We start from the raw sequence: 55,270 nt of genomic DNA on the forward strand, positions 1-55,270 counted from the left end.
GATCATCACGATGGCTGTCTCGCTGACCATGCTCGGCGCCAGCGGTCTCATGTACCGCCAGGTCGACGACATGAAGGACCTCTACTACAAGAACATCCAGGTCTCGATCTTCCTCGACCAGGAGGTGACCCCCGAGCAGCGTGACGCGCTGGCCGCCAAGCTGGACGGCGACCCGCTGGTCAAGGAGAGCCTCTACGTCAACAAGGACGAGGCGTACAAGCGCTTCCAGGAGATGTTCCAGGACGCGCCGGACCTGCTCAGCGCCGTCAAGGCGGACAGCCTGCCCGAGTCGTTCCGGCTCACGCTGAACAACCCCGAGCAGTACAAGAGCATCTACGACCAGTACAAGGACGCCGAGGGCGTCGACGAGATCGTCGACCAGAGCCGGCTGCTGGACAAGATCTTCGACATCCTCACCTCGATCCAGAACATCGCCCTGGCCGCCGCGATCGTGATGGCCGTCGCCGCGCTGCTCCTGGTCGCCAACACGATCCAGGTCGCCGCCTACAGCAAGCGGCGTGAGGTCGCGGTCATGAAGCTGGTCGGCGCGTCGAACTGGTTCATCCAGGCGCCGTTCGTGCTGGAGGCCGTGGTCGCGGGCCTGATCGGCTCGCTGCTCGGCCTGGTGGCGCTGATCGCGGCGAAGTACCTCCTCTTCGACGGATCGTTGCAGGCGCTACAGGGCCTGCTCTCCCCGGTGGGCTGGGGCGACATCCTGGTGATGTTCCCGCTGATGGCCGGCGTCGGCGGCCTGGTCAGCGCGGGCACCGCCTGGGTCACCCTCCGCTTCTACCTGCGGGTCTAGCCTCCGCACGGCTCGACGGGCCCTTCCGCGCCAGGAATAAACGGCGCGGGAGGGTCCTTGTCGTTCGGGTAGCATGATCTCCGCCCCGCGGCCGGTCACTCGGGCGCGGTCACACGGAAAGGGGGTGGCGCCGATGCCACGGGAAAAGGGACGCAAGGTCGTCGCCTCCAACAAGAAGGCCCGGCACGACTACTCGATCCTCGACACGTACGAGGCGGGCATGGCGCTGACCGGCACCGAGGTCAAGTCGCTGCGGGCCGGGCGCGCGTCGCTGGTCGACGCGTTCGCCCAGGAGCGCAACGGCGAGCTCTACCTGCACGGGATGCACATCCCGGAGTACACGCAGGGCACCTGGACCAACCACGAGCCGAGGCGGACCCGCAAGCTGCTGCTCAAGCGGCTGGAGATCGACCGGCTGATCGGCAAGACCCGCGAGGGCGGCCTGACCATGGTGCCGTTGCAGGTCTACTTCTCCGACGGCTGGGCGAAGGTCGAGATCGCCCTGGCCAAGGGCAAGAAGTCGTACGACAAGCGGCAGGACCTCGCCAAGCGGGACGCGGACCGGGAGATCGCCCGGGTCACCGGCCGACGTGGCAAGGGGATGGATGACTGATCTGCCCGCTATGTCCGGGTCGGCGCGCCGACCCGGGGCTCGGGATGAAACCCGTTGCGGCAGGCGTTAGGCTTGGTGGAGCCGCCACAAGGGCGGCCCGTCGAGGGGGTGACTGGTTTCGACTTCGTACGTTGCGGCAGGGGAAGCGAGCCGAGGAAGCCGACGTCGTCTCGAGAATCGTTCGTCGGAAACCAATAAGCGCCAAGAACAATCGCGCTGACTTCGCTCTCGCCGCCTGAGGCGAGTAGCAAGTCTGTCGGCCTGGGAGCGCCTTCGACCCAGTTAGCCGGCATCAGCTAGAAGGCTGGCCAACCGGACCCGGTCGCGGGGTCCGTGCGGCGAGATCAATCAGCGACTGGGCCCGTCACACCGACTCGCTCGCGTGATCGGAGGGGCCGAGTAGAGGCACAGCGAGCTGCGCTCGGAGAAGCCCTGACAAACCGGCGAAGGACCCGGGTTCGATTCCCGGCACCTCCACCACCAGTCGATGCGCCCCGGTCCACCGGACCGGGGCGCATCGTCGTCTCCGGGCCCGGACGCGGGAAGGGGAGGGCCCGGGCGTGGGGCCAGTGGGGCGCCAGGGGCTGCTGCGGCCGACGGGGCGGATGAGGTGTCACCGCCTCTGGACAGGGCAAACGCGCCGGGTCCACCATCGCTGTGAGCGGTCAGAAGCGACGCGGGAGGTGCCCATGGTCACCGGTCCGATCCAGCAGCCGTCCACCGTCCCCGGGGCGCTCCGGCCGCCCGCCGCCCGCCGGCCCCCCGCCACCCTGCTCGGGGACCTGCACGCGCTCACCCGGGCCCTGGCGGCCCCGCCGGCCGAGCCGCGGTGGCGGGAGCGGGTCCTGTTCCGGCTGGGGCCCGTGCGGCAGGGCTTCGCGGAGCACGTCCGGGTCACCGAGGGGCCCGCCGGACTCTACGCCGAGCTGCTCGGCCAGGCGCCCCGGCTGGAGCACGGGGTGCGGCTGCTGGCCCAGGAGCACGCCGCCATCGCCGCCGCGCTGGCCGCCCTGCACCGGGCGGCGGAACTGCCGGAGGCGTCGGCCGAGGACCTCCTCGGCCGGGCCGGGCACCTGGTGCGCGCCCTCGCCCGGCACCGGCAGCGCGGCGCGGACCTCATCTGGCAGGCGTACGAGACGGATCTCGGCGGGGAGACCTGAGCGCGGGAACCGGCGGCGGCGACCCGGCGTCCAACCGACATGCGCCGTACCGCCGCCCTGCTGGGCCTGCCGCTGTTGATGATCGTCGCCGGGTGCGCCCCGGCCGGCTCCGAGCCGGTCGCTCCCGCCGACTCCGATTCCCGCCGGGACGCGTTCACCCAACGGGCCACCGAGGTGGCCGAGGCGTGGCGACCGGCCCCGGCGTGGAAGACCGGATACGTGCCGGTGCAGGACCCGACGGTGCTGCTCGGCGATCCGGGCTTCACCGAGGCGACCAGGACGGCCTTCCAGAGCGGCTGGTACCGCGACCAGGTCGACCTGCCCGCCGACCGGCCCGCCGACGGCACCATCCGGTTCCCGGACGGCACGCTCACCGTGCCGCTGATCAGCGCGGCCACCGCCTACGGGCAGCTCGACCAGGGCGACCCGCCGCCGTGCGGGGGCCGGCCGAAGGGCCCCGCCGGGCCGAACGGCCCCGGCCGGCCCGGCCCCGGTGGCCCCACCATCGAGCCCGGCCCCGACGGAGCGGTCAGCAGCACCCCGCAGACCGCCTGCGTCCCGCTGACGGTCACCGCCGTGAAGCTGGGCACGGCACCGGTGCGTACCAGCCGCGGCGAGGCGCAGGTGCCGGCGTGGCTGTTCACCGTGGAGGAACTCTCCGCGCCGGTGGCCCGGGTCGCCGTGGCGCCTTCGGCCGTCACCGCCCTGCCCGAGCCGGCCGCGCCGGCGAGCCAGGCCCCGCAGGGCGTGGTCGGCGCCCAGGACCTGCGGTCCGTCGACGGCGCCACGCTGACCTGGCGGCTCGGCGTGGGCAGCTGCGACACCGGGATCACCCCGCTGGTGCAGGAGCGCGACGACGTGGTGGTGGTCGGCGGCGGCGTCACCACCGCCACCGGCCAGTGCATCATGATGCTGAAGCTCGAGCCGGTCACCGCCACGCTGAAGGCGCCGCTCGGCGACCGGCCGGTGCTCGACGTGCTCACCGGCGCGCCGCTGCGACTCACCACGAGCTGACGGGGCGCCGGCTCGCGGGAGGCGGGCCGGTGCTGACGGGGTGGCGACTCACGGCCCAGGTCGTCGCTGCCCGGGCGGCGGGTCAGAGGAGCCGGGGCACCTCGGTGCTGACCGGCACCGGCAGCACCGTCGGGCCGTCCGCCCGCAGCCCGGTGGCCAGGGCGTCGCCGAGCTGGTCCGGGTGTGTCACGACGGTCGAGGTGCAGCCGTAGCCGCGGGCGATGGCGGTGATGTCCAGCCCCGGCAGGTCCAGCCCGGGCACCCCGGGGGTGTCCTTGAAGTCGGCGAACGACTTCAGGATGGCGTACTGCTGGTTGACCGGCACCACGACGACCAGCGGCAGGCGCAGCCGCGCGGCGGTCCAGAGGGCCTGCACCGAGTAGTGGAACGAGCCGTCCCCGATGACCGCGACCACCGGCCGGCCCCGGCCGGTGTCGCGCTGCGCCAGCGCGATGCCGACGGCCGCCGGCAGGCCGTACCCGAGGCCGCCGCTGGCCATGGTGAAGTACGACCCGGGCCGGGTGCTGCGCAGCCGGCGGCGCAGCGCCGGCAGGTTGGACGGCGACTCCTGCACCAGCACCCCGTCGGCGGGCCAGTGCCGGGCCAGCGCCGCGAAGAGCGCGTCCGGTGCCGGCGGCAGCCCGTCCGGCGGCGGTGGCGGGTCGGGGCGCGGCGGCGGCGCCGGCCGGTCGGCCGCCGGCAGCAGGTCGACCAGGGCGGCCAGGGCCAGCCCCGCGTCGCCGAGCAGGCTGTCGCCCACCGGGGCGCGGGCCGCCTCCTCGGGGTCGTCGGTGACGTGCAGCAGGCGGGCGCCGTCGGGCAGATGGTCGCCCGGCACGTGCGGGTAGTAGCGGAACACCGGCGCGCCGACGACCAGCACGATGTCGCGCCCGTCCAGCGCCTCCGCCAGCGGCGCCGCCGCGAAGGGCAGCACCCCGCGGAAGTGCGGGTGGTCCTCCGGGAACGCGGCCCGCTCCGGCGCGGGGGCCGACCAGACGGGCGCGGCGAGCCGCTCCGCCAGCGCCACCGCGGCCGGCCACCCGCCGGCCCGGTCCACGGCCGCGCCGAGCACCAGCGCGGGCGCGCGGCTGCCGGCCAGGACGGCGGCGAACTCCCGCAGCCGCTGCGGGTCGGGCGCGAACCGGGTGGCCACCGTCCGCACCGGCGGGGGCGGGTCGGCGGGCTGCGCCCAGTCGTCGAGGGGCAGGGAGAGGAAGACCGGCCCGGCGGGCGGCTGCACCGCGGTCGCGTACGCCCGCATCAGCGCCGCCGGGACGTCCTGCGCGCGGACCGGCTCGTGGCTCCACTTCACGTACGGCTGGGGCAGCTCGGTGGCCCGCCTGCTGGTCAGCCGGGGCTCGAGCAGCAGCATCTCCCGGGTCTGCTGGCCGGCGGTGACGATCAGCGGGGTCCGGTTGTGCCAGGCCGTGACCAGGTTGCCCATGCCGTTGCCCGTGCCGGGCGCGGTGTGCAGGTTGACGTGCGCCGGCCGGCCGGTGGCCTGCGCGTAGCCGTCCGCCATACCGACCGCCGACGCCTCGTGCAGGGCGAGCACGTAGTGGAAGTCGTCCGGGAAGTCCCGCAGGAACGGCTCCTCGGTGGAGCCCGGGTTACCGAAGACGGTGGTCAGGCCGAGGGCACGAAGCAGGTCGTACGTGGTGTCGCGGACCGTTGCCATCGCCCCCCAATCTATCGGGGCGCCCCGGGCATCTCGGGCTTTTCGCCGCCTCCCCTGCCCGTCAGGGGAGCGTGATGGGGAGGGTGATGCCGTCGAGCGCCCGCCCGCAGTCGCAGTCCCGTTCGGCGGGCAGTGCGGCGACCGCGTCCAGCAGGAGGCCCCGCAGCCGGTCGGTGTTCTCGCCGAAGACCCGGAACACCTCCTCCTGGGTCACCGCGCCGCCACCCTCCACGCCCGCGTCGTGATCGGTGACCAGGGCGATCGAGGAGTAGCAGAGGGCCAGCTCGCGGGCGAGGACCGCCTCCGGGTGCCCGGTCATGTTGACCACCGCGCCGCCCATCGAGGCGAACCAGCGCGACTCGCCGCGCGTGGAGAAGCGGGGGCCCTCGACCACCACCACCGTGCCGCCGTCCACCGCCGGGACGTCCCGCCGTGCCGCCGCGGCGAGCAGCGTGCGACGGCCGGCCGGGCAGTACGGGTCGGCGAACGAGACGTGCACCGCGCTCTGGTCGTAGTAGGTCTGCGCGCGCCCGCTGGTGCGGTCGATGAGCTGGTCCGGCACCACGAACGTGCCCGGCCCCAGCTCCGGCCGCAGCCCGCCCACCGCGCACGGGGCGAGCACCTGGCGTACCCCGAGAGAGCGCAGCGCCCAGAGGTTGGCCCGGTACGGGATCAGGTGCGGCGGGTGGCGGTGGTCCCGGCCGTGGCGGGGCAGGAACGCCACCCGCCGGCCGCCCACGTCGGCGATGGTGACGGCGTCGGACGGCGGCCCGTACGGCGTGTCCACCTCGTGCTCGGTCGCGCCGTCGAGCAGCGCGTAGAGCCCAGAGCCCCCGATCACCGCGAGTTCCGCCGTGACGCCCATCAGTCCTCCCTCATGACTGTCGATCACCCGACCGTCAGACCTTAACCACCGCCCCGGAGGCAGGCTATGGTGCCAGGCATGGCGTTGACGGCGCGGACGGCACCGGTGCCCCCGGGCGTCCCGGTGCGGTCGGTCTGACGGGGGTCCGGCATGCAGGGAGAGGGGCAGGCGATCGGCGGGCGGGCTACGGGGTCGATGGCCGGGCGGCTGCTGGTCGCGACGCCGGCGCTGAAGGACCCGAACTTCGACCGTACGGTCGTGCTGCTGGTCGCGCACGAGCCCGGCGGCGCCCTCGGCGTGGTGCTCAACCGGGCGACCGAGGTGCCGGTCGCCGAAGTGCTGGGCGACTGGAGCGGCCTGGCCCGCGATCCGGCGGTGCTCTTCGAGGGCGGGCCCGTGCAGCCCGACTCGGCGATCTGCCTGGCCCGGATGCGCCACCCGGTGCAGCGGCTCAAGGGCTTCCAGCAGATCTCCGGCGCGGTCGGCACGCTCGACCTGTCGGTCGACCCGGAGCGGTTGCGGGAGGGCATCAGCGGCATCCGCGTCTTCGCCGGCTACTCCGGCTGGGGTTCGGGCCAGTTGGAGCAGGAGATCGAGGACGGCTCCTGGTTCGTGCTGGACGCGCTCCCCGGCGACGGCTTCGTGGACCGGCCCGACGACCTGTGGCCGATGGTGCTGCGCCGGCAGGGCGGCATGATGGCGGCGATCGCCCACTTCCCGCCGGACGTGGCGCTCAACTGAGGCGCCGGCGGGTGGGGACCCCGCGAGATGACCATGCGGCGGGGCGTGTGTATAGTTCTCTCGTGCCCGGGTGACCGGGACAACCGCAAGGGGCCGTGGCGCAGCTGGTAGCGCACCACACTGGCAGTGTGGGGGTCAGGGGTTCGAGTCCCCTCGGCTCCACCCTTGCGAAACGCCCTGGTGAGGGACATCCTCCACCAGGGCGTTTGGCGTTCCTGCTGCTCTTGGCCCGCTACGTGCCCTAGACGGTGCCGGCTGGCAGTGGTGCGGCGCTTCAGGCGGATGTGACCCGGTAGCCGCCGCTTTGCACCGTGAAGAACGGCGCGGGCGCCATGACGGGTGCGTTCGGGCTCCCGGCCATGCACTTGGCCAGGTTCTCCAGTGGTCCCGTCGAGCCCATCTGGTCGAGGCTGTGCCCGGAGTCGTCGTCACCACCGTCGAAGACGGTGAAGCCGAGGTGCTTGCCCGGCCAGCTCTGATTCAGCTCGGGGGAGGTCTTCGTGACGATCGCGGTCAGTGTCGAGGCTCGGCCGCTGGTCATCACGCAGTTCACCTCTCCTTCGGCCCAGAGGGTGAGATTCAAGGCGGCCGGAACTCGGTGTCGTATCCCCAGTGGCCCTTGGAGCGCAGCGCCAGCTCGGTCAGCTCGGTCGCCTCGTCGGGCCGGGCGGGCCGGATGAGGAATCGCACCCGGCCATTGTGCCGGAGGTGCGGCGAGCGGCACCGGGCCGGCACCGGGCGCTGCCGCTCTCTGCGCGAGCCCGAACGGGCGTACCGTCCCTCTTGTCCCGGTAGGTTCGGTGCCATGCGCTTCGTCCAGCTCGACACCCCGAAGCCCCTGTCCAAGATCGGCCTCGGCACCTGGCAGTTCGGGTCCCGGGAGTGGGGCTACGGCCCCGAGTACGAGCGCCGGGCGGTGGACATCGTCCGGCGGGCGGTCGACCTCGGCATCACCCTCTTCGACACCGCCGAGCTGTACGGCTTCGGCCGCAGCGAGCGGATCCTCGGGGAGGCGCTCGGCGACGACCGGCACAAGGTCGTGCTCGCCACCAAGATCTTCCCGGTCCTGCCGGTCGCCCCGGTGGTGCAGCAGCGGGCGGTCGCCTCGGCCGCCCGGCTCGGCGTCACCCACCTCGACCTCTACCAGGTGCACCAGCCCCACCCGCTGGTCGCCGACCACACCACCATGCGCGGCATGCGCGCGTTGCAGGACGTCGGGCTGGTCGGCGAGGTCGGGGTCAGCAACTACGGCCTGCGCCGCTGGCAGGTCGCCGAGGCGGCGCTCGGCCGGCGGGTGCTGAGCAACCAGGTCCGGTACAGCATGGTCGACCGCGGTCCCGAGCACGACCTGCTGCCGTACGCCCGGCAGGCCGGCCGGGTGGTGATCGCGTACAGCCCGCTGGCCCAGGGCTTCCTGTCCGGCCGGTACGACGCGAGGAACCCGCCGAGCGGGGCGGTGCGCCGGGCCAACCCGTACTTCCTGCCGGAGAACCTGGAACGCGGCGCGGCGCTGATCGACACCCTGCGGCAGGTGGCCGACGCGCACGACGCCACCCCCAGCCAGATCGCCCTGGCCTACCTGCTGCGCCACCCCTGCGTGGTGGCCATCCCCGGCGCGTCCGGCGTCGAGCAGGTGGAACGCAACGCGGCGGCCGCCGAGATCGACCTGGCCGACGACGAGTACGCCGCGCTGGCCCGCGCGGCGAAGGAGTTCCGCCCGATCACCGGGCTGGCGGCGATGCCCCGCCTGCTCCGGGCCCGAACCGGAAAGTGAGCCTGATGGACGACATCACCGCGCTGATCCTCGACGACCACGCCGCCTTCCGGCGGGGCTTCGCCCACCTCGACGACGCCCGCGACGAGCACGAACTGCTGGCGATCTGGGACGCGCTCGCCCTGCACCTCGACATCCACGCCGAGGCGGAGGAGGCGATCCTCTACCCGCACCTGGTGCGCCACGGCGACGACGGCGAGGCCGAAACCGTCGACGCCATCGGCGACCACAACAAGATCCGCGACGCGGTCACCGAGTCCAAGCTGCACCCGGTGGGTTCCGACCAGTGGTGGGCGGCGGTGCGTACCGCCCGCCGGGAGAACAGCGAGCACCTCGCCGAGGAGGAGGACGAGGCGCTGCCCGACTTCCGCCGGCACGCGGGCGACGAGCTGCGCGCCGAGCTGGGCCGCCGCTGGCTGACCTTCTACGGCGAGCACAAGAACGGCCGCGACCTGCCGTTCACCGACAAGGACCCGCAGCGCTACGTCGACGAGCACCGCTGACGCCCCGCCACCCGTAGGCCCGCCCCCCCGCTGCTCTGCAGCCCGCAGCCCGCAGCCCGCCGCTGCCGGCCGCTGCCTGCCGTCTGCCGGCCGCTGCCTGCCGTCTGCCGGCCGCCGCCTGCTGCCTGTCGGCCGCCGCCTGTCGGCCGCCGGCCGCCGGCCGCTGCCGGCCGGCCCTGTTGGGCTGATGTCGCAAACGACTCAGCTCGACAGGGCGGCGGGGGAGAGCGCCCCGGCCGGACCGGCTCCGCCGCGCAGCACGATCCAACCGCCGGCCGTGGCCACCGATCTCCCCGACGCGGGGGAGTCGGGCCGGGGGCCGGCGGCAGCAGAATGGGCGGGTGAAGCCCCCCACGGTCCTCGCCCCGCTGGTGGCCGGCAGCACCTGGCGACGCGGCGTGTTCCTGCTGCTCGGCGGGGTGCTCGTGCTGCCCTACGTGCTGCTGGCGGCGGCCTTCGCCCAGATGTTGACCCAGCCGGACGTTCCCCGGCCGTTGGTGCTGGGGCTGCTTCTCGTCGCGGCGACGATCGCGGCGGTCCCGGTCTTCCTCGACGGCCCCCGGGCGCTGGAGATCGCCGCCGCGCGGGCGCTGCTGGGCGTCGACCTGCCGGACCCGGCGCCGGGGCACGCCGCCGACCGGGAGACCCGGCTGCGCTCCGCGCTCTGGATCGGGCTCCACCTGGTCAGCGGCGGGCTGGTGGTGGCCGCCCTGTTCAGCGCGGTGCCGATGGCGCTGGCCTTCATCGCGCAGCAGCTCGGCCTCGACGCCGGAATGACCAGCGGGATCCGGTTCGGGCCGTTCGACGGACGGGACACGGGCTGGCTGGCGCTCACGGGCATCGTGGTGCTGGTGGCGCTCGGCTACACCGTCGCCGGGCTGGGCGCGCTGGCCGTGTCGATGGCCCCGGTGCTGCTCGGCCCGGCCCAGGCGGAACGGATCGCGGCCCTGGAGGCCCGCGCCGCCCGGCTCGCCGAACGCAACCGGCTGGCCCGGGAGCTGCACGACTCGGTGGGGCACGCGCTGACCGTCGCCACCCTCCAGGCGGGGGCGGCCCGCGAGCTGCTCGACCGGGACCCGGAGTTCGCCCGGCGCGCGCTGACCGCGATCGAGGAGGCCGGGCGCACCGCCATGGACGACCTGGACCACGTGCTCGGGCTGCTGCGCGAGACCGAGGGCGGGCGGTCCGCGCCGGCGCCGCAGCGTACGCTCGCCGACCTGGACCGGCTGGTGGCCGACACCCGCGCTGCCGGCCTGCCGCTCGACGCCCGGTGCGCCGGCGACGCGGCCGACCTGCCGGCGGCGGTCTCCCGGGAGGGCTACCGGATCGTCCAGGAGGGGCTGACCAACGCCGCCCGGTACGGTCGGGGGCCGGTGACGCTTCGCGTCGACGTGCACGCCGACGCGCTGGAGCTGGACCTGGAGAACGCCGTGGGCCGCCGACGCCGCGCCGACCCGGGGCGGGGCGGCCGGGGCCTGGACGGGATGCGGGAGCGGGTGCTGCTGCTCGGCGGCCGGCTGACCGTCGGGCCCGACGGCGACCGCTGGCGGATCAGGGTGCGGCTGCCGTTCGAGGGGACCCGATGACCGACACCGTGACGACGACCACCGGCGTGTTGATCGTCGACGACGACGAGCTGATCCGGGTGGGGCTGCGGGCCATCCTCGACGCCCAGCCCGACCTGCGGGTGCTGGGCGAGGCCACCGACGGCGCGGAGGTGCCGCCGCTGGTCGCCCGGCTGCGCCCCCGGGTGGTGCTGATGGACGTGCGGATGCCCGGCATCGACGGAATCCAGGCCACCCGGCGGCTGCTCGCCACCTCCGCCGACCCGCCCCGGGTGCTGGTGGTGACCACTTTCGAGAACGACGAGTACGTCTACGACGCCCTCCGCGCCGGGGCCAGCGGGTTCCTGCTCAAGCGGGCCCGCCCGGCCGAGGTGGTGGAGGCCGTCCGGGTGGTCGCGCGGGGCGAGTCCCTGCTGTTCCCGGCCGCCATCCGCCGCCTCGCCGGGGCGTACGGGGGGCGGGGCGCCGACCGGCTGGCGGCCGCCCGGCTCACCGAACGGGAAGCCGAGGTGCTCCGGCTGATGACCACCGGCCTGTCCAATCCGGAGATCGCCGCGCACCTGGTGGTCGGGGTGGAGACCGTGAAGACCCACGTCGGCAACGTGCTCGCCAAGCTCGGCGTGCGAGACCGCACCCAGGCGGTGATCGCCGCGTACGAGTCGGGGTTTGTCACCCCGTCCGGCTGAGGCGGTCCCTCCCGAGGGGGAGCCGGTTCACCGCCGCACGGGAGGGTTCGGGGGGCCCGTCGGCCGAGGCTGGAGGCATGACGACGACCCTTCCTCCCACCCGCCGGCCGGCCGTGCGCCGGTCGGATCGGCTCGCCCCGCTGGCCGCCGCCTGGCTCGGCCTGTGGGGCGTGCTCGCCCTCGTCTCCACCGTCACCGGCGTCGGCTACCCGTTCGGGGCGAACGACCCCGGCGGAGACAGCAACCTGCTGCGGCTGGTCCCGACCACCGTCGGGCCGCCGCTGTTCGCCGCGCTGCTGCTCGGCGCCGCCGTCGCCGCGCTCGCCATGTCCGGTTCGACGGCGGGCCCGGGCCGGCCGCTGCGCACGCTGCTGTCGGCGTACGGGTGGACGGTCGCGGTCCTGCTGGCCGTCGTGGTGCCGGACGTGGGGGTGCTGACCATCCTCGGGTACGCCCCGATCCTGATCGTCGGCGCGCCGTTCGGCTGGCCGCCCGTGGACTACGCGGAGGTCTTCACCTGGGCGCTGTTCGCCCGGTTCGCGGCCGTCGCCGGCGGGGTGCTGCTCGCCGGGGCCGTGCTCAACTGGCAGCGGCGCACCGCCGGCGCCTGCCCGGCGTGCGGGCGCGACGGCGCCGACCACGGCTGGACCTCGCCCGCCTCGGCCGCCCGCTGGGGGCGCTGGGCCGCCTGGGTAGCGGCCACCATTCCCGCCCTGTACGCGGTCACCCGGCTCGCCTGGGCGGTCGGCATCCCGCTCGGCATCGAGCAGTCGTTCCTCGACGAGATGCGGGACTCCGGGATGGTGTGGGCGGGCGCCGGGCTGGGCGGGTTCGCGCTGGTGGGGGCGATCCTCACGCTGGGGCTGGTGCAGCGCTGGGGCGAGCGGTTCCCGCGTTGGATGGTCGGCCTGGCCGGGCGGCCGGTGCCGGTGAGGCTGGCCGTTGTCCCGTCCACCCTGGTCGCGGTGGCGGTCACCGCGGCGACCCTCGGCCTGCTCGCCACCCCGGACTTCTGGGACTTCGGCGAGGCCAGCCTGGCCACCGCGCCGATGCTGCTCTGGCCGTTCTGGGGCGTCGCGCTCGGTGCGGCCACGTACGCGTACCACCTGCGCCGCCGGGGCGCCTGCGGGCGCTGCGGTCGTGGCTGAGCCGTACGACGGCGGGGGCGCCCGGTCGACGGACCGGGCGCCCCGTCTCCGTGAGCTAGCGTTGGTCGGGTGACTGCGCCTTCCCCGGTTACCCCGGTCCCACCGGCCGACCTGCCCGGCACGCTCGGCGCGCTGCGGGCGGCCGGCCACGCGTACCGCACGGTCAAGCAGGAACTCCGCGACAACCTCCTGGCCCGGATGCGCTCCGGCGCCGACCGTTTTCCCGGCATCGTCGGCTACGACGACACGGTGCTGCCCGAGGTGGAGCGGGCGCTGCTCGCCGGGCACGACATGGTGCTGCTCGGCGAGCGGGGCCAGGGCAAGACCCGGCTCATCCGCTCGCTGGCCGGGCTGCTCGACGAGTGGACCCCGGTGATCGCCGGCTCGGTGCTCAACGAGCACCCGCTGCACCCGCTCACCCCGGCGTCCCGGGCGCTGGTCGCCGAGGCCGGCGACGACCTGCCGGTCGCGTGGCTGCACCGCTCGATGCGCTACGGCGAGAAGCTGGCCACCCCGGACACCAGCGTCGGTGACCTGATCGGCGACGTCGACCCGATCCGCATCGCCCAGGGGCGTACCCTCGGCGATCCCGAGACCATCCACTTCGGTCTCGTGCCGCGCACCAACCGGGGCATCTTCGCGGTCAACGAGCTGCCCGACCTGGCCGAGCGGATCCAGGTCGCGCTGCTCAACGTGCTGGAGGAGCGGGACATCCAGGTCCGCGGCTACCAGCTGCGGCTGCCGCTGGACCTGTTCCTGGTGGCCAGCGCCAACCCGGAGGACTACACCAACCGGGGCCGGATCATCACCCCGCTGAAGGACCGCTTCGGCGCCGAGGTGCGCACCCACTATCCGGCCGACCTCGACCTGGAGCTGGCCCTGATCCGGCAGGAGGCCGACCTGGTCGCCGAGGTGCCGGAGCACCTGCTGGAGGTCCTCGCGCGGTTCGCCCGCGCGGTGCGGGAGTCGCCGTCGGTGGACCCGCGCTCCGGCGTCTCCGCCCGGTTCGCGATCGCCGCCGCCGAGACGGTCGCCGCCGCCGCGCTGCGCCGCGCCGGCCTTCTCGCCGCCACCCCCCACCCGCCCGAGGTGTTAGGAAGGGCCCCCTATACAACCGAAAGCGATAGCAAGGTGCCCTTCCTTTCATCGGAGGCGCCGGTGGCCCGGGTGGGGGACGCGGTGTCGGTGACCTCCACCCTGCGGGGCAAGGTCGAGTTCGAGAGCGGCGAGGAGGGGCGGGAGGTCGAGATCCTCGGTCACCTGCTGCGGACGGCGACCGCCGAGACGTTCCGGGCCCGGCTGGCCGGGCTGGACCTGTCGGGCTTCACCGCCCTGGTCGACGAGGACGCGGTGATCGAGACCGGCGAGCTGGTCGGCTCGGCCGAGCTGCTGCGCCAGGTGGGCACCGTGCCCGGGCTGGCCAAGGTGCTGGACCGGCTCGGCATGGGTGACGCGCCGACTCCGGAGGAGGCCGCCGCCGGCGTGGAGTTCGTGCTGGAAGGGCTGCACCTGACCCGCCGCCTCGGCAAGGACGTCACCGACTCCGGCCGGACCCGCTACGGCGGTCGGGCCTGAGCATGGCCGGCAACCGGTTCCGGTACGGGCAGTGGCGGGGCGGCCCTGACCCGCTCGCGCCTCCGTACGACGTGCGGGGCGCGGTGGACGCCGTCGGCGCGGAGGTGCTGGCCGGCGGCAGCCTCCGGGAGGCGCTGCGCGACCTGCTGCGCCGGGGCCCGCGGGGGCGCGGCGGCCTCGACGACCTGGCCGCCCGGGCGAGGCGGCTGCGCCGGGAGGCGCTGCGTCGGGGCGACCTGGACGGGGCGGTCACCCGGGCCCGGGCCCTGCTCGACCAGGCGCTCGCCGCCGAGCGGGACGAGCTGCGGGGGCGCGACGGCGACGCCGCGCGGTTCGCCGAGGCGGTGCTGGACAACCTGCCCCGCTCGACCGCCCGGGCGGTGGAGGAGCTGGCGGGCTACCGGTGGGCCAGCGACGAGGCGCGCCGGACGTACCAGCGGATCCTGGACGGGCTCCGCGACGACGTGCTGGGCCAGCGCTTCGCCGGCCTGCGGGACGCGGTGCGCGCCTCGGCGGACCCGGCCGCCCAGCGGCGGCTGGCCGAGATGATGCGCGACCTGAACGACCTGCTGGCCCGGCACGCCCGGTCCGAGGACACCACCGACGCGTTCGCCGAGTTCATGCGCCGGCACGGCGAGTTCTTCCCGGAGCAGCCGGCCGACGTCGACGAGCTGGTCGACGTGCTGGCCCGCCGGTCGGCCGCCGGGGAGCGGCTGCTGCGCTCGCTGTCCGACCGGCAGCGGGAGGAACTGGCCGGCCTGATGCGGCAGTCGCTCGGCGACCGGCTCGCCGGGGAGTTGGCCGCGCTGGACGCCAACCTCCGTGCGCTCCGGCCGGACCTGCACCGGGGCGGCGGCGAGCGGGTGCGCGGCGAGCGGCCGCTCGGCTACGGCGAGGCCGCCGGCGCGCTCGGCGAGATCGCCGAACTGGACGAGCTGCTCGACCAGCTCGACCAGGAGCACCCGGGCGCCACCCTGGACGACGTCGACGTCGACGCGGTGGCCCGGACGCTGGGCCGGGACGCCGCCGACGACGTACGCCGGTTGCAGCAGCTGGAGCGGGAACTGCGCCGGCAGGGTTGGGTCAGCCGGGACGCCGACGGGCTGACCCTGAGCCCGAAGGCGCTGCGCCGCCTCGGCGGCACCGCGCTGCGGCGGGTCTTCGCCGACCTGACGGCGGGGCCGCGCGGCCAGCACGACCTGCGCTCGGCGGGCGCCGCCGGCGAGGTCAGCGGCGGCTCCCGGCCGTGGGAGTACGGGGACGAACAGCCCCTGGACGTGGTCCGCACGCTGACCCGGGCGGTCCGCCGCGCGGGTACGGGCGTGCCGGTGCGACTGGCCGTAGAGGACTTCGAGGTGGTGGAGACCGAGCGGCGGGCGTCGGCGGCGGTGGCCCTCTGCGTCGACCTCTCCTACTCGATGATCTCACAGGGCCGGTGGGGCCCGATGAAGCAGACGGCGCTGGCGCTGGCGCACCTGATGGCCACCCGGTTCCCGCAGGACGCGTTGCAGATCGTCGGCTTCGGCCGGGAGGCGTTGCCGCTGACCCAGCAGGAGTTGGCGGCCGTCGAGCCGGACATGCAGCAGGGCACGAACCTCCAGCACGCGCTGCGGCTGGCCGGCCGGCACCTGCGGCGGCACCCGGACGCCGAGCCGGTGGTGCTGGTGGTGACGGACGGGGAGCCGACGGCCCACCTGGATCCCGACGACGGGGAGGCGATGTTCCACTGGCCGCCGCTGCCGGAGACGATCGAGGCGACGGTCCGCGAGGTGGACCGGCTGACCCGCTACGGCGCCACGCTCAACCTCTTCATGCTCGGCGACGACCCCGGCCTGCGCCGCTTCGTCGACGCGGTGGCCCGCCGGTCGAAGGGCCGCATGTTCACCCCTGACCTGGAGGACCTCGGCGAGTACGTCGTCTCCGACTACCTGCGCGCCCGCCAGCCCCGCCGCCGCTGACCCGGCCGACCCGCTGGCCCGGCCCCGTCCGGGTGAACCACGCGCGGGAACGCCGGGCCGGACGGGCCGGAGCGGGATTGACTGAGGGCATGGACAGCAGGGCGTTGCGAGGCGCGTACGAGGAGGTGCTGGCGGAGATCGACGCGGGCGGGTTCGGGCCGCCGCCGGCCGGGCAGCTCAGCGCCGAGCAGATCGTCGCCCACCTCGCCGCCAACGACGAGTTGATGACCGAGGCGACCGAGGCGGTCATCGCGGGTTCCCCGTTCGCCTACTACGACCTGGAGACCATCCACCGTCCGCAGGTCGACGCGCTGGTCGCCGAGTGCGGCGGGCTGGACGGGCTGGCCACCCTGCTGCGGGCCACCAGCCAGAAGCTCTGCGCGCTGACCGAGCGGCTCGGCCCGGCGGCGGAGACCCCGGTCGACACCCACCTGCGCGAGGGCTTCGACCTGGTCGTCGACGACACCCTGCCCTGGGGTCGCACCCTCGACCTGCACACCCGCGTCCACCTGCCGAAGCACCTGGCGCAGCTCCGCATGCTCCGCACGCACTGACCCGGCGGCGGGGGCGAGGTGCGGGGTCAGGGGCGGCGGAAGGTGCGCCGGTAGGTCGACGGGGCGACGCCGATGCGCTGGTGCAGCCGCTGGCGGAGCGCTGCGGCGGTGCCGAAGCCGGAGCTGCGGGCGACCTGGTCGACGGTGAGGTCGGTGGTCTCCAGCAGCAGCCGGGCGTGGTCGGTGCGCTGCTGGAGCAGCCACTGCGCCGGGCTCATCCCGGTCTCCGAGCGGAAGCGCCGGGTGAAGGTGCGTACGCTCATCTGGGCCTGTTCGGCCAGGTCGCGCAGGCTGACCGGCTCGTGCAGCCGCTGCCGGGCCCACTCCCGCGCCCCGGCGGTGCCCGCGTCGGCCGCCTTCGGCACCGGACGCTCGATGTACTGGGCCTGCCCGCCGTCGCGCCACGGCGGGACCACGCAGCGTCGGGCCGCCCGGTTGGCCACCTCGCTGCCGTGGTCGGTGCGGATGACGTGCAGGCAGAGGTCGATCCCGGCGGCCACCCCGGCCGAGGTGAGCACCCGGTCGTCGGCGATGAAGAGCACGTCCGGGTCGAGGTCCACCGCCGGGTGCAGCCGCCGGAACCGGTCGGCGTACGCCCAGTGGGTGGTGGCCCGGCGGCCGTCGAGCAGCCCGGCGGCGGCCAGCACGAACGCGCCGGTGCAGATGGACATGATCCGCGCGCCGCGCGCGTACGCCTCCCGCAGCGCGTCCGTCATCGCCGGGTCGAGCGTGCCGTCGCGCATCGGCCGCCCACCGTGGATGCCGGGGACGACCACCGTGTCGGCGGCCTCCAGCAGTTCCAGCCCGTGGTCGGGGAGCACCTGGTAGCCGGCGGTGCTGCGCACCGGGCGGGCGTCGGCGGTGCAGGCGTCGACCTCGTACAGCGGCACGCCGTCGGTGTCGCGCGCGGTGCCGAAGACCTGGGCGGGGGTGCCCAGGTCGAGGCCGACGACCTCGTCGGTGGCGAGCACCGCGATCCGGTGCGGACGGACGGTCATGGCCCGATTATTGCGCATGATGGCTTTCCGGCCACTCGTCGTGGGCGGGACCGATCCGCAGACTCGACCCGTGACCCGACCTCGTCGCCTGCACCCGGCCTGGACCGTCGCCGCCGTCGCGTTCGTCGCGCTGGTCGGCGCGGCCGGCTTCCGCGCCACCCCCTCGGTGCTGCTGCACCCGCTGCACGCCGAGTTTCGCTGGCCGCTGGCCACCATCTCCGCCGCGGTCTCGGTCAACCTGCTGCTCTACGGGCTCACCGCGCCGTTCGCCGCCGCGCTGATGGACCGGTTCGGCATCCGTCGGGTGGTCGCCGGCGCGCTGCTGCTGGTCGCGGCGGGCAGCGGGCTGACCGTCTTCATGACCGCGAGCTGGCAGCTGGTCCTCTGCTGGGGCGTGCTGGTCGGGCTCGGCACCGGATCGATGGCGCTGGCGTTCGTGGCGACCGTCACCGGGCGCTGGTTCGTCCACCGCCGGGGCCTGGTCACCGGCGTGCTCACCGCCGGCGGCGCGGCCGGCCAACTCGTCTTCCTCCCGCTGGTCGCCGTGCTCGTCGCGGAGCACGGCTGGCGGTCGGCGGCGCTCGTGGTCGCCGGGGCGGCGCTGGCGGTCGTACCGCTGGTGGTGTGGCTGCTGCGCGAGTACCCGGCGGACCTCGGACTGCCCGCCTACGGGGCGACCGTGGTCGTGCCCCCGACTCCGCCGGCCGGCGGGGCGGCGGCGCGGGCGCTCGGCGTGCTGGCGCAGGCGGCCCGGACCCGGCCGTTCTGGCTGCTGGCCGGCGGCTTCGCGATCTGCGGCGCGACCACCAACGGGTTGGTCGGCACGCACTTCGTGCCGGCCGCGCACGACCACGGGATGCCGCAGACCACCGCCGCCGGGTTGCTGGCGCTGGTCGGGCTCTTCGACATCGTCGGTACGGTCGCCTCGGGCTGGCTGACCGACCGGGTGGACAGTCGGCTGCTGCTGGGCGCCTACTACGCGCTGCGCGGCGGCTCACTGCTGGTGCTGCCGGGGCTCTTCGCGGCCACGGCCGAGCCGAGCATGCTGGTCTTCATCGTCTTCTACGGGCTGGACTGGGTCGCCACGGTGCCGCCCACGGTGGCGCTGTGCCGGGAGTACTTCGGCGCGTCCGGCGCGGTGGTCTTCGGCTGGGTCTTCGCCGCGCACCAGGTCGGCGCGGCCCTCGCCGCCACCGGGGCCGGGCTGGTCCGCGACCGGCTCGGCGACTACGCGCCGGCCTGGTACGCGGCCGGAGCGCTGTCGATCGGGGCGGCCGTGCTGTCGCTGCTGCTGCGCTGCCGCGGCGAGGCGCCGCCGGTGCCGGTCCCCGTGGTCGCCGGGGGCCGGCGGGCGTGGAGCTACCGGGGCTGAGGTCGGCCGAGCCTCCACCGCTCCCGGCCTCCGGGCCCTCGGTCAGGTGACCGGGCCGACGGCGTGCCGGGCGCGGCCGGGGCGGTGGGCGTCGGCTCAGTCGACGACCCGGACGTCCTTCCAGAAGGCCACCCGGTCGCGGACCATCTCCGCCTCGGGCTTCGGGTCGGGGTAGTACCAGACCGCGTCGGGGCTGCTCTTCCCGTCGTGGTCGAGCGTGTAGTAGGAGGCGGTGCCCTTCCACGGGCAGACGGTGTGCGTGTCGGACTCGCGGATCAGGTCGTCGCGCAGGGCGGCGCGCGGGAAGTAGTGGTTCCCCTCCACCAGCACGGTGTCGTCGCTCTCGGCCACGACCACGTCGTTCCAGATGGCTTTCGGCATGCCGCAAGACTAGGCCGCGCCCCGACGCGCGGGTAGCCACTCGTCGATGGACGGCGACCTGGATGGACACCAGCCAGTCAGAGCAGCAGCCCGCCGGTGGCCCGGATGTTCTGCCCGGTGATCCAGCGCGCGTCCGGTCCGGCGAGGAACGCCACCACATCGGCGATGTCCTCGGGCCGGCCGAGCCGACCCAGCGCGGTGAACGCCGACGTCTGGGCCAGGGCGTCGGGCGGGTTGCTGTCGCGCAGCAGGTCGGTGTCGGTCGCGCCCGGCGAGACCGTGTTGACCGTGATGCCCCGGCCGCCCAGCTCGCGTGCCGCGACGGCGGTGAACTGCTCCAGTGCCGCCTTGCTCGCGCAGTACAGGGCGTGGCCGGGCGCCGGCACCACGGTGTTGAGCGTGGAGATGTTGATGATGCGGCCGTGGTCGCGCATCACCCCGGCGGCGCGTCCCACGGCCAACAGCGGGTACTTCGCGTTGACCGTCATCACCCGGTCGAAGTCCTCGCCGGTCGTCTTGGCGATCGGCACCCGCTGGTTGGTCGCCGCGTTGTTGACCAGGATGTCCAGGCCGTCGGGCACCGCCGCGAACAGCGCGTCGAGGCTGCTCGGGTCGGCCTGGTCGGCGCGCACCGCGATGACCCGGTCCAGCTCGCCGGTCAGCTCGTCGGCGGCGGCCCTGTTCTCCCGGTAGCTGAACACGACGGTCGCCCCGTCCCGGGCGAGGCGCCGCACGACGGCCCGCCCGATCCCGCGCGAGCCTCCGGTCACGATCGCTGTCTTTCCGCTCAACGTCATGGCACGGCACGCTAACCAGCCGGCCGCCGCAGGTCTTGAAGGAATGCGAACAGCTCGGTCGGCGTGAGCCCGGTCATGGCCCGGACCTCGCGGCTGAGATGCGGCTGGTCGGCGTACCCGCAGTCGGTGGCCAGGGCGAGCGTGGCGCCGGGCCGACCCAGCCGGTGCACGGCGTGCTGCAGGCGGGCGATGCGCGCCACGGTCTTGGGCGGCATGCCGATGTGCCGCCGGAACCCCAGCTCCAGGCCGCGCCGGCTGATGCCCACGCCCGCGGCCACCTCGCCCACCGCCCGCCCGGGCCGTTGGAGCCGCCACCAGGCGCGCGTCACCGCGTCGCCCGACGTCCGGTCGGGCCGCAGCCAAGCCGCCAGCAGCTCGTCCAGCAGCGCGAACCGCGCCGGCCAGTCCGGCGCCGAACCCAGCCGGTCCGCCAGCTCGTACGCCCGGCGGCCGAGCAGCGTATCCGGGCTCACGGTCGCGCCGACCAGCTCCGGCACGGGTACGCCCAGCAGCGCGGACACCCCGGCCGGCGTCAGGCCGAGCGCCACCCCGTGCCGCCACTCGGCCAGCTCGTGCACCGCGTGGGCGCTGCGCGGGCCAGTCACCCAGCCGCCCGTGCCGGCGAAGTCCACGATCACCGTGGTGAGGTTGAGCGGGAGCATCCGGCGCCGCAGGTACCCGTCGACGACGGTGCGGAAGCCTCCGTAGCCGAGGACGTACGGGCGCAGTGCGGGGGGTGCCAGCCGGCTCGTCGTCTCGCCGCAGCCGGGGCGCGGTTCGGCCGGCAGGGAGTGGAGCAGCGGCAGCACGGCGTCCATCATGCCCCGCCCCGGCCCCTCGGGGATCCGCCGACGCCTGCGGCCCGTGGGGTTCGCACCGGCTGCGGAACGCCACCGTGGACATCCCACGACTTTCACCTCCGGGCGCGTACAGTGATCTCATGTGCGCGGTGCGTGTGGATCATCACCCGGTCGACCACGACGGCGCGGTGGCCCAGCTGCGACGGTCGTACGCGGCGGTGCCCGCGGGCGAACCGGTCCGGCTCGCCAAGCGCACCTCCAACCTGTTCCGCCCCCGGTCCGCCCCGCGCGCGCCGGGGCTGGACGTCAGCGGCCTCACCGGTGTGCTCGATGTGGACCCGGTGGCCCGCACCGCCGACGTGCAGGGCATGTGCGCCTACGAGGACCTGGTCGACGCGACCCTGCCGCACGGGCTGATGCCGCTGGTGGTGCCGCAACTGCGCACCATCACCCTCGGCGGGGCGGTCACCGGGCTCGGCATCGAGTCGACCTCGTTCCGCAACGGGCTGCCGCACGAGTCGGTGGTGGAGCTGGACGTGCTCACCGGGGCCGGCGACGTCGTCACGGCCCGCCCGGAGGGCGAGCACGCCGACCTCTTCGCGGCCTTCCCCAACTCGCTCGGCAGTCTCGGCTACGCCACCCGGCTGCGTATCGAGCTGCAGCCCGTACGCCGCTTCGTGGCCCTGCGCAACGTCCGGTTCACCCGGCTGGAGGCCCTCACCGACGCGGTCGCCGAGGTGACCGCGACCCGCTCCTGGGCGGGCGAGGCCGTGGACGCGATGGACGGGGTGATGTTCAGCCCCGGCGAGGCGTACCTGACGCTCGGCACCTTCACCGACGACGCCCCGCACGCCAGCGACTACACGGGTCAGGACATCTACTACCGGTCGCTGCGCCGCCGCACGCACGACGCCCTGACCACGTACGACTATCTCTGGCGCTGGGACACCGACTGGTTCTGGTGCTCGGCGGCGTTCGGCGTGCAGCACCCCCTGGTCCGGCGGATCTGGCCGGCGCGGTGGCGGCGCAGCGACGTCTACCACCGGCTGGTCCGGTTGGAGCACCGGCACGGCGTGGCCGCCCGGATCGACCGGCTGCGCGGCCAGCCGGCACGCGAGCGGGTGGTGCAGGACGTGGAGATCCCGCTGGACCGGACGGCGGAGTTTCTGCGCTGGTTCGCCCGGGCCGTGGGGATGACCCCGGTCTGGCTGTGCCCGCTGCGGCTGCGTGAGCCGGCCGGCCCGGAATCGGCCCGCGCCTGGCCGCTGTATCCCCTCAGGCCGGGGCAGGACTATGTGAACCTCGGCTTCTGGGGGAGCGTGCCGATCGCGGGCGGCGCCGCCGACGGCGACGTCAACCGGGTGATCGAGCGAATGGTGTCGGAGCTGGGCGGGCACAAGTCGCTCTACTCCGACGCGTACTACGACCGGGAATCCTTCGACCGGCTCTACGGCGGCGCGACGTGGCGCGCGGTGAAGGACCGCTACGACCCGGACCACCGGCTCACGGGACTGTACGAGAAGGCGGTAGCGCGAGAATGAGCCTGACCGATCGAGACCAGGGAGCGGCGAGCGCTCCCGCCTCCCCGCCGGCGGGGGGCCGGCGCCCGGGTCCGCGCGTGGCGGACGTCGTCCGCGCGTTGACCACCGGGGGCCTTCCGGTGCGGGTCACCGGGTACGACGGCAGCGCGGTGGGCCCGGCCGACGCCGGGATCACCCTGTCGATCCGTTCCGAGCGGGGCCTGACCTACCTGCTCACCGCCCCTGGCGACCTGGGCATGGCCCGGGCGTACGTCAGCGGCGACCTGGCGTTGCAGGGCGTGCACCCGGGCGACCCGTACGAGGCGCTGCGGGTGCTCAAGGACGAGCTGCGGCTGCGTACGCCCCCGCTGGCCGAGGCGCTGGCTCTGGTCCGGGGGCTGGGCTGGGAGCGGCTGATGCCGCCGCCGCCTCCGCCGCAGGAGGCGCAGCCGCGCTGGAAGCGGATGGTGAACGGGCTGCGGCACTCCCGGATCAGGGACAGCACGGCGATCTCCCACCACTACGACGTCTCGAACGCCTTCTACGAGAAGGTGCTCGGCCCGTCGATGACGTACACCTGCGCGGTCTTCCGCTCGCCCGACGACACGCTGGAGCAGGCCCAGGCGGCGAAGTACGACCTGGTGGCGCAGAAACTCGCGCTCAAGGCCGGGATGCGCCTGCTCGACGTGGGCTGCGGGTGGGGCGGGATGGTCCGGCACGCGGCCCGCGAGTACGGCGTCAGGGCGCTCGGGGTGACCCTGTCCCGGGCGCAGGCCGAGTGGGCTCGGGCGGCGATCGAGCGGGAGGGGCTGACCGGCCTGGCGGAGGTGCGCCACCTCGACTACCGGGACGCGCCGCGCGAGCAGTTCGACGCGGTCTCCTCGATCGGGCTGACCGAGCACATCGGGGTGCGCAACTACCCGGCCTACTTCGCCGCGCTGCGGGACCGGCTGCGGCCGGACGGGCGGCTGCTCAACCACTGCATCACGCGGGCCGACAATCACGCGCCGCACCGCTCGGGCGCGTTCATCGACCGGTACGTCTTCCCGGACGGCGAGCTGGCCGGCCCGGGGCGGGTGGTCAGCGAGATCCACGATGTCGGCCTGGAGGTGCAGCACGAGGAGAACCTGCGCCGGCACTACGCGCTGACGCTGGCCGGCTGGTGCCGCAACCTCGTGGAGCACTGGGACTTCTGCGTCTCCGAGGTGGGGCCGGGCACGGCCCGGGTGTGGGGCCTCTACATGGCCGGCTCCCGGCTGGCGTTCGAGCGTAACGGCATCCAGCTGCACCAGGTGCTGGCCACCCGCAACGACCCGGAGGGGGCGAGCGGCTACCCGCTGCGCCCCGACTGGCTGCCCTGATCCGGACGAAAGCCGCGCCGGCCGGCCGGCGCGGCTTTCGTCGAACCCATTGACAAACAAGTTTTGTACGTACAAACTGATTTTTGTTATGAGAGATGTCCTGTACCTGGAGCAGATGGAGCAGGCCGAGGCCCTGCTCAAGCCGCAGCGCGTCGAGGTGCTGCGGCAACTGGCCGAGCCGCGCACCTGCACCGAGGTCGCCGCCCGGCTGGAGCAGACCCCGCAGCGCGTCTACTACCACGTCAAACAGCTCGTCGCCGCCGGGCTGGTCGAGCAGGTCAGCGAGCGCAAGGTCCGCGGCATCACGGAGGGCATCTACCAGGCCGCCGCCCGGTCCTACTGGCTGTCGCCCCGGCTCGTCGGCCGGATCGGCCTGCGCCGGGCCCGCGACGAGCTGAGCCTCGGCTACCTGCTGGACCTGATGGAGGAGGTCCAGGCCGACATCGCCGGGCTGGACCGCGCCGCCCCCGAACTCCCCTCGGTGGGGGTGGCCGGCGAGATCCGGGTGCCGGCGGAGCAACGCCAGCAGTTCCTGCACGACCTGCAGACGACCCTGCAGGACCTTTTCACGCGCTACGGGGGCGCCGAGGGCGACGCCTTCAAGCTCGCCGTGGCCTGTTATCCGAAGGGGAAAGACCGTGAGTGAACCGATGAAGCTGCCCGTCCGCCTCGCCGCGCCGGTCGCCACCGTCCGTCGCGCCCTGACCGACCCGGCCGAGCTGCGCGTCTGGCTCGCCGAGCACGCCGAGGTCGAGCTGCCGCACCGGTACGAGTTCTGGGGCCGGCACACCCCCGAGGGCGACGCGCCGCACCAGCGGCTGCTGCACGTCGACGACAACACGCTGCGCTTCGCCTGGCTGCTCGACGGGGTCGAGACCACCACCGAGTTCGACCTGCGCGCCGAGGGGCCGGACAGCACGGTTCTCACGCTGACCCAGAGCCACTTCGACTTCGCCGCGGCGATGAGCGGCGGCGGCATCCGCGGCGTGCTGCAGACCTTCTGGAGCCTGTCGCTCGCCAACCTGGCCGCCCACCTGGAGGGCGATTCGCTGCTGCCGAAGGTCGACTTCACCTCCGCCGAGATGCGCGGCGAGATGTTGATCGACGCGCCGGCGGCCAAGGTGTACGAGTCGCTGACCGATTCCGCGCAGGCGAGCGCCTGGTTCGGCTACCCGATCGGCATCGAGCCCTGGGTCGGCGGCCGTTACGCCATGGGCGGCTTCGAGTCCGGTCACGCCGCCAAGGTCGTCGACCTGGAGCCCGGCCGCAGGCTGTCGGTCGATTGGGGCCCGATCGGCGTCAGCACCTGGGAGCTGGCCGAGTCGCAGGGGAAGACGAAGCTGACCTTCGTGCAGTCCGGCTTCGACGAGCAGAACCCCCCGTACGACGCCTGGGCCGGGGCGCTCTCGGGGCTGTTCGAGCTGCGCCGCTTCCACGAGATGAAGGACTGGCAGCCCATCTGGCTCCCCGCCGAGGTGCCCGGTCTGAAGCCGGAGGTCGCTCAGGCGACGAGCTGACCTCGGGGAGCAAGAGCCCCCTGTCACCCCATCGGGGTACAGGGGGCTCTTGCCTGTCCAAGCGCCGCAGGGCCAGCGCAGGTGGTCCACAGGTCGCGAAAGTCTCTCACGGTCGGATCGGGGAAGCCGCGACGGCATATGGGGAATATGGGACAATTTCACCATAGGGGCGCCTGCTCAGCCTGAGTGCCGTCGCGCATCGTGACTCCGTTCCCGGCTGAACGGCGCCTTCCGCCTGCGCCTCCGACGGATCGGTCGACGGCCGTCCGTCAGCTTGGGCCAGGCATCGCCTAGGAAGGAGCAGCAGTGATGGTGGGACGTACTCGACTGTGGGCAGTTGCGGTGGCGGCCGGCGCGGCGGTGGCGGCGGTCGCCGTCGGAAACGCCGCCATGGGCGACGGACGGGACGACTCGCGGGACCGGCACGAGTCGCGAGAGTCGCAGAACTCGTGGGACTGGGACGACTCGCGGCACGGTGAGGACACCGTGCGGGCGAGGCTCAGCGGCTACCAGGAGGACCCGCTCACGATCTCCACGCCCGGTTCGGGCCGGTTCGAGGCGCACATCGACGAACGGAACAAGGAGATCAAGTGGCGGCTGAGCTACGACGACCTGAAGGACGTCGAGCAGGCGCACATCCACTTCGGAGGAAGACACCAGAGCGGCGGTATCGCCGCCTTCCTCTGCTCGAACCTCAAGGACGCGAAGGGTGGCAAGCCACAGGGCGTCCAGGCCTGCCCCGCCTCCCCCGCCAAGATCGAGGGGACCATCAGGCCCGCTGACGTGGTGGGCCCCGCCGACCAGGGCATCGAGCCCGGGGAGTTCGACGAACTGGTCGACGCGATCGAGGCCGGCGTCACGTACGCCAACGTGCACACGAAGAAGTACCCGAACGGCGAGATCCGGGGCCAGATCAAGAGCGACGAGCGGGACCACGACAAGCGTGACGACTGGGGCCAGGACAAGGGCGACGAGAAGCGCGACGACTGGGGCCAGGACAAGGGCGACGAGAAGCGCGACGACTGGGGCCAGGACAAGGGTGACGAGTGGGGTCAGGACAAGGGCGACCACTCGGGTCGCGACGAGTGGGGTCAGGACAAGGGTGACGACTGGGGTCAGGACAAGGGCGACGACTCCGGCGAGCAGAAGCGCGACGACTGGGACCGGCAGATGAGCGACGACTGACACCGCCGTACTCATCGTCGGCCCGTGGTGCCTGCGCGAGCCTGCCGTCGCGACGGGCGGGCCACGGACCCGGCAGGGGCATCCGCTCGTCCCCGACGAGCGGATGCCCCGCTGTCGGCCGGCCCTGGCACCCTCATGATCCTCTACAGTCGACGGATCCCGTCGACGGTGGAGGGCGAGAGGGCAGCCATGAAGATCGGCATCAACACGTGGGCGTGGGTCGCGCCGCTTACCGACGACGCGCTCGCCCGACTCGCCCCACGGATCAAGGCGTGGGGCTTCGACGCCGTCGAGCTGCCCATCCAGGCCCCGGGCGACTGGGATCCCACGGTGGCCGCGGAACTGCTCGCCGGGCTGGACCTGGCCCCCGCCGTCTGCGCCGGCCTGCTGCCCGACCACGACCTGCTCGCCGACGACGAGCAGGTCGTCGGGCTCGCCGAGGACTTCGTCCGGCGCTGCCTGCGGGCCGCGAGCCAGGTGGGGGCCGCCGTCGTGGCCGGCCCGCTCTACGCGCCGGCCGGTCGGACCTGGCTGCTCGACCCGGACGCGCGGCGCGCCACCACGGCGCGCCTCGTGGACCGGCTCCGGCCGCTGGCCGCCGAGGCCGCCGAGCGGGGCGTCACGATCGCCCTCGAACCGCTCAACCGGTTCGAGACCAGCCTGCTCAACACCGTCGAGCAGGCGTTGGAGGTGGTCGACGGGGTCGACGGCCTGGGACTCGCGCTGGACACCTTCCACCTGAACATCGAGGAACGCGACCTGCCGGCGGCCATCCGGACGGCCGGAGACCGGCTCGCCCACATGCAGGTCTGCGGCAACGACCGCGGCGCGCCCGGCGGGGACCACCTCGACTGGCCGGCGATGCTGGCCGCCCTCGCGGACATCGGCTACACCGGCCAGCTGAGCATCGAGTCGTTCACGGCGCCGGCCCTGGCCGTGCCGATGTCCGTGTGGCGACCGCTCACCACCGGCCCCGATGCGCTCGCCGTCGAGGGGTTGGCCTTCCTGCGCGGGCTGTCGGCCGTGCCGTCCGCCCGGAATTCCCGCTCCTGACCCCGGTTCGTCCCGGCGCCCGTGCACACCGTCTCCCGGCCGCCCTGCACCCCGGGGCGCCGCCGGCGTCGCCGAGACCGCCGCCCGACGGCCGGCACCGCCCTGCCCCGCTCGCCCTGGAACCGCTCCTCCGGCCGTTGACCGCCGCGTGAACCCGTGGGTGCCGGCGTCAGCCGGACCGACAGCGCGCGCCCGGACCGCGTGCTGGGGCATGCCAGGATGTGGCGATGTCGTATCCCCCTCACCCGTCGTACCCCCCGGGGCCGGGCGCGGTCACCCCGCTGGTCGCCTACCCCCACCCGATCCCGCCGCCCCCGGGCCACGCCGTGCTGGCCGTCTCGGTCAACCGCGGGCCGTACCTCGTTCCCGCCCCCTCGACCAGCAAATTCAAGGTCGACCGCCAGGTCGTGCCGATTCCCGGCGAGGGCACCTGGCACGTGGCCGTCCCGGCGGGCCCGCACGACGTCCGCTACACAGACTTCATGGGCATTCCCGTGATGACCACCGCGCTCGTTGCCCATCCCGGCGCGGTGCACCACCTGTCGTTCCGCTTCGGCGGGTGGCGCAACCGCGTCCACGACGGGCACGGCACCGACGTGACGAAGTTCGGGATGTGGTCGAACTACAGCATCCTGCTGGTTACCCTCCTCGTGCTCGGCGTGGTCTGCTGTGGCGGCTTCGCGCTCCTGGCCGGTCTCTCCGGCTCGGCCTGACGGCTCCGGCTCGCTTGGCCGGGCACGCGCACACCGGGCGGCGTCCCGCGCCCTCCCGCCGGGGCGTCGCCCGGCGCGACCGGCGGGGACCGCCTATCGTGGCGGATCGTGACGAGCAGCGAGGAGCGACTGGCGGCGATCCGCGGCGGCGTGCCACCCAGGCGGCACAACGCCCGCACCATCGCCGCGCTGACCGGCAACCCGGGCTGCACCCGGCGGGCCGTGCTGGACGGCGCCGGGGTGGACAAGCCGAAGCTGGCCGAGCGGATCGGTTTCCCCGCCCGGTTCGGGCAGTCCCGGTTCGCCATTACCCGCGGCAACGCCTTCGAGGCGCAGGTCAAGGCCGACGGCGGGGCCGAGCTGCTGCGGCTGGTCGCCGAGCGGTTGGGCGTACCGGTGCCGGCGGCGGCGACCTGGACGGACCTCGGCGACGGCGTCGAGGACGACACGGCAGCCCGGCACCGGCGCTCCGCCGAGCTGCTGACCGGCGCCACGCCCGGCGACGGGACGGGCGACGTCGCCGCGCTGTTCGACCATCCCCTGCTCGGTTTGGACGTCGCCGGCCGCCGGGTGCACCTGGAGCCGGACCTGGTCGCCGCCCGGCTCGCCGGCCGGTTCCACGTGGTCGAGATCAAGTCGTTCCCGGTGGTCGACGGTCAGGCCGACGCGGCCAAGGTGTCCGCCGCCGCGACCCAGGCCGCCGTCTACGTGCTGGCCCTGCGCGAGCTGCTCGCTTCCGCCGGCCACGACACCGAGCTGGTGTCGCACGACGTGGTGCTGGTCTGCCCGCGGGACTTCGCCAACCAGCCGGTGGCCAGCCTGGTCGACGTGCGCAAGCAGTTGCTGGTGCTGCGCCGACAGCTCGACCGGATGGCCCGGCTCGACGCGCTGCTGGCCGCCGTGCCCGAGGACTTCACCGCCGACCTGGCCGCCGAGCCCGCGGCGCTGCTCGCCGCGCTGTCCCGGGTGGAGGCCCGCTACGCGCCGGAGTGCCTGGCGGCCTGCGAGCTGGCGTACTTCTGCCGGCACGAGGCGCGCGGCCACAGCGGGGCGCTGGGCCGGCCGGTCCGGGAGGCGCTGGGCGGGATCGCGGACGTCGGCGAGGCGCTGGCGCTGGCCGCCGGCGAGCGCACGCCGGAGCCGGGGCAGGAGGAGGCCGCCGCACTGCTGCGGGCCGCCGCCCGGTTGCGCGCCGACGCCCTCACCGGGACCCCCGCATGAGTACGCTCCGCGCGCTCGCCAGGGCGCAGGCGCTCGCCGCCGGGGTGGCCCAGCCGGTGGCGACCGTGCGGCACCTGCACCTGGCCGAGCGCCCGCTGGTGCTGGTGCCGCTGGCGATGGCCGGCGAGGCGAACGCCCCGCTGGCGGCGCTGGTCGGCGACGCGTCCGACGCGGCGCGGCTGCTGATCGTGCCGCAGCCCCGCAACCGCGACCAGCGATACCGGTTCGCCGCCGAGCTGGCCGCGATCGTGCTGCCGTACCTGGACGGGTTCCGGGGGGTCGCCGAGGCGGTGCCGGTGGACCGGGGCAGGGACGTGCGGTACCGGTACGTCGACGCCCCGCAGCTGCTGGTGCCGAACCCGGCCGGGGTGACCTTCCTGCGGCTGCTCGGCCGCTCCACCCGCTTCCGCCGCCCCGACGGCGAGCATCCGGTGCACCCGTCGGTGCCGGTGCTCGGGCGCTGGCTGACCTTCTTCGCCGAGCGGGCCGAGCATCCCGGCACGTCGGCGCTGGTGGCGATGACCGACGCGCTGACCCTGCACTGGGCCACCGGGCAGAGCGTGGTGGAGGACCTGCACCTGCCGGCGCTGCTCGGCTGGATCGACCCGCCGGCCGGGCTCACCGGCCCCGAGGCGGCGGCCCGGGCCGAGGACCCGACGCTGTGCCCGCCCGCCGGGCCGGCCACCGACCCCGACTTCGACAACCACCGCCTCGCCCCGGCCATCGCCGCGTACGCCGCCGCCGAGGACGACCCGGAGGCGCGCGCCGGCGCGTACGCGGAGCTGGAGCGGCTGCTGCGCGAGCAGCTCGCGCCCACCTGGGAGCTGATGTGGCGTGGCGTGGGGTTGCTGCGCGGCCTGTCGCCGGGGGCCCGGGTGGCCGTCCGGTGGGACGGCGACAAGGACGCGTTCACCGGGTACGCCGAGCACGTCGACGGGGACGGCCCGCCGCAGCCCCGCCGCGACGGGGCGGTGGCCGCCGCCCAGCGGCTGCACCGGCTGGAACGGGCCCTGACCTCGTACGCCGTCCAGCGAGCCTACGACGACCCGCTGGTGATGGCGGAGCACCGGCTGACCGGCGAGGCGTTCGTGGGCGAGGTGACCCTGGCCGACCCGAAGCGGGTGGACGACACCGGGAAGCGGCCGGTGCTGCGCCCCCGCGTCCAGGTCGTCACCACCGAGCCGGTGCCGATGCCGGTCGGCGCCACGCTGTACTCGCCGGCCCGGCCGGCGCAGAAGGCCAAGGTGGTCTTCGTGACCCCGGCGGCGGACGGCAAGACCGAGGTGGTGCTGGAACTCTCCGGCGGGATGGGCCGGGGGCTGACGGCCCCGCCGGGCACCGTGCCCGAGGTGGGGGAGCGGCTCTGCTACACCACCCTGTCGGACTCCTTCATGCCGGCGGGGGCCTTTCCTGCCGTCGAGGAGACCCCGTGGACCCACGGGGGCCCACCGGTCCCCGCGCCTGTGCCGTCCGACCCCGCCCCGGATCCCGCCCCGGCCGCCGCGCCGCCTGGCCCCGGCCCGGCCCTTGCGCCTGTGTCACACGGACCCGCCTCGGGCTTCACCGACCGCGCGGTCGCGGTGGCCTCTTCGTCCGACGTGTACGGCGACCCCGACGAGGAGTGGGCCTGACCGGCTGACGCGTAGGTCTCCCACCTGCCCGGACCCAGGCTGGACTCCCGCCACCGGTCCAGCGCCGTCTGGCCGGCCCTCGCCGCCACTCTCCGTTACTTTCGTGCGTCGCCGAAACTTACCCCCTCCGTGCGCTTTGCTCTGCACCCATCGACGCGCCAGGCACGCTGCGTGAACCCCGCGAACTGCCCGCTGATTGGACATGCCCAGGTCAAGACCTATGGTGCGGTGATGGGTGCAGAGCAAAGGAGCGACGGGGCGGTGCGGTCCTCCGCCGTGACGTGACGCTGCGTGACGAGGGGCGCTAGGTCACGATGAGTGATGGCGGGGTGGTGCGCAGGACGGTGCGGTGGGCGGCGTCGAGCGCCTCGGCCGCTGGCACCTCGACGTCCGGAACGACGCCCGTGCCCTCCCAGTTGGTGCCGGAGACCGGGTTGACCGGGCTGGCGATCGGCACCGAGAGGTGCAGGTGCGGGTGGAGGGGGAACCCCGTCCGTGGGTGGGCGCCGCCCCCGGTCCGCTCGCCGACGACCGTGGCCCGGCCGTGCTGCTGGAGCGCGTAGGCGAGCGACTCGCCGCCGGAGAAGGTCGTCGCGCTGGTCAGGACGGCCAGCGGCCGGTCGCCGCCGAAGCGGGCTCCGGCCAGCGGTGCGGGGCTCCAGAACTGGCGGTCGGGCAGGTGGCGTTGGCGCATGGTGTAGATGTGCGTCGGGCGGTCGAAGAGGTGCCCGCAGATCAACGCCTCCATCTCCGGGTCGCCGCCGATCGTCTCGCGCAGGTCGAGGATCAGGGCGTCGGCGTCGGCGACCAGGCGCAGCGCGGCGGTCATCGCCGCCCCGGCCAGCGTGGGGGAGAACAGCGCGGGCTCGATCCGCACCAGCCCGACGTTGTCGGGCAGCCGCTCCACCCGGTGGATGCCGCCCAGGCTGGCCCGGGCCATCCCGGGCAGCGAGTCGGCGAGCGGATCCCCGCCGTCCTCCGGCAGCGGCCGGTCGTGGAACCTCACCCCCAGGTGGCGGTCGCCGTTGACGGACTGGAGCGTCCGGGTGAGCGTGTCGGCGAGCGCCGCCCAGGAGTGCGCCTGCCGGTGGTGGTCCGTGTCCGCCCGCAGCAGCCCGGCGAGCCGGGCCGCGACGTCGGCGAAGACGTAGTGCTCGCCGACCAGCCGGGCCGTGCGTTCGACGACCTCGGCGATCTCGATCTGCGATGCGGGCTGTTCCCGTGTGTCGAGGGTTGTCATGTCCGCAGTAGAGCAGCGCTTTGACAAAGCGTCAATAGACATAGACACTTTCGGTATGACGCCGACGCCCGCGGAGCAGCCGCTCGACGACCTGCTGGAGGTCACCACCCCGGCGCAGTTCAAGGCGCTCGGGCACCCGCTGCGGCAGCGACTGCTCTTCGCGCTCGGGCAGCGCCCCGCCACCATCAGCCAGCTCGCGGCGGCGCTCGACGCGGCCAAGGGCAACGTGGCCCACCACCTCAAGGTGCTGCGCGACGCCGACATGGTCCGCGTCGCCCACACCCGCCAGGTTCGCGGCGGCACCGAGCAGTACTACCAGCGCAGCGCCCGACGGATGCGCGTGGCGGCCGGCCACGCCGCCGCGACCGCCGCGATGCTCGGGGCGGTGGCCGAGGAGGTCTCCGCGGCACCCGGCGAGCCGCTGCTGCACCTGCGCCACCTGCGCCTCACCGCGGCCCAGGCCGAACGGCTCGGCGCCGCGCTCAGCGAGCTGCTCGACACCGCCGAGGAAGCCGGCGAGGGCGAGGACCGCTACGGCGTGCTGGTCAGCCTCTACCGGCAGACCCCGCCGCCACCGGCCTGACCGGTCCCGCCGACGCGCCGCCGCCCGCCGGTCCAGAATCGGGCTTGACCCTCACGTAACGGCAGGCGGGAGCCTCGTTGGCGGAAGGGAGGGAAACCATGGCGTACACGGTGGGACAGGTGGCGAAGTCGGCCGGGGTGACCGTGCGGACGCTGCACCACTACGACGAGATCGGGTTGCTCTCGCCCAGTGGCCGCGGCAGCACGGGCTACCGGCGCTACGACGACGCCGACCTGGAGCGGTTGCAGCACATCCGCTACTACCGGGAGCTGGGGTTCCCGTTGGAGGAGATCGCCGCGATCCTCGACGATCCGGCGAGTGACCCGGCGGCGCACCTGCGCCGCCAGCACGAGCTGCTGACCGTACGGATCAAGAGGCTCCAGGAGATGGTCACGGCGATCGAGTTCGCGATGGAGGCGAGCAAGTTGAACATTCCACTGACCCCGCAGGAGCGGTTCGAGGTCTTCGGCGACTTCGACCCGGACGCATACGCCGAGGAGGCCGAGCAGCGGTGGGGCGGCACCGAGGCGTACCGGGAGTCGAACCGGCGCGTGTCCCGCTACACCAAGGACGACTGGCTGCGGAACAAGGCCGAGAACGAGGACTGGGGGCGGCGGTTCGTCGAGGTGATGTCCTCCGGCGCGCCGGCGGACAGCCCGGCGGCGATGGAGCTGGCCGAGGAGCACCGGCAGCTCATCAGCCGCTGGTTCTACGAGTGCTCGTACGAGGTCCACACGGGGCTGGCCGACATGTACGTGGCGGACGAGCGGTTCACCGCGTACTTCGAGAGGATCAGGACGGGGATGGCGGCGTATCTGAGCGAGGCCATCCACGCCAACGCGATCAGCCGCGCCTGATCGTGCCGTCCGCCCGCACCCTGGAGGTCACCAGTGCTCATCGTCGCCGGCAGTCTCTACGTCGACCCCGACCAGCGGGACGCCTACCTCGCCGACTGCGTCGAGATCGTCCGGCAGGCGCGGTCCGCGCCGGGCTGCGTCGACTTCGCGATCAGCGCCGATCTGGTCGAGCCGGGCCGGATCAACGTCTACGAGCGCTGGGAGTCCGACGCGCAGCTGCTGGCCTTCCGGGGTGCGGGGCCGGCCCAGGAGCAGGCGGTGGCGATCCGTGGCGCCGAGGTGCACAAGTACCGCATCTCCGGCGTCGAGGCTCCCTGACGGGGCCGGCCGGACGCCTTTGCGCCCGGCCGGCCCCGGATCCGCCCGGGCGAGGCCCCGTACTCCCCAGAGGGCGGGGTTCGGAGTCCGTCCGCCCCGGGACCCGTGCGGGTCCGGAGAGGGGCGAGCTGATCGAGGCCGACGGGCAGCGGATCAGCGCCAGGACGGCGGGTAGCCGTAGGGAGGCAGCAGCCGTCCGGCGAGCAGCGCCGTGCCGAGCACGACCAGCACGGCGGGCAGCACCGTGTGGAGCGGGTGGAGGAGGTCGGGGCCGGTCAGGCCGATGAAGGCGGCGCAGACGGCGGCCGGCGCGTGCGGGGCCGCCAGCAGCAGCATGGTGACGAGCGAGGCCACGGCGGCAGCCGTCGCCGTCCACACCGACGGGTCGGCGGCGGCGGTGACCGCCGCCGCGACGAGGGCACTGGCCGCGTAGCCGATCAGCACCGCCGCAGGCCGGGCCAGCGGCGCGCGGGGCGCCATGGCGACCACGGCCGCCGAGGCGACGAAGGGCAGGGCGAACACGTCCCGCCCGGTCAGCTCCTCGACGACGGCGAGCAGGCTCATCGCGCCGAGCAACATCGCCCCGGCGGCGAGCGCGCCGGCCCGCGCGGCCCGCCGGTCGAGTGCCGGCGGGCCGAGGGTGGTCGAGGCCATGCCTAGCGGACCCGGCGCAGGAAGGCGCGGATCAGCCCGGCGATCTCCTCGCCGTGGGTCTCCAGCGCGAAGTGGCCGGTGTCCAGCAGGTGGATCTCCGCGTCGGGTAGGTCCCGGGCGTACGCTTCGGCGCCGGCGGCGCCGAAGATCTCGTCGTGGCGGCCCCAGGTGACCAGGGTCGGCGGCCGGTGCTCGCGGAAGTAGCGCTGGAAGTCGGGGTAGGCGTCGAGGTTGAACTGGTAGTCCCAGAAGAGCTGGAGCTGGATCTCGGCGTTGCCGGGCCGGTCGAGGCCGGCCTGGTCGAGCCGCCACGTCTCCGGGGCGAGGCGGTCCAGCCGGTCCGCCGGCACGCCGTGCGTGTACTGCCAGCGGGTGGCCTCGGCCGTCAGCAGCCTGCGGACCTCCGGCTCGTGGATCGCCCGGTCCTTGGCGTGGGCGAAGAGCACCTCCCAGAACGGGGTGAACCCCTCGGTGTACGCGTTCCCGCTCTGGGCGACCAGCGCGGTGACCCGCTCCGGGTGCCGGCTGGCGATGCGCAGGCCGATCGGGGCGCCGTAGTCGTGCAGGTAGAGGGCGAACCGGGTGATGCCCAGGGTGTCGAGCAGGCCGAGGGTGATCTCGGTGAGCCGTTCGAAGCCGTAGTCGAACTCGCCGACCGGCGGAGCGGCGGAGTTGCCGAAGCCGACGTGGTCGGGGGCGACGAGGTGGTACTCGTCGGCCAGCGCGGGGATCAGGTTGCGGAACATGTGCGAGCTGGTCGGGAAGCCGTGCAGCAGCACCAGGGTGGGTCGGGACGGGTCGCCGGCCTCGCGGTAGAAGACCTGCTGGCCGGCGACGGTGACCAGGTGGTGACGGGTGGCGAAGGGGGACACGGGCACTCCTCGGCATCGAGAGAACGATCGTTCTCCGGCTGGTTGATACCGTAGGAGAACGATGGTTCTCCGGCAAGGGGCTTTGACATGGACCACACGACGGCCGAGGCGCGGCTGCTCGACGCGGCCGACTCGCTCTTCTACGAGCGCGGCATCCAGGCGGTCGGCATGGACGCCATCCGGGCCGCCTCGGGCGTCTCGCTCAAGCGCACCTACCAGCTCTTCCCCTCGAAGGAGCACCTGGTCGAGGCGGTGCTGCGCCGGCGGGACCGGGCGATCCGGGACGCGCTGGCGGCGTACACCTCGGCGCCGTCGACCCCGACGGAGCGCGTGCTGGCGGTCTTCGACTACCTGTACGACTGGTTCGGCCAGCCCGACTACCGGGGCTGCGCCTTCATCAACTCCTTCGCCGAGCTGGGCGGCTCCTCGCCCAGCGTGGTCGACGTCGTGCGGGCCCACAAGCGCGCCTTCGCCGACCACCTCGCGGCGCTCGTCGCGGCAGCCGGCCGGCCGCCGGCGCTCGCCGCGCAGCTCGCCCTGCTGGCCAACGGCGCGATGGTCACCGCCGCCATCACCGGCAGCCCCGAGCCGGCCCGCGAGGCCCGCGCCGCCGCGAGCCGCCTGCTCGACGCGGACACCCTCCCGCGTTCCTCGGCCGCGCCCGGCTCCCCGGCGGGCACCCTGGAACCGCCGGCCTGAGCCGGCTCACCGCCCATCGGCGACGTGGTCGTAGACGGTGCGGGCGAGGCGGCGGCCCACTCGTCGCCGGTGGCGATCGGGCCGTCACCCGTCGGGGCGCGGGCGGCGGCTACTGCGGCGGCGGTTCCGGCGGCAGGCCCGGGGCGAGCCGGCGCAGCGAGGTGAACGTGGGGACCAGCGCGTCGTACAGCTGGGAGAACAGCGGCAGCAGGGCGGCGTACGTGGCGGCGGCGGCCGGATCGGGGCGGACGGTCTCCTCGATGTGCACCAGGTCGGCGGCGACGTCGACGGAGGCGAGCAGCCGGAGCGCCTCCATGCCGAGCAGCGCCGCCCCGAAGCTGGAGCCCTCGCGCTCGACGGGGAAGCGCACCGGCATGCCGAGCACGTCGGCGAGCATCTGCCGCCACAGTGGGCTGCGGGCGAACCCGCCGCTGGCCCGGATCTCCCGCACCTCGTTGCCGGCGGCCCGTACCGAGGCCAGCACCAGCGCCAACTGCTGGCAGACCCCCTCCAGTCCGGCCCGCACCAGGTGCGCACGGCGGTGCCCGTGGGTCAGCCCCACGTACGCGCCGCGCGGCAGCGCGCTCCAGTGCGGCGCCCGCTCGCTCAGCAGGTACGGCAGCATGATCAACCCGCCGGAGCCGACCGGGGCCTCGGCGGCCATCGCCAGCAGCTCCTGCTCGGCGTGCTCGCCCAGCTCCGGGGCGAGCGCGTCGCCGGCCCAGTCGAGCACGAGGCCGCCGTTGTTGATCGCGCCCCCGACCACCCAGCGCTGCTCGGTCAGCGCGTAGCAGAACACCCCGCCGAGCGGGTCCACGCCGGGGTGTTCCACCATCACCCGCATCGCGCCGCTGGTGCCGATCGAGCAGGCCATGACGCCCGGGGCCACCGCGCCGAGCCCGAGGTTGGCCAGCGGGCCGTCCCCCGCGCCCACGACCACCTTCGTGTCGGGTGGCAGCCCGGTCGCGGCGGCCGCCTCGGCGGTGAGCCCCGGCAGCACGGTGGTGGTGGGCACCAGCTCGGGCAGTTGCTCCTCGGTGATCCCGGCGACGCCCAGCGCCTCGGAGTCCCAGGAGAACTGCCGGATGTCCATCAGGCCGGTGGCGGAGGCGACCGAGTGGTCGGTCACCAGCGCCTCGCACAGCCGCAGCAGGATCCAGTCCTTGATCCCCACCCAGTACGCGACCCGCCCGAACAACTGCGGATCCTGCTCGGCCAACCAGAGCAGCTTGGGCAGCGGCGCCATCGGATGGACCGGGGTGCCGGTGCGGCGGTGCAGCGCCAGCCCGGACGGGACCGCGCGCAGCCGTTCGGCCTGCCGGCTGGCGCGGGAGTCGGCCCAGGTGATGGACGGGGTGAGCGGGTTGCCGTCGGCGTCCAGCCCGATCAGGCTGTGCATCGCGGTGCTGAACGCCAGCCCGGCGATCGGCCGGCCCAACTCCGCCACGACCCTGCGGATCGACTCCAGCACCGCCCTGTGGATGCGGTGCGGATCCTGCTCGGCCCAGCCGGGGTGCGGCTCGTCGAGCGGGTAGCCGACCGAGTGGTGCACGAGCTGGTTGCCGTCGATGTCGTACGCGACCGCCTTGGTGCTGGTGGTGCCGATGTCGACGCCGACCACGACGGCGCGGAGCGGCTCGCTCACCGACTCCACCCCCCTCGCCGTACGCACGGTGACACCGGCCGCCGCTGACGTTACCGAGCGTCCCGACGCCCCGCAGGGGGAACAACCAGTCCACGATCAGCCCTTCCCCGGGCCGCCCCCGCGGCACCAGAATGCCGATCAGCGTGAATGTTCTGCACGTTCACTCCGACGGGGAGGAAACAGGATGAGGCTGAAGCCGGCCGGCGCGGTGCTCACCGCACTCGCCACGGTCGTCACCACGGTGGTCACCGGCGTCCCGCCGGCCGCCGCGCAGCACCGCGACGGCGGCTACTCGGCGGAGATCCGCCGGGCGTCGTACGGCGTCCCGCACATCACCGCCCGCGACTTCGCCTCCCTCGGCTTCGGCGTCGGTTACGCCCAGGCCGAGGACAACATCTGCGTCATCGCCGAGAAGATGGTCACGGTCAGCGCCGAGCGGTCCCGCTTCTTCGGGGCGACCGGCCCGACGGACGCGAACGTGCGCAGCGACCTCTTCTTCCGCAAGGCCATCGACGAGCGCACCGCCGAGCGGCTGCTCCAGGGGCCGCGCGACGGCGTGCACTCCCCGTCGGACGAGGTCCGCGACCAGATCCGCGGCTTCGTCGCCGGCTACAACCACTACCTGCGCCGCACCGGCGCGGCGAACCTCACCGACCCGGCGTGCCGGGCGAAGCCGTGGGTGCGCCCGCTGACCGAGCTGGACGTGTGGCGCGCGAGCTGGGCCAGCATGGTCCGGGCCAGCTCGCGGGCGGTGCTCGACGGGATCGTCGCCGCCGCCCCGCCGACGGCGACCGGCCCGGCCGCCGTGCTGGACGCGCCGGGCGCGGCGGCGGTGGTCGCCTCCGCCGACGGCGCGCCCGCCGGGGTGGGCAGCAACGCGTACGGGCTGGGCGCGCAGGCCACCACGCACGGCGGCGGGATGGTGCTGGCCAACCCGCACTTCCCGTGGGAGGGCGCCGAGCGCTTCTACCGGATGCACCTGAAGGTCCCCGGCCGCTACGACGTGGAGGGCGCGGCGCTGGTCGGCGACCCGATCGTCGAGATCGGGCACAACGGCACCCTCGCCTGGAGCCACACCGTCTCCACCGCCCGCCGCTTCGTCTGGCACCGGCTCGCGCTGGTCCCCGGCGACCCCACCTCGTACTACGTGGACGGTCGGCCCCGGAAGATGACCACCCGCACCGTCACCGTGCGGGTGCCCGGCCCGGGCGGCGGGACGGTGCCGGTCAGCCGCACCTTCCACGACACCCACCTCGGCCCGGTGGTCGTGGTCCCCGGCACGTTCGACTGGACCGCCACCAGCGCGTACGCGATCACCGACGCCAACGCGACCAACAACCGTGCCTTCGACGGCTGGCTCCAGATGGGCCGGGCGAAGACGGTGCGCGAGCTGAAGCGGGTCCTCGACCGGCACCAGTTCCTGCCCTGGGTGAACGTGATCGCCGCCGACGCTCGCGGCGAGGCGCTCTACGCCGACCACTCGGTGGTGCCCCGGGTCACCCACGAACTGGCCGCCGCCTGCATTCCCGCGCCGTTCCAGCCGCTCTACGCCGCCAGCGGTCAGGCCGTCCTCGACGGCTCCCGGTCGGCCTGCGCGCTCGGCCGGGACCCCGACGCGGCCGTGCCCGGCATCCTCGGCCCGGCCAACCTGCCGGTCCGCATCCGCGCCGACTACGTGACCAACTCCAACGACAGCCACTGGCTGGCCAACCCGGAAGCGCCGCTGGAGGGCTACCCGCGCATCATCGGCAACGAGCGCACCGAGCGCAGCCTGCGTACCCGCCTCGGCGTGGAGCAGGTGCGGGGGCGGCTCGCCGGCACCGACGGGCTGCCGGGGCGGGGCTACACCACGTCCCGGCTCTGGCAGACCGTCTTCGGCAACCGCGCGTACGGCGGCGAACTCGTCCGCGACGACCTGGCGGCGCTGTGCACCACGCACCCCACCGCGACCGCCTCGGACGGGACCACGGTCGACCTGCGCGACGCCTGCGCGGCGCTGAAGGGCTGGGACCTGCGCGTCGACCTGGACAGCCGAGGCGCGCACCTGTTCACCGAGTTCGCCCTGTCCGGCGGCATCCGCTTCGCCGACGCGTTCGACGCCGCCGACCCGGTGCGCACCCCGAGCCGGCTGAACGCCGCCGACCCGCGCGTGCTCACCGCGCTCGCCGACGCGGTCCGCAGGCTCGCCGGCATCCCGCTCGACGCGCGCCTCGGCGACGTGCAGACCGAGCCGCGCGGCGACCGGCGCATCCCGATCCACGGCGGGCGCGCCGAGGCCGGCGTCTTCAACATGATCATCAGCCCTCTGGCGCCCGGCGTCGGCTACCCGAAGGTGGTGCACGGCTCGTCGTTCGTGATGGCCGTCGAGCTGGGCCGCAACGGCCCGTCGGGGCGGCAGATCCTCACCTACTCGCAGTCGAGCAACCCGAACTCCCCCTGGTACGGCGACCAGACCCGGCTCTACTCCGGCAAGGGCTGGGACACCATCAAGTACACGGAGGCGCAGATCAAGGCCGACCCCAACCTGCGCACCTACCGGGTGGGGGAGGGCCGCCGCCACTGACCCGTCCCCGCGCCACGCCCCGCGCCCGCCGGATCACACGATCCGGCGGGCGCGCGGCCGTGTGTCGGCCGCGCCCGTCCGGCGACACGCCCGACGGGTGCGGTTCGGCCCGGCGAAACCCGCCTATCGTCCGATTTGGTCCGCCGATCGGCCATTTCGCCCCGTTGCGTCGTGTCCGCGCCGGCCGTTGTCACCGTTGACACCGGTGACACCCCGGTTGGTGGCCTGCGCGGCGAAGGAGTCGGCGTGGCAAAGACTGATTCGACGGGTTCCACGTGGCGGTACCGGTGGGCGCACCGGCAGAACGAACGACGGCGGCGCGAATTCCGCGGCGCCGAGCAGGCATGGCGACAACGCGACGACGAACTGCGCCGCCTGCGTACCGTCGCCGAGGAGTTCCACGGCTCGACCGCCGCGGGCGCGGGGCTGCCCCTGGAGTTGGCCCCCGACGAGGTGGTCTTCTGGGTGCTGCCGGCCGCGCAACTGGTGGAGGTCCGGCACACCGCCGTGCTGCCCGCGCCGGACCTGACGGTCGCCCCGGAGGCCGTCCCACTGCGTGCCCGCAGGCCCGACGGCGTCCGCGTCGCCGACGCCGGGATGGCGGTGATCACCAACCGCCGGCTCGTGCTGCTCGGCGGGCGCGGCCGGCGCGACTGGGCGTACGGGAAGATGACCGGCCTGGCCCACGACCCGCACGCGCCGGTCACCCTGATACAGGTGCTGGACCGGCGGCGCACCTCCGGGCTGATGCTCCCCGCCGACGTCGCCGCCGACTTCCGGTTCAAGCTGGCGCTGGCCTTCGCCGACGCCATCGAGCAGCGCGGCGCGGTGCTCGACCAGCTCGACGAGGCGATCGCCGAGCACGCGCAGCTCAAGCCGTTCCGGCCACAGATCGCCACCCCCGGGCAGGCCCGGCCCTTCGCGTTCGTGCCCGGCGGCCGGCGCACCGTGGCCGTCGCCGCCGGCATCGCCCTGCTGGTGCCCGCCGCGCTGCTCGACACCGACCCCTCCGACCCAACCGGCTCCGAGGTCGCCGTGGCGGCCACCCCCGCGCCCAGCGGCACCCCCGCGCCCAGCGGCACCGCCGTCCCGAAGGTCGTGCCGCCCGTCGTGCCGCCCGTCGTGCCGCCGAAGGCGGCGACCGTGTCCGCGCCGCGACGCGGCACCACGTCGCCCTCGCCGACGCCCGCCCGCGAGCGGCGGTGCGGCGCCCCCGCCAACCCGATGGGGTACGACTTCTGCGGCGGCAACCGCATCCGTAAGCCGGCGGCGGAGATCTGCGACTGGTTCGACTGCGTCCCCGAGTTCTGGGCCGGCCGGGGCTACCTGGTGCAGTGCCGCGACGGCTCGGTCAGCCTCACCGGCGGGCGGCGCGACGCCTGCGCCGAGCACGACGGGGTGCGCCGCACGGTCTGGAGCTGATCCCTGGGCGGGTGTGTCCCGGCGTGCGGTGCGGCCTCGCTGCTCAGCGCGCTCCGCGTCAGGCGGGTCCGCGACGACCGCCTCAGCGCAGTCGTTGCAGGGGTAGCAGGGCGGCGAGGATCACCGCGGCGGCGAGGGGCAGCAGGTCCAGGTCCACGGCGATCCCCACGAACCCGAGCAGCACCGGCACCGGCACCCACGCCGGCAGCAGCCGGGGTCGCGTGGTTCCCGCCTGCACCAGCAGGGTGAGGATGCCGACCTGGAACAGCAGCGGCCCCAGCACCATGGCCGGATCGGGCAGCGCGGCGGCATCGGCCAGCCCGGGTAACAGGTCGCCGAGGATCACCCACACGAACGCGGCCACCCCGACCAGCCCCAGCACGGTCGCGGCCTCGGTGAGCACCCGTCGCCGGGGCGCGGCGGCCAGCAGCAGCCGGCGCAGCCCGACGACCAGCGCGCCGAAGAGCAGCATCCCGACGAGGAAGAAGGTGTGGCCGACGTCCCAGGCCCAGCCGTCGCCCCGGTCGCCGTTCAGGCCGTCGACCAGGCGGAGCAGGCCGTAGAGCAGCATTAGCGCCGGACTGCCGACGGCAGTCGCCGGCACGAGTCTCGTCGACGTCCGCGCATCGGTGTCAGTCATTCACCCAGCGTCGCCGCCCGACGGGCCGTGCTCCATCCGGGACTTCCCGCATCGACCCCCGACCGACCACCCAGAGCGCCACCCGAGGGGCCCGGCGGGGTTGCGCGTCCGTCGCATGATGTTCGCCGTGATCAACCACAAGCACGACCAGCACCGCAAGAAGAAGAAGCGCGACTACTGCGACGGGTGCAGCTGCGACGTGCCCAACTGCGACATACCCAGCTGCAACCTGGGGCTCTTCTCCACGCTGCTCACCCTCGGCGCGCTGCTGGCCCGGCTCGTCGCGCCCGGTCGGGCGTCGGCGCCTACGACCGCTCCCGCCGGGCGGGCGCCGTTGGCCGCTGCCCGTGGGCGGGCGCCGCTGGTGGACCGGGCCGGCCGCGCCGCGATCCTCGGCTACCGGCGGTGGCTGTCGCACCGCTGGCCAGGGCAGTGCCGCTTCACCCCCACGTGCAGCGCGTACGGGCTGGCCGCCGTGGAACGGTACGGGCTGGCGGTCGGCGGGCGGATGGCCGCCGACCGGCTGCGCCGCTGCCGTCCCGACGTGCCGCGCGGCACCCACGACCCGGTGCGCTGACCCGGGGATGCCCCTGACCTGCGGAATATCCCGCCCGCACACGCTCCCGGTTCGGCCATGATGGGCCCATGGAGATCCGCTCCGACGACGGCGCCCGGGTCAGGATCCGGCCCGTGGGCTACCAGCCCGGGGTCGAGCCGCCGGACGACCCGGACGAGGCGGCGGACTGGGACGACTGGCTGCTCGTCGAGACCGACGCCCGCACCGCCGACGGGCAGGCGTGGTCGCACTACACGCCCTGCCTGACGGTGTCGGAGGCGTACGCGCTGGCGGGCTGGCTGCGGCAGCAGGCCGAGACGACCGGCGACCCGGCGGAACCCTTGGCGGTGGTGCGCTTCACCGAGCCGAACCTGGCCTTCCGCACCCGGGTGCTGCGCCGCCGCCGGCTGGCGCTGACCGTCGAGTTCTCGTACGAGTCGCTGCCCCCGTGGATGCGGCGGCAGCCGCTCAGCGCGGTCTACCCGCTGACGCTCACCGTCTCCGCCGGGGCCCTCGCGATGGCGGCGGAGCAGTGGGCGCGGGAGGCCGAGGCGTACCCCCGCCGGGTCGCCGCCTCCTGACTGCCGCCGACCCGGCCCGACCGTGCGCCGTGCTGCCGGCGGTGGTGTGGGCCCACTCCCTCCGCCCGATTGCGGCGGCTACGGCCGGACGATCTCATCGTCCGCCTCATGGTGGCTCCACCACGTCGGCCGGTGTTTGCTCAAGCTCCCCGCGACGCGGGTCAGCAACAGCAGGTTGTGGTTGAACACCAGGGCTGCGTCCTCGCTTCGTTCGTTCAGGACCCGCGCAGTGGTCGCCAGCACGTTGGGGATCCCCTTGTCGGCCAGGACGTCCTTGCGCATGTAGAAGTCGATGTCGACGTACGTTTCTGGCTCCCACACCCACAGCGAGCCGTCGTCGTCTTCGGCGTCGTAGTAGCCGTGGCTGCCCGACGTGATGTCGACGACGAAGCCGCATTCCTCGTTGAGCGCGGAGGTGAGCATGCGGTTGCCGGACAAGGTGCGCGTCTCGACGGCGTTCGGTGCGGCGAGTTCAGCCACCTCGTCGAGGGGGATCTCGCCTGCCAGCGTCAACCGGAACTCAACAGCCATCCTCGCAGTCACTCCCTCGGTTCAGCGTTGAGCTTCTCGATGTGCGACATATGGCCGGTGCCCCCGATCGAAGGCGGTCAAGGTCCGGGAGGCTGGGGGCCGCGAGGAAGCCCGTGCCACCTGAGTCACTCCGGGCCGCTGCCGGCTTCCACGTCGTCGGCGCCCCGGTCGAAGTCGGGGACGGTCAGCGAGCCGTCGTCGGCGAGGGGGAAGCCCGGGTTGCAGGCGATCTCCCAGACGTGGCCGTCGGGGTCGGCGAAGCAGCCGGCGTAGCCGCCGTAGAAGGTCTCCCGCGCCGGCCGGGTCACCTCCGCCCCGGCCTCGGCCGCCACCGCCAGCAGTTCGTCGACCTCGCCCCGGGACCGGACGTTCTGCGCCAGCGTCATCCCGCCGAACCCGTGCCCGTCGGTCACGCCGGCGTCGGCGGCCAGCTTGTCGCGGCCCCACAGCACCAGCGCCAGGCCGCCGGCCTGGAAGAAGACGGTCTCCTCGACCTCCTGGCCGCGCCAGCCGAGCCGCTCGTAGAAGGTGCGGGCGCGGGCCACGTCGGCGACGCCGAGGGTGACCAGGCTGATCCGCTGCTCCATCGCCCGGCCCCGAGGGTCGTCGCCCGGGTCGTTGACGTCATCGATCACCTCGGGAACCTCCAGGGGACGACCGGCATCGCCGCCACGGTAACGCGGGCTCACGACCGGCCGGGTCGACGGCACGCGAACGGATGGCGCCGCCACCGCAGCACGGGGCCCGACCGGGCACCGTGCATCCGACGCCGCAGGGGGCGGGCCTCCGGTCGGTGTCCCGGAGGCCCGCCCCTTACGGCGGTGCCGCGCTCAGCGCAGGGCGGCCGCGCCGGCGTTCGCGTACTGCTCGTCGAGGTCGCCGGAGGGCGCGCCGCCGACGCCGATGGCCCCGACGACCTGCCCGTCGGCGCTCACCGGCACGCCACCGCCGAGGAACAGAGTCCCCGGGATGTCGCGCAGGGTGGCGCCCGCCCCGGTCACCCGGCCGGCCAGCGCGGAGGTGGGCTGGCCGAAGGAGACGGCCGTGAACGCCTTGCGGTGGGCGGACTCGGCCGTCTGCGGGCCGGCGCCGTCGCCCTTGAGCTGCACCTGCACGGTGCCCGACCGGTCGAGGACGACCACGGTGACCCGGTGGCCGCCCTTCTCGGCGGCCTTCACGGTCGCCTCGGCCGCGCGCAGCGCCGCGTCGAGGTCGAGCGACGGGTTCGCCACGACGTTGCTCTTCGCGACCGTCGCGGTCTGCGGCTTCGCCACCGGCTCGGCGGCGGACGCGGTGACGGCGACGCCGGTGACGGCGGCCACGGCCACGGCGCCGGCGCCCAGGCCGAGCGCCATCCGGCGGCGGAAGTTGTGGATCATCACGATGCTCCCTGAGGTCTTCGGATCGAGGTGACAGTCCTCAGCCTGGCCGTGGCGCGCGGCGCGGTCATGGCACGCCGGATGCAACCGAGATACCTCGAATGGTTGAACCGGCCACCCCGTTCCTGCCGTACGCTGGACAGTTGTCAAGATCAATTGATCGGAGGTGGGCGGTGGGACGGCAGGACCGGCTGCGCCCGGCGATGCGGTGGGGGTTCCTGCTCCTGCTCGCCGCCGCCGCCTCCCGCTACGGCGTACGCCACGGCTGGGGCGCCGACACCGGCGCGGTGCTGGCGCTGGCCGGGGTGCTGCTGGCCGCGTACGCGATCAACGAGCTGGGGCGGCGCGCGGCCGGCGCGCGCTTCGCGGCGGTGCTCGTCGCCTTCCTCGCGCTGGTGCTCGCCGCGCCGAGCTTCGCCCTGGTGGCGATCCCGCTGTTCTTCGTCGGCCTGCGCCAGCTCCCGCGCCGCGCGGTCTGGCCGCTGGTCGGGCTGCTGACCGGCGCGGTCGTCGTCGCGCAGATCCGGCTGGCCGACCGGCTCGACCCCAGCCTGGTGCTCGGCCCGGTGGGCGTCGCCGCCGTCACCACCGTCGTCTTCCTCGAACTGGACCGGCAGAACCGGGCCCGCCAGCGTGCGCTCGACGACCTCCTGGCGGCGCGCGACGAGCTGGACCGCAGCCAGCGCGAGGCCGGGGCGCTGGCGGAACGCGCCCGGCTGTCCCGGGAGATCCACGACACCCTCGCCCAGGGCCTGTCCAGCATGAACCTGCTGCTCCAGGCAGCCGACCAGGAGTGGGACAGCGAGCCCGGGCAGGCCCGCGCGCACGTGCGGCAGGCCGCCGCGACCGCCCGGGAGAACCTGGCCGAGGCGCGCCGCTTCGTCCGTGGCCTGGCCTCCCCGGCGCTCGACGGCGCCTCGCTGACCGACGCCCTGCGGCGGCTGTGCGCGGCGACCGAGCGCGACACCGGCAACCCGGTCCGGTTCGCCGTGGTGGGGACCGTCGCGCCGCTCGGCGTCGACGACGAGGTGGCCCTGCTGCGGGTCGCCCAGGGTGCCCTGGCCAACGTGCGTCAGCACGCCCGCGCGCGGCGGACCGCCGTGACGCTGACCTTCGGCGACCAGGAGGTGACGCTCGACGTGTACGACGACGGAACCGGCTTCGACCCCGCAGCCGTCACCGGGTTCGGGCTGACCGGCATCCGGGAGCGGATCACGCAGCTCGGCGGCACCGTCGCCGTCGAGAGCGCACCCGGCGAGGGCACCGCGATCGCGGTCAGCCTGCCGCTGCGGGAGGCCCGATGAGCACCCCGCTGCGGCTGATCCTGGTCGACGACCACCCGGTGGTCCGCGCCGGACTGCGGGCCCTGCTCGGCGGCCGGCCCGACATGACCGTGGTCGCCGAGGCGGCCACCGCCGGGGAGGCGCTCCGACAGGCCGCGGCGCTGCGCCCCGACGTGGTGCTGATGGACCTGCAACTCGGCGACGGCGTCGACGGCGCGGCGGCCACCGCCAACCTGCTCGCCCTGCCGGAGCCGCCGCGCGTGCTGATCCTGACCACGTACGACAGCGACGAGGACATCATGCGCGCCGTCGAGGCCGGCGCGACCGGCTACCTGCTCAAGGACTGCCCGCCCGACGAGCTCTTCCGCGCCGTGCACGCCGCCGCGGCCGGGCAGACCGTGCTGTCCCCGCCGGTCGCCGCCCGGCTGATGGGCCGGATGCGCGGCCCGCAGCCCACGCTCAGCGCCCGCGAGGTGGAGATCCTCACGCTGCTCGCCCGGGGCCTCGCCAACAAGGAGATCAGCCGTCAACTCTTCATCAGCGAGGCCACCGTCAAGACCCACCTGGTCCGCATCTACGCCAAGCTCGGCGTCGACTCGCGGACCGCGGCCGTGCACGCCGCCGTCGAGCGGAAGCTGATCCGCCGGTGAAGCGCCGCGCCCTGCTTGCCCTCACCCTCGCCACGGCTGCCGGCTGCGCCCGACCCGCCCCGACACCACCCCCGGAGGACACCATGCTCCGCCCCGCCGACCAGGACCTGCTCGCCGCCGCCGACGCCGGCGATCCCACGGCGGTACGCGCCGCGCTGGCCGCCGGCGCCGACATCGAGACCCGCGACGCCCGACGGCGTACGCCGCTGCTGCTGGCCGCCGCGAACGACCACGTCGAGGTCGCCCGGATCCTCGTCGAGGCGGGAGCGGACCCGGACGCGCTCGACGACCAGCACGACACCCCGTGGCTGGTGACCGGGGTGACCGGCAGCGTGGCGATGCTGGAGGTGCTGCTGCCCGCTGACCCCGACCTGACGATCGTGAACCGCTTCGGCGGGATCTCCGTCATCCCGGCCAGCGAACGCGGCCACGTCGAGTACGTCCGCCGCGTGGTCCACACCGGCATCGACGTGAACCACGTCAACGACCTCGGCTGGACGGCCCTGCTGGAGTGCGTGATCCTCGGCGACGGCAGCCGGCCGTACCAGCAGATCGCGGAGATCCTGGTGGGCGCCGGGGCGCACGTGGACGTGCCCGACCGGGACGGCGTCGACGCGCGGGAACACGCCCACCGGCGCGGGTACGCCGAGATCGTCGCCATCCTGTCGCGCTGAGACGGCGTGCTCCCGACCGGGCGTCTGGGCATGTCGGCCGCCCCCACGGTGCCGGCTTAAGCGGTCGCGGAGGTTCGGCGGCCGGCGGTAGCGTGCCGACGTGTCCCGGACCGTGACCCTCGCCCTGCTCGACGCGGCCGGCGCGCCGCTGGGCGCCCTGCCGCCGTTCGACGTGCCGTCGCCCTGGTGGCAGGACGTCGCCCCCGTCGTGGCCGAGGCCCGCCGGCGGTACGGGGTCGAGGTGGCCGTCCTGCGGCTGCTGACCGGCGACGCGCCGCGGGCGGTGGGCGGCGCGGTGACGTACCTCGGACAGGTCAGCGACCCGCCCGCCACGCTGCTCGTCCCGGCGGAGGTGGACCTGTCAGCGGACCCGCTGCGCGCCCACTACGCCGAAGCGGGTGGCCCGGCGCGCAGCGTCGCCTGGGCGATGGGGGAGTTGCGGCGGCTCGGCCGGCCGGCGGAGACCGTCGCCCAACAGCGCACCTGGAACCTGTCGGCGGTGTGGCGGCTCGACGGGCCGGGCGGGACGGCCTGGCTGAAGCAGGTGCCGGTGTTCTTCCGGCACGAGGCCGCCGTGCTGCGCTGGCTCGGCCGGGCGGTGCCGGGGAGGACGTCGACGCTGCTCGCCGACGACGGCGACGGCCGGATGCTGCTCGACCACGTGCCGGGCGAGGACCGCTACGGGGCACCGATCGAGGAACGGCTGGCGATGGCCGCCGGCTTCCACCCGGTGCAGGTACGGTCGATTCCGGACGTGGCGGAGCTGGTGGCGGCGGGCGTGCCGGACCTGCGTGCCCCACAGCTCGCTGGCTGGATCCGTGACCGGCTTTCCGGTCACGACACCTCCTCGGTGAAGTCCTTGCTGGCTGGGCTGGAGCCGCGGCTGGACGAGGTGGCCCGGTGCGGGCTGCCGGAGACGCTGGTGCACGGGGACCTGCACCCCGGCAACATCCGGGCCTGCGCTGGCCAGCACGTCGTCATCGACTGGGGCGACGCCTTCGTGGGACACCCGGCGTTCGACGTGTTGCGGCTGGCCGAGGGGCTCGACGCCGCCGCTGCGCGGTCGGTCTACGAGGAGTGGTGCGCGCGGTGGCGGGCCGACGTGCCGGGGTGCGAGCCGGAGCGGGCCGTGGAGCTGCTGCGGCCGGTCGCGGCGCTGCGCATGGCCGCCGTGTACGCGATGTTCCTCGACGGGATCGAGGCCAGCGAGCGGGTGTACCACGCGACAGACGTCGACGCCTGCCTGAAGCAGGCGCTCGGCCCGGCACCCACGCTTCGGTGACCGGGGCTCGCTCACACCGCCGCCGCGGCCCGCATGCGGGCGTACTCGACCTCCATGTCGGGTGGGCCGAAGCCGTAGTTGGCGTAGTCGGCACGCATGTCCTCGATCGCGGCATCGAGCTCGGCCGACGGGCCGCCCTCGGCGAGCAGCACCACCAGCGGCTCCCACATCGCGCCGCCGAGATCGGGTATGCCGCGCAGCGCCTCGAGGTAACGACCCGGCCGGAGCAGGTCGAGCGCGGTGTGGGCGAGCTTGTCGGCCGCACCGGCCAGCAGCGCCGCGGCGTGGTCGAGTTCCTCGGTCGTCGTCACGGTCGCCGGGTACCTGTCAGGGGCCATGCGCAGGTGGTAGTAGCTGTCCTCCGGGCATTGGCGGGTCTCGACGAACCCGATCCGGTGGGACGTGGCGTTCTTGTCCAACGGGATCGGAGGCTGGCCCCAGCGGGCGGCGCGCCAGTTCAGGTACTCCCACCAGGCAGCCGGCACCACACCGATGCCCACGCTGACGAAGATCGTGCCGCCGCCGACGCTGCGCATCACACTCCGTCCGACATGGACCTGTGCGACACCATCGGTCGTGACGACCGACCAGGTCCCGCGAGTGCCGTGGAAGCCCAGCGGTCGCACAACGGCGCCGATGTCCTTGTTCAGCCGGCTCGTCGTCTGCGCGGGGGTGATCATCCGGTACACCGTAACCGTTCGACACGCCGTAAATGGTCCCGGTTCAGCGTCCACACGCCGTCGCTGCGGAGCCGGGTGAACGGGTACGCGGCACTCTGCGCCCGCCCGGTCTTCGACGCCGGCCCGAACTCTGCGATCAGGTCACTCAGCCGCTCCTGCACCGCCGACCACGGCAGCTCGCTCGACCCGCCCCGGGTGAGCTGCCCGAGCGCCAGCAGCACCAGCAGCGGCTTGTGCGGCGCGCGCCGCCCGCGCTGCTGGTGCAGCCGCAGCGAGGTCAGCCGGTCCAACACCTCCTGCCGGGTGCTCATGCGGCGATCGCTCGGGCGGCGGCGTACATGTCGGCGGGCAGCGCGTGGTGCAGCCGCCAGAGGATCCGCATGGGCCGGTCGCCGGTGTGCTCCTGGTAGGTCATCGGGCCGGCGTAGAGGTAGGCGGGAGCGCCCAGGTCCCGGTCGGCGACCCGCGTCTCCCGCACGAACAGGTGCACCGTCGATCCGCGCGAGGCGTGGTGGATGTAGCGCTGGCCTGGCGACATTCCGCCTTGCCCGAGCAGCTCGTGCAGCTCAAGCCGCTGTCGCTGGCTTGCGTGTCGGCATGTTCGCTCCCGTCGTCAACGCCATTGTCGTAAGCAATTGCCCGGCGTTAGCATGCAGGCCCGGCAGGATGACGTCGGCGACGGTGTACGGTGCGGGCCGCCATGCTTCGGGCGGCGGGGTGATCACCGCCGAGTCGGTCCAGGCGAACTCCGTGGTGTCTGGCGGTACGGCCGACGCAATCTCACGGGCGCTGACCTCGAAGATGCCGATTATGTGCGCTGGCTCGAGGCAGGGCGCGACGAAGGCGCTGTTTGCGAAGACAACCTGGGTCAGCAGCCATTCGTCGTCGTAAAGCCGGCTCTTGTCGTACTCGTTGCGGCTCAGGTGGAAGATGCCGCGGCTATTTGCGCTGCACCCCTTGACCTCAATGCGGAGCCTAGGAGGGCCGGCGAGCTCGATGTCGTAGCCGAACGCGTCGGAGATTGACGCGACATGGGTCGGGTGCCGGCCGTCGGCTCGCAGCGCCGCCAGGACCACCGCCTCGGCGGCGTCGCCGATGCGTTTGCGGACTTCGGTGTCGCGGGGGCGGCTCACCGCGCGGCACACGTCGACGAGCATGTCGTCCAGCTCAGGGTCGAGCCATTCCAGCGCGCGCAAATCGGCCGTGGGGATGTACTGGCGGGCGACACCTTGGGGCGACACCGCGATACGTAGCCAGGCGGGCGGGTCGGCGGTCAGCAGCACCCGGGCGATGTGGCGCAGCGTCGGGCCGTCGGCGATGCCGGCGATCCCGGCCAGCGGGGGTGCCAGCACGATGGCCTCGGCCTGCTCGGCGAGCCCGGCGGCCAGCAGGTGCTCGGCGGGGGTGGTCAGGTCAGTGGCGGCCGCGACGAAGGCGCCGTGGGCGCGCGCGGCGCGGACCCAGTCGACGACGTCGCGGCGCGCCGCAAGGCGGGCGGCATGGCAGAGCAGCAGGACCGCGTACGCCGTGCCGCGCCTAGGCAGCATCGAGCCGTGCCTTGATGTGTGACACGACAGCCTGCATATCGTCCGACACCGCCGGCTGTTCGGCCGTGCCCTCGTCCGGCTCGGGAAGAGCGACGCGCACCAAACCTCGGTCGTTCATCAGCGCGGACAGCGCGATGATTTTCTCGCGCAGCCGGGCGTTGACGGTCTCGTCGATGCTCTCCTCGCTGAGCAGCAGCGTGAAGCGGGTTGTCACGTCGTTGCCGAGCCCGAGCCGGTGGATGCGGTCTTGGCTCTGCAGGAAGTGGCCGGCGTTGAAGGTCCGGTCGAGATAGATGGCATGGTGGCACCAGTGGTGCAAGCTGACGCCCTCGCCGCAAGCAGCTGGGTTGGCGAGCAGGACATGACACTCCGGGTCGTGTCGGAAGCGATCCAACTCGGCCTCGCGGGTCAGCGCCCCGGCCGGCGCGCTGTCCTGCGTCGGCACTCCCCCGTGCACGATGGCTGGCTGGAAGCCGTTCAGGTAGGTGGCGAGCGACCGGATGTTGCGCACGAAGGTGGACCAGACGATGACTTTCTCCCCGCGGTCGCGCGCCTGCTCGGCTATCGCCTTGACGTGCTCGTACTTCCAGGGCGTCTCGTAGTCGCGGTAGCGGGTCAGTAGCTCGGCGAGCGGCTCGTTGCCGTCCAGGGCAAGCGGCGGGTGCAAGAACCCGCGCTCGTCGGCGTCGTCGGAGCCGGCGACCAGCAGCATGGGATTGGTCGCGGCCTCCAGTAGGTACATGATGACTCGGCCGAGACGGTCGAACTGCCGGCGGGCCGGGCGGTCCAGCTCAAAGTCGCCGCGGTAGCGGCCCAGCAGAGCGTCGTAAATGGCCTGCTGGATCGGGCTCATCGCCCGGGTGACGACGTCGAAGGTGGTGCCGGGCAGGCCGAGGCGCGACTTGGGTGTGCGGACGAAGTAGCGCTGGATCGCTTTGCTGGTCTCGCTCAGCACGTCATCGTCGCGGCCCGCACGTTCGTTGTAGGCGCTGGCCGGCAGGATCTTCTGGTCCTGTCCGGGGTAGAGGAAGCGCATGAGGGCGATCAGGTCGAAGGCACCCTGGGGTGCGGGGGTGCCGGTCAGAATGTCGCGGCGTCGGGCGGCGTAGGCGAGGTCGAGCACCGCTCGGCCGTGTACGCCCTGCGCGCCGCGTTTGACCCGGTGCGCTTCGTCGAGGATGACGTGGGTGGGGCGGCGGCCAACGTACTCTCGGATGCGGTCGTAGTCGGAGGCGACGCGGTTGTAGTTGGTAAGCAGCACCTCGACATCGCTGTCGATCGACGCGACACCGGCGTGGACGGTGATGGCCGGCGGGCGCTCGAAGCAGGCGGCGGTGTCCTCCCGCCATGCCTCGAAGGCGGCGAGGGGCGCGATGACGAGGAGCTGCTCAACCTCGCCACGGGCGCGGGCCAGGGTGTGGTTGGCCAGCGCAACCGTGGTCTTGCCGGCACCTGGCACGGAGAAGTCGGCGCCATGCGGCAGCTGCTGGATCAGCGCGAGGTTTTCCAGTTGGAAGCCGCGCAGCTCGCGGCGGAAGCCGGCGGCGGCGAGCTCGGCCGCTAGCGCTTCGGATGTCGTCGGTCGGACACCGGCGACAGCGTCCTCGCGGCGTTTCTGGTCGCCGATGAGCGAGCGGACCTGCTCCTGCAGCATCGAGCCGAGCTGGAGCTGCTCGTGGAAGATCGTCCGGACCTCGCGCAGCGCCGACAGCTCGGCGAGGAACACATCGACGCGCACGTCCATGCGGTCGAAAGAACCGCCGACGATGCCGCGGGACATGGCGGCCTGCAGGCGGGCCCAGGCACCGGCGACGGCCGGGGCCTGGCGTGTGACGACGACGAGCGGGCGGCCCCGCTGGTACAGCTCCGCGACGATCACGCCCGGCGGCCCTCGATCTCGTCTAGCAGCCCCTCGATTTCGGCGATCTTGAGAGCGAAGGCCTGCTCGTCCCACTCGGCCTGGGCCCGGGCCTTCGGGAGATCGTTACGGATTCGCTTCAAGCCGTTGATCGCCTTGTCGGCCTGGACCAGTGGTGCCTTGGCCGCCGACTGGTCCGCGGCCTCGTCCGCGGCCTCGTCGGCGACGGCAGTGATCGCGCTGCGCAGAGAGCTGAGTACCTGGCGAGCGGAGACCTTATCGCCATCGCCGAGCGGCAGGTTCTCATCAGGTGTCCGGGCGGCGACCAGGCCCAACAGCTCGTTCAGCGGCTGCGCGGGCGGGTCCTCGCCGAGCAGGTCGTCCAGCAAATCGTCGCCGGGAGCGGGGACCGGGGCAGACTGAGCGGCTTCTAGCACCGGCTTGAGCGCCGGGTCGCGCTCGATCTCCCGCTGGATGAGCTCGGCCGCGTCGGCGCGTTGCAGGTGCCGCAGCTTGCGGTACTCGACGTTGGCCAAGGTGCCGAGGAAGTACGCCGACCGCACGCTGTTGGCCTCGGCCGGCGGCTTGTTCCGGATGTGCCTGGCAAGCTCGGCGAAGGCCGACTCGTTGTCGGTGAAGTCAACGTGCAGGCGCGCGCCCTTTGCCAGGTCGACCAGCTGGTGCACCTGCTGGAGCTTCTCGTGCAGATCCCGCACCTTTGCGACGTCGCTGTGCATGCGACGGGCGACGCGTCCGAAGTCCTTGCCCTCGCGGTCGTAGAGCTCCTCGATGAGGAACGCCTCGTTGATCCAGGAGTACTCCTGCTTGAAGTCGCGCGCGATCTGCAGCTCCGCCTCAAGGTCGACCAGCTCGTCGGGCTGGGCGTCGTCCGGCAGGACCAGACACTGGACGTAGCGCGCTTTGAGCCAGTCGTCGTCCTGGTATAGCGAGCGCAGGGCGGCGGTGCGTCGGTTGCCGTTGATCAGGACGCCCTCGGCGGTGATGATGGCTGGGTCCTGTTGGCCGCGCTCTCTCAGGTCCTCCTTGAGCTCCTTAAAGCCCTCCTGGCCAGTGAGGATGCGATACTGTGCGTCCTGGGCGGCCGGGCCCAGCGGGTCGGCGATGAACAGGTCTGGTTGGCCGGCCAGGTGGATCTCGCGGCGCTGTTCAGCCTGGGTGCGGTGGTTGAGCGTGGAGAAGCACACCCATGTGACCTCGACCTCGACCTGCGGCAGCTCCTTCTGCTCGCGTGGCCAGGCCGGAACCAGCACGTGCCGGACGGGCTTGCGGGCCTGCAGCATCGCCACACGGTCCTGGTCCAGCATCGGGTTGGGCAAGCGAATCATCTCCTGTACGTGGTGGAACGGCCGACGCCGAATCTAGCCGATATGGTGGTGCGAACTTCGCCGCGCTTGCGCTGGAATCCGACGTGTCCGACGTACGCCGGCAGGACCTGCTCGTCGATGCCGAAGAGGCTGAGCAGGATGCCGGGAAAGACGCGTTGCTGCCTGCCGTCCCAGTTCAGGTCGGTCGCCTGGATGTCGCTGTCAGGCGTGACGTAGACGCAG

55 protein-coding genes, 1 tRNA gene, 1 other RNA gene and 2 pseudogenes (2 of these 59 running past the window's edge) are annotated in these 55,270 nt (G+C 73.8%); 37 read left to right on the plus strand and 22 right to left on the minus strand.

What is annotated here, in order from left to right:
* The 5 genes from ftsX to ACGF5C_RS06410 all read left to right on the plus strand — a co-directional run.
* A protein-coding gene (gene ftsX, locus ACGF5C_RS06390; protein ID WP_393297251.1) for a permease-like cell division protein FtsX crosses the window boundary here: on the plus strand, positions 1-805 show its 3' portion. It extends 71 nt beyond the left edge of the window; 805 of the gene's 876 nt are visible here — the last part of the coding sequence; its start codon lies off the left edge, out of view; its stop codon occupies positions 803-805.
* 133 nt (positions 806-938) lie between these two features.
* A complete protein-coding gene (smpB, locus tag ACGF5C_RS06395; protein WP_350703149.1) occupies positions 939-1,418 on the plus strand; it encodes an SsrA-binding protein SmpB in 480 nt (159 codons plus the stop codon).
* Between the two features lie 104 nt (positions 1,419-1,522).
* Positions 1,523-1,898, plus strand: a transfer-messenger RNA (tmRNA) gene (gene ssrA, locus ACGF5C_RS06400).
* 209 nt (positions 1,899-2,107) lie between these two features.
* The gene (locus tag ACGF5C_RS06405) at positions 2,108-2,578 is read left to right on the plus strand and encodes a hypothetical protein (RefSeq protein ID WP_393297253.1); all 471 of its coding nucleotides are present in this window, start codon (positions 2,108-2,110) and stop codon (positions 2,576-2,578) included.
* 39 nt (positions 2,579-2,617) lie between these two features.
* Positions 2,618-3,592, plus strand: a complete 975-nt coding sequence (locus ACGF5C_RS06410; RefSeq protein ID WP_393297255.1) for a hypothetical protein — start codon at positions 2,618-2,620, stop codon at positions 3,590-3,592.
* Positions 3,593-3,674: 82 nt separating this feature from the next.
* Here the strand turns inward: ACGF5C_RS06410 and mdlC are convergent, their stop codons facing one another.
* Positions 3,675-5,270 (minus strand): benzoylformate decarboxylase, encoded by a 1,596-nt coding sequence (gene mdlC / locus ACGF5C_RS06415; protein ID WP_393297257.1) that lies wholly within the window; start codon positions 5,268-5,270, stop codon positions 3,675-3,677.
* Between the two features lie 61 nt (positions 5,271-5,331).
* Positions 5,332-6,135, minus strand: a complete 804-nt coding sequence (locus ACGF5C_RS06420) for an S-methyl-5'-thioadenosine phosphorylase (RefSeq protein WP_393297259.1) — start codon at positions 6,133-6,135, stop codon at positions 5,332-5,334.
* A 150-nt stretch (positions 6,136-6,285) separates the two neighbouring features.
* Here ACGF5C_RS06420 and ACGF5C_RS06425 point away from each other — a divergent pair, with 150 nt between their 5' ends.
* The gene (locus ACGF5C_RS06425) at positions 6,286-6,876 is read left to right on the plus strand and encodes a YqgE/AlgH family protein (protein WP_393297261.1); all 591 of its coding nucleotides are present in this window, start codon (positions 6,286-6,288) and stop codon (positions 6,874-6,876) included.
* An 89-nt stretch (positions 6,877-6,965) separates the two neighbouring features.
* Positions 6,966-7,038 (plus strand) — tRNA-Ala (locus ACGF5C_RS06430).
* A 112-nt stretch (positions 7,039-7,150) separates the two neighbouring features.
* Here ACGF5C_RS06430 and ACGF5C_RS06435 read toward each other — a convergent pair.
* Entirely contained in the window at positions 7,151-7,417 is a 267-nt protein-coding gene (locus ACGF5C_RS06435; protein ID WP_393297263.1) for a hypothetical protein, read from the minus strand.
* Between the two features lie 264 nt (positions 7,418-7,681).
* On the opposite strand from ACGF5C_RS06435, the gene ACGF5C_RS06440 reads away from it, so the two are divergent.
* The 8 genes from ACGF5C_RS06440 to ACGF5C_RS06475 all read left to right on the plus strand — a co-directional run bounded on the left by ACGF5C_RS06440 (position 7,682) and on the right by ACGF5C_RS06475 (position 16,639).
* Positions 7,682-8,650, plus strand: coding sequence for an aldo/keto reductase (locus ACGF5C_RS06440; protein ID WP_393297264.1), 969 nt, complete (start codon positions 7,682-7,684; stop codon positions 8,648-8,650).
* Between the two features lie 5 nt (positions 8,651-8,655).
* Complete coding sequence (locus ACGF5C_RS06445; protein ID WP_393297266.1) at positions 8,656-9,153, plus strand: hemerythrin domain-containing protein; 498 nt, start codon at positions 8,656-8,658, stop codon at positions 9,151-9,153.
* A 341-nt stretch (positions 9,154-9,494) separates the two neighbouring features.
* Positions 9,495-10,739, plus strand: coding sequence for a sensor histidine kinase (locus ACGF5C_RS06450; protein WP_393297268.1), 1,245 nt, complete (start codon positions 9,495-9,497; stop codon positions 10,737-10,739).
* The gene (locus tag ACGF5C_RS06455) at positions 10,736-11,404 is read left to right on the plus strand and encodes a response regulator transcription factor (protein ID WP_393297270.1); all 669 of its coding nucleotides are present in this window, start codon (positions 10,736-10,738) and stop codon (positions 11,402-11,404) included. The genes ACGF5C_RS06450 and ACGF5C_RS06455 overlap by 4 nt, the downstream gene beginning before the upstream one ends.
* A gap of 77 nt (positions 11,405-11,481) precedes the next feature.
* Entirely contained in the window at positions 11,482-12,552 is a 1,071-nt protein-coding gene (locus tag ACGF5C_RS06460) for a hypothetical protein (RefSeq protein WP_393297272.1), read from the plus strand.
* Positions 12,553-12,621: 69 nt separating this feature from the next.
* Positions 12,622-14,127 carry a magnesium chelatase gene (locus ACGF5C_RS06465; protein ID WP_393297274.1) on the plus strand — a complete coding sequence of 502 codons (1,506 nt, stop codon included), beginning with the start codon at positions 12,622-12,624 and terminating at the stop codon, positions 14,125-14,127.
* Between the two features lie 2 nt (positions 14,128-14,129).
* Positions 14,130-16,085 (plus strand): VWA domain-containing protein, encoded by a 1,956-nt coding sequence (locus ACGF5C_RS06470; RefSeq protein WP_393297276.1) that lies wholly within the window; start codon positions 14,130-14,132, stop codon positions 16,083-16,085.
* An 89-nt stretch (positions 16,086-16,174) separates the two neighbouring features.
* Entirely contained in the window at positions 16,175-16,639 is a 465-nt protein-coding gene (locus tag ACGF5C_RS06475) for a hypothetical protein (RefSeq protein ID WP_393297278.1), read from the plus strand.
* A gap of 26 nt (positions 16,640-16,665) precedes the next feature.
* Here ACGF5C_RS06475 and ACGF5C_RS06480 read toward each other — a convergent pair whose 3' ends face one another.
* Positions 16,666-17,655: a GlxA family transcriptional regulator gene (locus tag ACGF5C_RS06480; protein WP_393297280.1), complete on the minus strand. Its 990-nt coding sequence runs from the start codon at positions 17,653-17,655 to the stop codon at positions 16,666-16,668.
* Between the two features lie 52 nt (positions 17,656-17,707).
* Between ACGF5C_RS06480 and ACGF5C_RS06485 the strand changes: the two genes are divergently transcribed.
* Positions 17,708-19,009: an MFS transporter gene (locus ACGF5C_RS06485; RefSeq protein WP_393297282.1), complete on the plus strand. Its 1,302-nt coding sequence runs from the start codon at positions 17,708-17,710 to the stop codon at positions 19,007-19,009.
* A 96-nt stretch (positions 19,010-19,105) separates the two neighbouring features.
* Here the strand turns inward: ACGF5C_RS06485 and ACGF5C_RS06490 are convergent, their stop codons facing one another.
* The 3 genes from ACGF5C_RS06490 to ACGF5C_RS06500 all read right to left on the minus strand — a co-directional run bounded on the left by ACGF5C_RS06490 (position 19,106) and on the right by ACGF5C_RS06500 (position 20,996).
* Positions 19,106-19,390, minus strand: a complete 285-nt coding sequence (locus ACGF5C_RS06490; RefSeq protein ID WP_393297284.1) for a DUF427 domain-containing protein — start codon at positions 19,388-19,390, stop codon at positions 19,106-19,108.
* 77 nt (positions 19,391-19,467) lie between these two features.
* Complete coding sequence (locus tag ACGF5C_RS06495) at positions 19,468-20,187, minus strand: SDR family oxidoreductase (protein WP_393297285.1); 720 nt, start codon at positions 20,185-20,187, stop codon at positions 19,468-19,470.
* Between the two features lie 11 nt (positions 20,188-20,198).
* Entirely contained in the window at positions 20,199-20,996 is a 798-nt protein-coding gene (locus tag ACGF5C_RS06500) for a helix-turn-helix domain-containing protein (RefSeq protein WP_393297287.1), read from the minus strand.
* Between the two features lie 131 nt (positions 20,997-21,127).
* Between ACGF5C_RS06500 and ACGF5C_RS06505 the strand changes: the two genes are divergently transcribed.
* From ACGF5C_RS06505 to ACGF5C_RS06545, 9 genes are all read left to right on the plus strand, one after another.
* A complete protein-coding gene (locus ACGF5C_RS06505) occupies positions 21,128-22,528 on the plus strand; it encodes an FAD-binding oxidoreductase (RefSeq protein WP_393297289.1) in 1,401 nt (466 codons plus the stop codon).
* Complete coding sequence (locus ACGF5C_RS06510) at positions 22,525-23,868, plus strand: class I SAM-dependent methyltransferase (protein ID WP_393297291.1); 1,344 nt, start codon at positions 22,525-22,527, stop codon at positions 23,866-23,868. The genes ACGF5C_RS06505 and ACGF5C_RS06510 overlap by 4 nt, the downstream gene beginning before the upstream one ends.
* A gap of 88 nt (positions 23,869-23,956) precedes the next feature.
* Complete coding sequence (locus tag ACGF5C_RS06515) at positions 23,957-24,514, plus strand: ArsR/SmtB family transcription factor (RefSeq protein WP_393297293.1); 558 nt, start codon at positions 23,957-23,959, stop codon at positions 24,512-24,514.
* On the plus strand, positions 24,507-25,385 hold the full coding sequence (locus ACGF5C_RS06520) for an SRPBCC family protein (protein ID WP_393297295.1): 879 nt from the start codon (positions 24,507-24,509) through the stop codon (positions 25,383-25,385). The genes ACGF5C_RS06515 and ACGF5C_RS06520 overlap by 8 nt, the downstream gene beginning before the upstream one ends.
* A gap of 309 nt (positions 25,386-25,694) precedes the next feature.
* Positions 25,695-26,570, plus strand: a complete 876-nt coding sequence (locus tag ACGF5C_RS06525) for a CHRD domain-containing protein (protein WP_393297297.1) — start codon at positions 25,695-25,697, stop codon at positions 26,568-26,570.
* Between the two features lie 189 nt (positions 26,571-26,759).
* Positions 26,760-27,623, plus strand: coding sequence for a sugar phosphate isomerase/epimerase family protein (locus tag ACGF5C_RS06530; protein ID WP_393297299.1), 864 nt, complete (start codon positions 26,760-26,762; stop codon positions 27,621-27,623).
* A 227-nt stretch (positions 27,624-27,850) separates the two neighbouring features.
* On the plus strand, positions 27,851-28,336 hold the full coding sequence (locus ACGF5C_RS06535; RefSeq protein WP_393297302.1) for a hypothetical protein: 486 nt from the start codon (positions 27,851-27,853) through the stop codon (positions 28,334-28,336).
* A gap of 108 nt (positions 28,337-28,444) precedes the next feature.
* Entirely contained in the window at positions 28,445-29,557 is a 1,113-nt protein-coding gene (locus ACGF5C_RS06540; RefSeq protein ID WP_393297304.1) for a hypothetical protein, read from the plus strand.
* Positions 29,554-31,188, plus strand: a complete 1,635-nt coding sequence (locus ACGF5C_RS06545; protein ID WP_393297307.1) for a hypothetical protein — start codon at positions 29,554-29,556, stop codon at positions 31,186-31,188. The genes ACGF5C_RS06540 and ACGF5C_RS06545 overlap by 4 nt, the downstream gene beginning before the upstream one ends.
* 304 nt (positions 31,189-31,492) lie before the next feature.
* Here the strand turns inward: ACGF5C_RS06545 and ACGF5C_RS06550 are convergent, their stop codons facing one another.
* The gene (locus ACGF5C_RS06550) at positions 31,493-32,428 is read right to left on the minus strand and encodes a S41 family peptidase (RefSeq protein WP_393297309.1); all 936 of its coding nucleotides are present in this window, start codon (positions 32,426-32,428) and stop codon (positions 31,493-31,495) included.
* A gap of 55 nt (positions 32,429-32,483) precedes the next feature.
* Here ACGF5C_RS06550 and ACGF5C_RS06555 point away from each other — a divergent pair, with 55 nt between their 5' ends.
* The 3 genes from ACGF5C_RS06555 to ACGF5C_RS06565 all read left to right on the plus strand — a co-directional run bounded on the left by ACGF5C_RS06555 (position 32,484) and on the right by ACGF5C_RS06565 (position 34,186).
* A complete protein-coding gene (locus ACGF5C_RS06555; RefSeq protein ID WP_393297312.1) occupies positions 32,484-33,011 on the plus strand; it encodes an ArsR/SmtB family transcription factor in 528 nt (175 codons plus the stop codon).
* Positions 33,012-33,109: 98 nt separating this feature from the next.
* Complete coding sequence (locus ACGF5C_RS06560) at positions 33,110-33,868, plus strand: MerR family transcriptional regulator (protein ID WP_393297315.1); 759 nt, start codon at positions 33,110-33,112, stop codon at positions 33,866-33,868.
* A 33-nt stretch (positions 33,869-33,901) separates the two neighbouring features.
* Positions 33,902-34,186 carry a putative quinol monooxygenase gene (locus ACGF5C_RS06565; RefSeq protein WP_393297318.1) on the plus strand — a complete coding sequence of 95 codons (285 nt, stop codon included), beginning with the start codon at positions 33,902-33,904 and terminating at the stop codon, positions 34,184-34,186.
* A gap of 153 nt (positions 34,187-34,339) precedes the next feature.
* Here ACGF5C_RS06565 and ACGF5C_RS06570 read toward each other — a convergent pair whose 3' ends face one another.
* Both ACGF5C_RS06570 and ACGF5C_RS06575 read right to left on the minus strand, forming a co-directional pair.
* Complete coding sequence (locus ACGF5C_RS06570) at positions 34,340-34,840, minus strand: HPP family protein (protein WP_393297321.1); 501 nt, start codon at positions 34,838-34,840, stop codon at positions 34,340-34,342.
* A 2-nt stretch (positions 34,841-34,842) separates the two neighbouring features.
* Complete coding sequence (locus tag ACGF5C_RS06575; RefSeq protein WP_393297324.1) at positions 34,843-35,712, minus strand: alpha/beta fold hydrolase; 870 nt, start codon at positions 35,710-35,712, stop codon at positions 34,843-34,845.
* 87 nt (positions 35,713-35,799) lie between these two features.
* On the opposite strand from ACGF5C_RS06575, the gene ACGF5C_RS06580 reads away from it, so the two are divergent.
* Positions 35,800-36,411 (plus strand): TetR/AcrR family transcriptional regulator, encoded by a 612-nt coding sequence (locus tag ACGF5C_RS06580; RefSeq protein WP_393297327.1) that lies wholly within the window; start codon positions 35,800-35,802, stop codon positions 36,409-36,411.
* A gap of 109 nt (positions 36,412-36,520) precedes the next feature.
* Here the strand turns inward: ACGF5C_RS06580 and ACGF5C_RS06585 are convergent, their stop codons facing one another.
* On the minus strand, positions 36,521-38,056 hold the full coding sequence (locus ACGF5C_RS06585; protein WP_393297330.1) for a gluconokinase: 1,536 nt from the start codon (positions 38,054-38,056) through the stop codon (positions 36,521-36,523).
* A gap of 184 nt (positions 38,057-38,240) precedes the next feature.
* Here ACGF5C_RS06585 and ACGF5C_RS06590 point away from each other — a divergent pair, with 184 nt between their 5' ends.
* Complete coding sequence (locus ACGF5C_RS06590; protein WP_393297333.1) at positions 38,241-40,619, plus strand: acylase; 2,379 nt, start codon at positions 38,241-38,243, stop codon at positions 40,617-40,619.
* 246 nt (positions 40,620-40,865) lie between these two features.
* Positions 40,866-42,041, plus strand: a complete 1,176-nt coding sequence (locus ACGF5C_RS06595) for a hypothetical protein (RefSeq protein ID WP_393297335.1) — start codon at positions 40,866-40,868, stop codon at positions 42,039-42,041.
* Between the two features lie 82 nt (positions 42,042-42,123).
* Here the strand turns inward: ACGF5C_RS06595 and ACGF5C_RS06600 are convergent, their stop codons facing one another.
* Positions 42,124-42,681, minus strand: coding sequence for a hypothetical protein (locus ACGF5C_RS06600; protein ID WP_393297338.1), 558 nt, complete (start codon positions 42,679-42,681; stop codon positions 42,124-42,126).
* A 118-nt stretch (positions 42,682-42,799) separates the two neighbouring features.
* Here ACGF5C_RS06600 and yidD point away from each other — a divergent pair, with 118 nt between their 5' ends.
* The gene (gene yidD / locus ACGF5C_RS06605; RefSeq protein WP_393297341.1) at positions 42,800-43,258 is read left to right on the plus strand and encodes a membrane protein insertion efficiency factor YidD; all 459 of its coding nucleotides are present in this window, start codon (positions 42,800-42,802) and stop codon (positions 43,256-43,258) included.
* 68 nt (positions 43,259-43,326) lie between these two features.
* Positions 43,327-43,818 (plus strand): hypothetical protein, encoded by a 492-nt coding sequence (locus tag ACGF5C_RS06610; RefSeq protein WP_393297343.1) that lies wholly within the window; start codon positions 43,327-43,329, stop codon positions 43,816-43,818.
* Positions 43,819-43,896: 78 nt separating this feature from the next.
* Here the strand turns inward: ACGF5C_RS06610 and ACGF5C_RS06615 are convergent, their stop codons facing one another.
* The 3 genes from ACGF5C_RS06615 to ACGF5C_RS06625 all read right to left on the minus strand — a co-directional run bounded on the left by ACGF5C_RS06615 (position 43,897) and on the right by ACGF5C_RS06625 (position 45,728).
* Positions 43,897-44,349 (minus strand): SitI3 family protein, encoded by a 453-nt coding sequence (locus tag ACGF5C_RS06615; RefSeq protein ID WP_393297346.1) that lies wholly within the window; start codon positions 44,347-44,349, stop codon positions 43,897-43,899.
* A gap of 125 nt (positions 44,350-44,474) precedes the next feature.
* The gene (locus ACGF5C_RS06620; protein ID WP_393297348.1) at positions 44,475-44,984 is read right to left on the minus strand and encodes a VOC family protein; all 510 of its coding nucleotides are present in this window, start codon (positions 44,982-44,984) and stop codon (positions 44,475-44,477) included.
* Between the two features lie 195 nt (positions 44,985-45,179).
* Entirely contained in the window at positions 45,180-45,728 is a 549-nt protein-coding gene (locus ACGF5C_RS06625; protein ID WP_393297351.1) for a heme-binding protein, read from the minus strand.
* A gap of 173 nt (positions 45,729-45,901) precedes the next feature.
* Here ACGF5C_RS06625 and ACGF5C_RS06630 point away from each other — a divergent pair, with 173 nt between their 5' ends.
* From ACGF5C_RS06630 to ACGF5C_RS06645, 4 genes are all read left to right on the plus strand, one after another.
* Positions 45,902-47,032, plus strand: coding sequence for a sensor histidine kinase (locus tag ACGF5C_RS06630; protein ID WP_393297354.1), 1,131 nt, complete (start codon positions 45,902-45,904; stop codon positions 47,030-47,032).
* A complete protein-coding gene (locus ACGF5C_RS06635) occupies positions 47,029-47,661 on the plus strand; it encodes a response regulator transcription factor (RefSeq protein WP_357454977.1) in 633 nt (210 codons plus the stop codon). Before ACGF5C_RS06630 ends, ACGF5C_RS06635 begins: the two co-directional genes overlap by 4 nt.
* Positions 47,658-48,335, plus strand: a complete 678-nt coding sequence (locus ACGF5C_RS06640; protein WP_393297356.1) for an ankyrin repeat domain-containing protein — start codon at positions 47,658-47,660, stop codon at positions 48,333-48,335. The genes ACGF5C_RS06635 and ACGF5C_RS06640 overlap by 4 nt, the downstream gene beginning before the upstream one ends.
* 100 nt (positions 48,336-48,435) lie before the next feature.
* Positions 48,436-49,617 (plus strand): aminoglycoside phosphotransferase family protein, encoded by a 1,182-nt coding sequence (locus tag ACGF5C_RS06645; protein WP_393297359.1) that lies wholly within the window; start codon positions 48,436-48,438, stop codon positions 49,615-49,617.
* Between the two features lie 11 nt (positions 49,618-49,628).
* On the opposite strand, the gene ACGF5C_RS06650 is transcribed toward ACGF5C_RS06645, so the two are convergent.
* From ACGF5C_RS06650 to ACGF5C_RS06680, 7 genes and pseudogenes are all read right to left on the minus strand, one after another.
* Positions 49,629-50,297, minus strand: a complete 669-nt coding sequence (locus ACGF5C_RS06650) for a hypothetical protein (RefSeq protein WP_393297362.1) — start codon at positions 50,295-50,297, stop codon at positions 49,629-49,631.
* 35 nt (positions 50,298-50,332) lie between these two features.
* Positions 50,333-50,608: pseudogene (locus ACGF5C_RS06655) on the minus strand (restriction endonuclease); the annotation flags it as partial.
* A pseudogene (locus ACGF5C_RS06660) lies at positions 50,605-50,826 on the minus strand (hypothetical protein); the annotation flags it as partial. The pseudogenes ACGF5C_RS06660 and ACGF5C_RS06655, both read right to left, overlap by 4 nt.
* Positions 50,827-50,863: 37 nt before the next feature.
* The gene (locus tag ACGF5C_RS06665; RefSeq protein WP_393297364.1) at positions 50,864-51,844 is read right to left on the minus strand and encodes a protein NO VEIN domain-containing protein; all 981 of its coding nucleotides are present in this window, start codon (positions 51,842-51,844) and stop codon (positions 50,864-50,866) included.
* The gene (locus tag ACGF5C_RS06670) at positions 51,834-53,723 is read right to left on the minus strand and encodes a DEAD/DEAH box helicase (protein ID WP_393297366.1); all 1,890 of its coding nucleotides are present in this window, start codon (positions 53,721-53,723) and stop codon (positions 51,834-51,836) included. The genes ACGF5C_RS06665 and ACGF5C_RS06670 overlap by 11 nt, the downstream gene beginning before the upstream one ends.
* Complete coding sequence (locus ACGF5C_RS06675; RefSeq protein WP_393297369.1) at positions 53,720-55,039, minus strand: ParB N-terminal domain-containing protein; 1,320 nt, start codon at positions 55,037-55,039, stop codon at positions 53,720-53,722. The genes ACGF5C_RS06670 and ACGF5C_RS06675 overlap by 4 nt, the downstream gene beginning before the upstream one ends.
* 5 nt (positions 55,040-55,044) lie before the next feature.
* A protein-coding gene (locus ACGF5C_RS06680) for a hypothetical protein (RefSeq protein ID WP_393297372.1) crosses the window boundary here: on the minus strand, positions 55,045-55,270 show its end. It continues 551 nt past the right edge of the window; only the last 226 of its 777 coding nucleotides appear in the window; the start codon falls outside the window, past its right edge — the gene reads right to left on this strand; the stop codon is at positions 55,045-55,047.

The sequence above is a fragment of the Micromonospora sp. NPDC047620 genome, from assembly GCF_043205005.1.
GTDB lineage: Bacteria > Actinomycetota > Actinomycetes > Mycobacteriales > Micromonosporaceae > Micromonospora.

Coding starts and splice junctions, on each gene's coding strand:
- ACGF5C_RS06530 (WP_393297299.1), top strand. CDS start 26,760: ATGAAGATCGGCATCAACACGTGGGCGTGGGTCGCGCCGCTTACCGAC.
- ACGF5C_RS06405 (WP_393297253.1), top strand. CDS start 2,108: ATGGTCACCGGTCCGATCCAGCAGCCGTCCACCGTCCCCGGGGCGCTC.
- ACGF5C_RS06650 (WP_393297362.1), bottom strand. CDS start 50,297: ATGATCACCCCCGCGCAGACGACGAGCCGGCTGAACAAGGACATCGGC.
- ACGF5C_RS06445 (WP_393297266.1), top strand. CDS start 8,656: ATGGACGACATCACCGCGCTGATCCTCGACGACCACGCCGCCTTCCGG.
- ACGF5C_RS06560 (WP_393297315.1), top strand. CDS start 33,110: ATGGCGTACACGGTGGGACAGGTGGCGAAGTCGGCCGGGGTGACCGTG.
- ACGF5C_RS06535 (WP_393297302.1), top strand. CDS start 27,851: ATGTCGTATCCCCCTCACCCGTCGTACCCCCCGGGGCCGGGCGCGGTC.
- ACGF5C_RS06440 (WP_393297264.1), top strand. CDS start 7,682: ATGCGCTTCGTCCAGCTCGACACCCCGAAGCCCCTGTCCAAGATCGGC.
- ACGF5C_RS06525 (WP_393297297.1), top strand. CDS start 25,695: ATGGTGGGACGTACTCGACTGTGGGCAGTTGCGGTGGCGGCCGGCGCG.
- ACGF5C_RS06470 (WP_393297276.1), top strand. CDS start 14,130: ATGGCCGGCAACCGGTTCCGGTACGGGCAGTGGCGGGGCGGCCCTGAC.
- ACGF5C_RS06515 (WP_393297293.1), top strand. CDS start 23,957: ATGAGAGATGTCCTGTACCTGGAGCAGATGGAGCAGGCCGAGGCCCTG.
- ACGF5C_RS06545 (WP_393297307.1), top strand. CDS start 29,554: ATGAGTACGCTCCGCGCGCTCGCCAGGGCGCAGGCGCTCGCCGCCGGG.
- ACGF5C_RS06665 (WP_393297364.1), bottom strand. CDS start 51,844: ATGCTGCCTAGGCGCGGCACGGCGTACGCGGTCCTGCTGCTCTGCCAT.
- ACGF5C_RS06600 (WP_393297338.1), bottom strand. CDS start 42,681: ATGACTGACACCGATGCGCGGACGTCGACGAGACTCGTGCCGGCGACT.
- ACGF5C_RS06420 (WP_393297259.1), bottom strand. CDS start 6,135: ATGGGCGTCACGGCGGAACTCGCGGTGATCGGGGGCTCTGGGCTCTAC.
- mdlC (WP_393297257.1), bottom strand. CDS start 5,270: ATGGCAACGGTCCGCGACACCACGTACGACCTGCTTCGTGCCCTCGGC.
- smpB (WP_350703149.1), top strand. CDS start 939: ATGCCACGGGAAAAGGGACGCAAGGTCGTCGCCTCCAACAAGAAGGCC.
- ACGF5C_RS06610 (WP_393297343.1), top strand. CDS start 43,327: ATGGAGATCCGCTCCGACGACGGCGCCCGGGTCAGGATCCGGCCCGTG.
- ACGF5C_RS06435 (WP_393297263.1), bottom strand. CDS start 7,417: ATGACCAGCGGCCGAGCCTCGACACTGACCGCGATCGTCACGAAGACC.
- ACGF5C_RS06410 (WP_393297255.1), top strand. CDS start 2,618: ATGCGCCGTACCGCCGCCCTGCTGGGCCTGCCGCTGTTGATGATCGTC.
- ACGF5C_RS06615 (WP_393297346.1), bottom strand. CDS start 44,349: ATGGCTGTTGAGTTCCGGTTGACGCTGGCAGGCGAGATCCCCCTCGAC.
- ACGF5C_RS06505 (WP_393297289.1), top strand. CDS start 21,128: ATGTGCGCGGTGCGTGTGGATCATCACCCGGTCGACCACGACGGCGCG.
- yidD (WP_393297341.1), top strand. CDS start 42,800: ATGTTCGCCGTGATCAACCACAAGCACGACCAGCACCGCAAGAAGAAG.
- ACGF5C_RS06510 (WP_393297291.1), top strand. CDS start 22,525: ATGAGCCTGACCGATCGAGACCAGGGAGCGGCGAGCGCTCCCGCCTCC.
- ACGF5C_RS06475 (WP_393297278.1), top strand. CDS start 16,175: ATGGACAGCAGGGCGTTGCGAGGCGCGTACGAGGAGGTGCTGGCGGAG.
- ACGF5C_RS06460 (WP_393297272.1), top strand. CDS start 11,482: ATGACGACGACCCTTCCTCCCACCCGCCGGCCGGCCGTGCGCCGGTCG.
- ACGF5C_RS06425 (WP_393297261.1), top strand. CDS start 6,286: ATGCAGGGAGAGGGGCAGGCGATCGGCGGGCGGGCTACGGGGTCGATG.
- ACGF5C_RS06550 (WP_393297309.1), bottom strand. CDS start 32,428: ATGACAACCCTCGACACACGGGAACAGCCCGCATCGCAGATCGAGATC.
- ACGF5C_RS06490 (WP_393297284.1), bottom strand. CDS start 19,390: ATGCCGAAAGCCATCTGGAACGACGTGGTCGTGGCCGAGAGCGACGAC.
- ACGF5C_RS06455 (WP_393297270.1), top strand. CDS start 10,736: ATGACCGACACCGTGACGACGACCACCGGCGTGTTGATCGTCGACGAC.
- ACGF5C_RS06570 (WP_393297321.1), bottom strand. CDS start 34,840: ATGGCCTCGACCACCCTCGGCCCGCCGGCACTCGACCGGCGGGCCGCG.
- ACGF5C_RS06635 (WP_357454977.1), top strand. CDS start 47,029: ATGAGCACCCCGCTGCGGCTGATCCTGGTCGACGACCACCCGGTGGTC.
- ACGF5C_RS06580 (WP_393297327.1), top strand. CDS start 35,800: ATGGACCACACGACGGCCGAGGCGCGGCTGCTCGACGCGGCCGACTCG.
- ACGF5C_RS06625 (WP_393297351.1), bottom strand. CDS start 45,728: ATGATCCACAACTTCCGCCGCCGGATGGCGCTCGGCCTGGGCGCCGGC.
- ACGF5C_RS06480 (WP_393297280.1), bottom strand. CDS start 17,655: ATGCGCAATAATCGGGCCATGACCGTCCGTCCGCACCGGATCGCGGTG.
- ACGF5C_RS06555 (WP_393297312.1), top strand. CDS start 32,484: ATGACGCCGACGCCCGCGGAGCAGCCGCTCGACGACCTGCTGGAGGTC.
- ACGF5C_RS06590 (WP_393297333.1), top strand. CDS start 38,241: ATGAGGCTGAAGCCGGCCGGCGCGGTGCTCACCGCACTCGCCACGGTC.
- ACGF5C_RS06495 (WP_393297285.1), bottom strand. CDS start 20,187: ATGACGTTGAGCGGAAAGACAGCGATCGTGACCGGAGGCTCGCGCGGG.